The 50,976-nt window shown below is 61.5% G+C and carries 42 protein-coding genes (1 of these 42 cut by a window edge); 20 read left to right on the top strand and 22 right to left on the bottom strand.

Annotated features, from left to right (window positions below):
* The first annotated feature begins 576 nt into the window (after nucleotides 1–576).
* The 5 genes from KEM60_RS01275 (at nucleotide 577) to KEM60_RS01255 (ending at nucleotide 7,618) form a co-directional block, all read left to right on the top strand.
* Complete coding sequence (locus KEM60_RS01275) at nucleotides 577–1,635, top strand: hypothetical protein (protein ID WP_219105679.1); 1,059 nt, start codon at nucleotides 577–579, stop codon at nucleotides 1,633–1,635.
* A gap of 196 nt (nucleotides 1,636–1,831) precedes the next feature.
* Nucleotides 1,832–2,962, top strand: a complete 1,131-nt coding sequence (locus KEM60_RS01270; protein ID WP_219105678.1) for an esterase family protein — start codon at nucleotides 1,832–1,834, stop codon at nucleotides 2,960–2,962.
* A complete protein-coding gene (gene lysX / locus KEM60_RS01265; protein ID WP_219105677.1) occupies nucleotides 2,959–6,243 on the top strand; it encodes a bifunctional lysylphosphatidylglycerol synthetase/lysine--tRNA ligase LysX in 3,285 nt (1,094 codons plus the stop codon). Before KEM60_RS01270 ends, lysX begins: the two co-directional genes overlap by 4 nt.
* Nucleotides 6,240–6,995: a DUF998 domain-containing protein gene (locus KEM60_RS01260; protein ID WP_219105676.1), complete on the top strand. Its 756-nt coding sequence runs from the start codon at nucleotides 6,240–6,242 to the stop codon at nucleotides 6,993–6,995. Before lysX ends, KEM60_RS01260 begins: the two co-directional genes overlap by 4 nt.
* Nucleotides 6,992–7,618: an alpha/beta fold hydrolase gene (locus KEM60_RS01255; protein WP_219105675.1), complete on the top strand. Its 627-nt coding sequence runs from the start codon at nucleotides 6,992–6,994 to the stop codon at nucleotides 7,616–7,618. Before KEM60_RS01260 ends, KEM60_RS01255 begins: the two co-directional genes overlap by 4 nt.
* An 8-nt stretch (nucleotides 7,619–7,626) precedes the next feature.
* Here KEM60_RS01255 and KEM60_RS01250 read toward each other — a convergent pair whose 3' ends face one another.
* Together KEM60_RS01250 and KEM60_RS01245 are read right to left on the bottom strand one after the other, a co-directional pair.
* Nucleotides 7,627–9,282 carry an MFS transporter gene (locus KEM60_RS01250; RefSeq protein ID WP_255574109.1) on the bottom strand — a complete coding sequence of 552 codons (1,656 nt, stop codon included), beginning with the start codon at nucleotides 9,280–9,282 and terminating at the stop codon, nucleotides 7,627–7,629.
* A 127-nt stretch (nucleotides 9,283–9,409) separates the two neighbouring features.
* Nucleotides 9,410–10,375 (bottom strand): alpha/beta hydrolase, encoded by a 966-nt coding sequence (locus KEM60_RS01245; protein WP_219105674.1) that lies wholly within the window; start codon nucleotides 10,373–10,375, stop codon nucleotides 9,410–9,412.
* Between the two features lie 1,731 nt (nucleotides 10,376–12,106).
* On the opposite strand from KEM60_RS01245, the gene ccmA reads away from it, so the two are divergent.
* Nucleotides 12,107–12,808, top strand: coding sequence for a heme ABC exporter ATP-binding protein CcmA (gene ccmA / locus KEM60_RS01240; RefSeq protein ID WP_219105673.1), 702 nt, complete (start codon nucleotides 12,107–12,109; stop codon nucleotides 12,806–12,808).
* On the top strand, nucleotides 12,808–13,494 hold the full coding sequence (locus tag KEM60_RS01235) for a hypothetical protein (RefSeq protein ID WP_219105672.1): 687 nt from the start codon (nucleotides 12,808–12,810) through the stop codon (nucleotides 13,492–13,494). Before ccmA ends, KEM60_RS01235 begins: the two co-directional genes overlap by 1 nt.
* A 59-nt stretch (nucleotides 13,495–13,553) precedes the next feature.
* Here the strand turns inward: KEM60_RS01235 and KEM60_RS01230 are convergent, their stop codons facing one another.
* The 4 genes from KEM60_RS01230 to KEM60_RS01215 form a co-directional block, all read right to left on the bottom strand.
* Nucleotides 13,554–14,534: a threonine--tRNA ligase gene (locus KEM60_RS01230; RefSeq protein ID WP_255574108.1), complete on the bottom strand. Its 981-nt coding sequence runs from the start codon at nucleotides 14,532–14,534 to the stop codon at nucleotides 13,554–13,556.
* A gap of 388 nt (nucleotides 14,535–14,922) precedes the next feature.
* The gene (locus KEM60_RS01225) at nucleotides 14,923–15,066 is read right to left on the bottom strand and encodes a hypothetical protein (protein WP_219105670.1); all 144 of its coding nucleotides are present in this window, start codon (nucleotides 15,064–15,066) and stop codon (nucleotides 14,923–14,925) included.
* A 177-nt stretch (nucleotides 15,067–15,243) separates the two neighbouring features.
* Nucleotides 15,244–15,444, bottom strand: a complete 201-nt coding sequence (locus KEM60_RS01220) for a hypothetical protein (RefSeq protein WP_219105669.1) — start codon at nucleotides 15,442–15,444, stop codon at nucleotides 15,244–15,246.
* Between the two features lie 267 nt (nucleotides 15,445–15,711).
* A complete protein-coding gene (locus KEM60_RS01215) occupies nucleotides 15,712–16,128 on the bottom strand; it encodes a tetratricopeptide repeat protein (protein ID WP_219105668.1) in 417 nt (138 codons plus the stop codon).
* 220 nt (nucleotides 16,129–16,348) lie between these two features.
* Here KEM60_RS01215 and KEM60_RS16785 point away from each other — a divergent pair, with 220 nt between their 5' ends.
* The 3 genes from KEM60_RS16785 to KEM60_RS01200 all read left to right on the top strand — a co-directional run bounded on the left by KEM60_RS16785 (nucleotide 16,349) and on the right by KEM60_RS01200 (nucleotide 18,942).
* Complete coding sequence (locus KEM60_RS16785) at nucleotides 16,349–16,759, top strand: 2OG-Fe(II) oxygenase (protein ID WP_219105667.1); 411 nt, start codon at nucleotides 16,349–16,351, stop codon at nucleotides 16,757–16,759.
* 59 nt (nucleotides 16,760–16,818) lie between these two features.
* Nucleotides 16,819–18,069 (top strand): MFS transporter, encoded by a 1,251-nt coding sequence (locus tag KEM60_RS01205; RefSeq protein ID WP_219105666.1) that lies wholly within the window; start codon nucleotides 16,819–16,821, stop codon nucleotides 18,067–18,069.
* A gap of 372 nt (nucleotides 18,070–18,441) precedes the next feature.
* Nucleotides 18,442–18,942 carry an arginine repressor gene (locus KEM60_RS01200; RefSeq protein WP_219105665.1) on the top strand — a complete coding sequence of 167 codons (501 nt, stop codon included), beginning with the start codon at nucleotides 18,442–18,444 and terminating at the stop codon, nucleotides 18,940–18,942.
* A gap of 116 nt (nucleotides 18,943–19,058) precedes the next feature.
* On the opposite strand, the gene arcD is transcribed toward KEM60_RS01200, so the two are convergent.
* The 4 genes from arcD to KEM60_RS01180 form a co-directional block, all read right to left on the bottom strand.
* Nucleotides 19,059–20,537 carry an arginine-ornithine antiporter gene (gene arcD / locus KEM60_RS01195; protein ID WP_219105664.1) on the bottom strand — a complete coding sequence of 493 codons (1,479 nt, stop codon included), beginning with the start codon at nucleotides 20,535–20,537 and terminating at the stop codon, nucleotides 19,059–19,061.
* Between the two features lie 318 nt (nucleotides 20,538–20,855).
* Nucleotides 20,856–21,818: a carbamate kinase gene (gene arcC, locus KEM60_RS01190; RefSeq protein WP_219105663.1), complete on the bottom strand. Its 963-nt coding sequence runs from the start codon at nucleotides 21,816–21,818 to the stop codon at nucleotides 20,856–20,858.
* A gap of 7 nt (nucleotides 21,819–21,825) precedes the next feature.
* A complete protein-coding gene (argF, locus tag KEM60_RS01185; RefSeq protein WP_219105662.1) occupies nucleotides 21,826–22,827 on the bottom strand; it encodes an ornithine carbamoyltransferase in 1,002 nt (333 codons plus the stop codon).
* A gap of 4 nt (nucleotides 22,828–22,831) precedes the next feature.
* Nucleotides 22,832–24,061 (bottom strand): arginine deiminase, encoded by a 1,230-nt coding sequence (locus KEM60_RS01180; RefSeq protein WP_219105661.1) that lies wholly within the window; start codon nucleotides 24,059–24,061, stop codon nucleotides 22,832–22,834.
* Nucleotides 24,062–24,760: 699 nt separating this feature from the next.
* On the opposite strand from KEM60_RS01180, the gene KEM60_RS01175 reads away from it, so the two are divergent.
* Nucleotides 24,761–25,852 carry an esterase family protein gene (locus KEM60_RS01175; RefSeq protein ID WP_219105660.1) on the top strand — a complete coding sequence of 364 codons (1,092 nt, stop codon included), beginning with the start codon at nucleotides 24,761–24,763 and terminating at the stop codon, nucleotides 25,850–25,852.
* A 127-nt stretch (nucleotides 25,853–25,979) separates the two neighbouring features.
* On the opposite strand, the gene KEM60_RS16745 is transcribed toward KEM60_RS01175, so the two are convergent.
* The 8 genes from KEM60_RS16745 to KEM60_RS01135 all read right to left on the bottom strand — a co-directional run bounded on the left by KEM60_RS16745 (nucleotide 25,980) and on the right by KEM60_RS01135 (nucleotide 33,888).
* Nucleotides 25,980–27,524 (bottom strand): methyl-accepting chemotaxis protein, encoded by a 1,545-nt coding sequence (locus KEM60_RS16745; protein WP_304502039.1) that lies wholly within the window; start codon nucleotides 27,522–27,524, stop codon nucleotides 25,980–25,982.
* 185 nt (nucleotides 27,525–27,709) lie between these two features.
* Nucleotides 27,710–28,324 (bottom strand): response regulator transcription factor, encoded by a 615-nt coding sequence (locus KEM60_RS01165; RefSeq protein ID WP_219105659.1) that lies wholly within the window; start codon nucleotides 28,322–28,324, stop codon nucleotides 27,710–27,712.
* Nucleotides 28,321–29,412: a sensor histidine kinase gene (locus KEM60_RS01160; RefSeq protein WP_219105658.1), complete on the bottom strand. Its 1,092-nt coding sequence runs from the start codon at nucleotides 29,410–29,412 to the stop codon at nucleotides 28,321–28,323. The genes KEM60_RS01165 and KEM60_RS01160 overlap by 4 nt, the downstream gene beginning before the upstream one ends.
* A gap of 138 nt (nucleotides 29,413–29,550) precedes the next feature.
* Entirely contained in the window at nucleotides 29,551–30,357 is an 807-nt protein-coding gene (locus tag KEM60_RS01155; protein WP_219105657.1) for an ABC transporter permease, read from the bottom strand.
* Nucleotides 30,354–31,301 (bottom strand): ABC transporter ATP-binding protein, encoded by a 948-nt coding sequence (locus tag KEM60_RS01150; protein WP_219105656.1) that lies wholly within the window; start codon nucleotides 31,299–31,301, stop codon nucleotides 30,354–30,356. Before KEM60_RS01150 ends, KEM60_RS01155 begins: the two co-directional genes overlap by 4 nt.
* Before the next feature lie 84 nt (nucleotides 31,302–31,385).
* Nucleotides 31,386–32,177 (bottom strand): response regulator transcription factor, encoded by a 792-nt coding sequence (locus tag KEM60_RS01145; RefSeq protein ID WP_219105655.1) that lies wholly within the window; start codon nucleotides 32,175–32,177, stop codon nucleotides 31,386–31,388.
* 238 nt (nucleotides 32,178–32,415) lie between these two features.
* Nucleotides 32,416–32,727, bottom strand: a complete 312-nt coding sequence (locus KEM60_RS01140; protein WP_219105654.1) for a hypothetical protein — start codon at nucleotides 32,725–32,727, stop codon at nucleotides 32,416–32,418.
* Between the two features lie 813 nt (nucleotides 32,728–33,540).
* The gene (locus KEM60_RS01135; RefSeq protein WP_219105653.1) at nucleotides 33,541–33,888 is read right to left on the bottom strand and encodes a hypothetical protein; all 348 of its coding nucleotides are present in this window, start codon (nucleotides 33,886–33,888) and stop codon (nucleotides 33,541–33,543) included.
* A gap of 410 nt (nucleotides 33,889–34,298) precedes the next feature.
* Between KEM60_RS01135 and KEM60_RS01130 the strand changes: the two genes are divergently transcribed.
* The 6 genes from KEM60_RS01130 to KEM60_RS01105 all read left to right on the top strand — a co-directional run bounded on the left by KEM60_RS01130 (nucleotide 34,299) and on the right by KEM60_RS01105 (nucleotide 43,274).
* Nucleotides 34,299–35,429, top strand: a complete 1,131-nt coding sequence (locus KEM60_RS01130; protein WP_219105652.1) for a GDSL-type esterase/lipase family protein — start codon at nucleotides 34,299–34,301, stop codon at nucleotides 35,427–35,429.
* A gap of 181 nt (nucleotides 35,430–35,610) precedes the next feature.
* Nucleotides 35,611–39,168 (top strand): bifunctional proline dehydrogenase/L-glutamate gamma-semialdehyde dehydrogenase, encoded by a 3,558-nt coding sequence (locus KEM60_RS01125; RefSeq protein ID WP_219105651.1) that lies wholly within the window; start codon nucleotides 35,611–35,613, stop codon nucleotides 39,166–39,168.
* Nucleotides 39,169–39,948: 780 nt separating this feature from the next.
* The gene (locus KEM60_RS01120) at nucleotides 39,949–40,413 is read left to right on the top strand and encodes a hypothetical protein (RefSeq protein ID WP_219105650.1); all 465 of its coding nucleotides are present in this window, start codon (nucleotides 39,949–39,951) and stop codon (nucleotides 40,411–40,413) included.
* A gap of 29 nt (nucleotides 40,414–40,442) precedes the next feature.
* Nucleotides 40,443–41,447: a hypothetical protein gene (locus KEM60_RS01115; RefSeq protein ID WP_219105649.1), complete on the top strand. Its 1,005-nt coding sequence runs from the start codon at nucleotides 40,443–40,445 to the stop codon at nucleotides 41,445–41,447.
* Between the two features lie 31 nt (nucleotides 41,448–41,478).
* Complete coding sequence (locus tag KEM60_RS01110; RefSeq protein WP_255574146.1) at nucleotides 41,479–42,135, top strand: ABC transporter ATP-binding protein; 657 nt, start codon at nucleotides 41,479–41,481, stop codon at nucleotides 42,133–42,135.
* Nucleotides 42,132–43,274, top strand: coding sequence for an FtsX-like permease family protein (locus KEM60_RS01105; protein WP_219105647.1), 1,143 nt, complete (start codon nucleotides 42,132–42,134; stop codon nucleotides 43,272–43,274). Before KEM60_RS01110 ends, KEM60_RS01105 begins: the two co-directional genes overlap by 4 nt.
* A gap of 1,134 nt (nucleotides 43,275–44,408) precedes the next feature.
* On the opposite strand, the gene KEM60_RS01100 is transcribed toward KEM60_RS01105, so the two are convergent.
* From KEM60_RS01100 to KEM60_RS01090, 3 genes are all read right to left on the bottom strand, one after another.
* Nucleotides 44,409–44,555, bottom strand: coding sequence for a hypothetical protein (locus KEM60_RS01100; RefSeq protein WP_219105646.1), 147 nt, complete (start codon nucleotides 44,553–44,555; stop codon nucleotides 44,409–44,411).
* Nucleotides 44,556–44,640: 85 nt separating this feature from the next.
* On the bottom strand, nucleotides 44,641–45,249 hold the full coding sequence (locus KEM60_RS01095) for an SAM-dependent methyltransferase (RefSeq protein ID WP_219105645.1): 609 nt from the start codon (nucleotides 45,247–45,249) through the stop codon (nucleotides 44,641–44,643).
* Nucleotides 45,250–45,252: 3 nt separating this feature from the next.
* On the bottom strand, nucleotides 45,253–46,338 hold the full coding sequence (locus KEM60_RS01090) for an enoyl-CoA hydratase/isomerase family protein (protein ID WP_219105644.1): 1,086 nt from the start codon (nucleotides 46,336–46,338) through the stop codon (nucleotides 45,253–45,255).
* Between the two features lie 226 nt (nucleotides 46,339–46,564).
* On the opposite strand from KEM60_RS01090, the gene KEM60_RS01085 reads away from it, so the two are divergent.
* The 3 genes from KEM60_RS01085 to hcp all read left to right on the top strand — a co-directional run bounded on the left by KEM60_RS01085 (nucleotide 46,565) and on the right by hcp (nucleotide 50,059).
* Complete coding sequence (locus KEM60_RS01085) at nucleotides 46,565–47,119, top strand: ATP-binding protein (RefSeq protein ID WP_370626247.1); 555 nt, start codon at nucleotides 46,565–46,567, stop codon at nucleotides 47,117–47,119.
* Nucleotides 47,120–47,197: 78 nt separating this feature from the next.
* Nucleotides 47,198–48,121, top strand: coding sequence for a DUF5926 family protein (locus KEM60_RS01080; protein WP_219105643.1), 924 nt, complete (start codon nucleotides 47,198–47,200; stop codon nucleotides 48,119–48,121).
* Between the two features lie 324 nt (nucleotides 48,122–48,445).
* The gene (gene hcp, locus KEM60_RS01075) at nucleotides 48,446–50,059 is read left to right on the top strand and encodes a hydroxylamine reductase (RefSeq protein WP_219105642.1); all 1,614 of its coding nucleotides are present in this window, start codon (nucleotides 48,446–48,448) and stop codon (nucleotides 50,057–50,059) included.
* A 96-nt stretch (nucleotides 50,060–50,155) separates the two neighbouring features.
* Here the strand turns inward: hcp and KEM60_RS01070 are convergent, their stop codons facing one another.
* Nucleotides 50,156–50,976: the 3' portion of a diacylglycerol kinase family protein gene (locus tag KEM60_RS01070; RefSeq protein WP_255574105.1), read on the bottom strand. Its footprint extends 340 nt past the window's final position; 821 of the gene's 1,161 nt are visible here — the last part of the coding sequence; the start codon falls outside the window, past its right edge — the gene reads right to left on this strand; its stop codon occupies nucleotides 50,156–50,158.

The following is a 50,976-nucleotide window of genomic DNA, read 5'->3' as shown; positions in this document are numbered from 1 at the left end:
GCACGAGGGACAAGCGCGGTCGACCGGCAGGGGAGGGTCCGACACCTCAGGGAGGGGCGATGTCGGTCTCCGCGGGGCGTACGCGTCGGGCCAAGGCACAGCGGGGCGACACCCGCAGGGGGCGTGCGGGTACCGGGGGGATCGTCGAGGACGATGCCGACCGGGTCAATGTCGCGGCCCGTCCTGTGTCATGGTCCGAGGCATCATGCCCTGACCGATGCGCGTGGGTGTGGCTGGGTGGCCGTCCCGTACCGCTGTGACAGCCCACTGGGGTTGGAGATGGTCGGTCACGGCGGCTGCGCCGACAGCGGTGGGGTCAGGTGTCCTTTCCGCTGCCGTCGGTCGTGTCCGTGACGGTAATCCGCGCGCCTGGGCCTCTGCGCTGCGCCGCCAGGGAACAGGCTGGGAAAGTTATTGCTAAGTCTGTGTATTCATGCATTGAGGTGGGTCGGAGCTGAGACGGCCACCCGCGCGATCCACGTCCGAATCCGGCCACATTTCTTGCCTCCCCGGATGCTGTGCCGATGTGCCACGTGCACGGCATCTACGACGGACGCTCGACCAGGGGGAGGGGATATGGCGACATCCAGCCTGCGCACCTCCAGGCCTCGTCGGCGGCGTCCCCGTCGACTCGTGGTGCTGATGCTGACCTTCCTCGTGTTGGTGGCGGCGAACACTGCTCTCGAAGCCATCAACCGGGCCCGCTTCCCTAGCACCACCGTCACTGGCGCCAGTAGCGAGAGCGAGACCGGGACACCGGCGTACTGGATTTTTTTCCCTGGCTTCGGGATTGACTTCTGTCCCGCAGTGGCGGCCTCCTTCGAGCCGGTGACCAGCAGCACTGGGCATTCGTTCTGCGTCGCCCCATCGCGCGGCCACCTCGACCCGGCGGAGATTTCCGCCGCCGTCGTCAACCGACTCGATGCGACCCGGAGGCCGCAGGCACCGGTCACGGTGTATCTCTACGGCATCAGCATGGGCGGCATGATCGCCTACGACGTGGCCCGCCTCATTGACGGCAAGAAGGGCATCACTGTCCGGGCGCTGGTCTTTGACTCCAGCCCAGCCGGACCAGACAGTGTGGCCGGAGTGAAACAAGCAGCGGTGGAGGTCGGCGCCGCGATCCAGCGACTCCCTGACCTTCCCGGCGACATCCCCAACCCCCTGAAGGGCGGGCCGCTGGACCGATTTGCCCTCCACCTGGGCGAATACGTTGTTGACAACACCTATGCCGGGAAGTGGCCGTTGTCCTGGGAGGAAGCGCACGCTGCCTGGGTCAAATCGATGGCAGTCACCAGCGACGGGATGGGGGAGCAACTCGACTACATCGAGTCCTTCTATCCGCGTCCCGATCCGCGAGCGCTGCCCTACGCCTCGTTTGGGTATCTGCGGGCGATGGATGCTGACGCTGATACGACGGTCGACGTCCAACGGGCCACGGCGGCGTACGCGCAGATCGTGGCACCTCACGCTCTAGATGTGATCCCGGTTGCTGGGGGGTGGCATGCCAGTGCTGATGTCACGGTGGCGAGCTACCGGAAAGCTTTGGCGCGGTTCATTGCCCGTGCTGAAATCCCTACGTTGCAGCAGATCCGCACCAGCCAGGAGCGACTGTGGGGCGGCCTGCGACGCTGAGGAACCTCTGATGGTGGTGCCAGCGTTGGCAGAATGCCATGAGCGGTGGTGTCGGAGCGCCCCGGCCGACCCACTGCCGTCACGGGAGACCAGGCTGGTCTACCAGGGCGGCCCTGGCACGACCCATGTCGGTTAGCGATCGGTCACCACCGCCGCCATACCGGCAGTCGACACATACGTCGAGGAAAGGATTCTTGTGGAGCTCACCGGTATTCCCTTCACAGCGACCACAGTGGTCGTTGCGGTGACCGCTTTCGTCGCCGCCGCCCTGTGGTTGCCGAGGTTGACCGGGTCCTGGGTGAAGGTCCTCTCCCGCGTGCTGTCCCTGGCGATGGTCAACGTGATGGTGGTGGTCGCCGTTGCGGCGTACATGAACAGCCAGAACGGGTGGTATTCGTCCTGGGGTGACTTGCTCGGATCGGAAGGACGCTCCCAGACCGATCAGAAGGGCAACAGCGCAGCGAAAGCCGCTGAGGCTTCCGTCTCCGGGGAGCGCAAGGAGACCAAAGCGCCCACGACCTTCCCGGCACTTCCCAATCCGGGCGAGCGCATCCAGACGTACCTCGACTACACCGGCCCCGAGAGCAAAGTCACCGGGGAGATTCAGGTGATCCTCCCGCGCAGTTACGAGGACCCTAGCGCCCACGACAAGACCTACCCGGTCGTGGAGGCTTTCCATGGTTTCCCGGCGAACCCCACCGGATGGACCAAGTCGATGAACGCCCAGCAGTATTTCGACGCGGCTGTCGATGAGGGCCGCATCCGTGAGGCCATCATCGTGGTGCCGCAGGTCACTGTGCCTGCCCGGTATGACAGCGAATGCGTCAACGGCACGAAGGACAAACCGCAGATCGAAACCTGGATCAGCAAGGACATTCCCGACTTCATCCGGTCGCATTTCCGTGTCGATCAGGCCCGGGCGTCATGGGCGGCGATGGGGTATTCGATGGGTGGCTACTGCGCTCAACTGATGGGCACCTACCACAGTGAGACGTTCGGGGCGGTCGTCAGCCTCGGTGGGTATCCCAAACCGGACTTTGTCTCCGACATTCACCCCTGGCCTGCTGGCAGTCCCCTTGCTGAGCGCTACAACCTTGTCAATGCCCTCCGGAAACAGATGCCTCCGGTGGCGATGTATATCCAGGTCGGTAAGCAGAGCCCCTACTGGCCGCAGATCAAGCAGTACCTTGACGAAGTGAAAGCTCCGGCGTCGTTGCACTCGGTGATCCTGCTCGACAACGGCCACCGATTCGAACTGTGGAAGGCTGAGATGCCGAAGGTGTTGACCTGGTTGGGCGAGTCGATCCCGGGGTTCGCTGCGCGATGACGGTCACTATGCCCCGAGAGGTCCCTGAAGCCCCCCGACGTCTCTGGCAGCGGTTCTCAGGGGCGTTCCCGGCCATCTTCGCCACCATCGTGGCGTTCAACGCCATCGTCTCTGGGGCGTTGGTGCTGATGTCGGAGGATCCCTTTGCCTCTGGCTCCGACCTGGGGGTGTGGATCAGTGTCGTCGCTGACATCATTCCCAGCCCGGTCTGGTCGGTGATTTTGCTGCTCGTCTCCAGTGCGCTGGCCGCCCGGAAACGAGTGGCGTGGGCGGTCTGTGTCGGATGGGCGGGGTTAAACACCCTGATGGACATCCTGATGCTCGCTGTCGACGACCCGCAGAATGGCATCTACCTGTCTGGGGTCGTGGCGCACACCCTGCTGCTGATGGTGCTGTTGGCGACGTACGGACAGTTTTGGACTCGGGTGCGCGGCGGCGCTTATGCCTGGGCTGCCGCCACTCTCGGTGGGGGACTGTTTGGCGCGGTGATGCTGGGGTGGGCGTTGGTGGAGCTCTTCCCCGGCACTCTCCCCGCGGACAAGCGGCTCTCCTGGGTGTTTCAGCAGATTTTCCCGCTGCTTTTCGACTTCAATGACTATGTTTCCGCGCAACCGGCAGGCATTGTCAGTTTGATCCCCGGTTTCCTCGGGTCGGCGGCGTTGGTGTCGGCGTTCGTGGTGCTCTTCCGGGTACGCCGCGCCGAAGCTGCGCTCACCCCTGCCGATGAGCAGGCATTGCGAATTTTGGTGGACCGGCACGGACAGAACGACTCGTTGTCGTACTTCGCGTTGCGTCGGGACAAGTCCGTCGTGTTCAGCCCGGACGGGTTTGCGGCAGTCGCTTATCGCGTTGAAGCCGGAGTGTGTGTCGCAGCGGGCGATCCTGTCGGTGACCCGCAGTCATGGCCGGGGGCGATCCAGGCGTGGCTCGCCGCGATTCGTCCCTACGGTTGGATTCCCGCGGTGATCGGTGCCTCTAAGGACGGTGCCCGCGCCTATCACGCCTCTGGGATGTCTGTCCTCGAACTCGGCGACGAAGCGATCGTCAACACCGGCAAGTTCTCCCTGCGAGGAGCGGAAGCTGCTCCTTTACGCCGAGCTGTCGGTCATGCCGAAAAAGCTGGCTTGAGCGTGCGCATGCGCCGCTGGCATGACATCCCCGCCGACGAACTCGCCCACTTCGGTGACCTGGTCGACCAGTGGCGCGTCGGCGACGACGAACGCGGCTTCTCGATGGCTTTGGGTCGCTGGGGCGACCCCGCCGACGGCGGCTGCTTGCTCACCGAAGCGGTCCTACACGCCGGGACCCCGCAGGAACGCACCGTCGGGTTGCTGTCCTTCGTCCCGTGGGGCCGCGCCGGAGTGTCTCTCGACGTGATGCGGCGATCCCCAGATGCCCCCAATGGCACCGTCGAACTGATGATCACCGACCTGTGTCGTCGCGCTGACGAGGTGGGCATCCGCCGAGTCTCGTTGAACTTCGCGATGTTCCGGGCCGTGTTCGAAGAGGGCGCTGAAATCGGGGCCGGACCGATCCTGCGGTTGTGGCGCAAGGTACTGATCTTCCTGTCCCGCTGGTGGCAGATGGAATCGCTTTATCGGTCCAATGTGAAGTACTCCCCGGAATGGGTCTCCCGCTACCTGTGCTTCTCTGAAGCTGGACAGCTCCCCCGCATCGGTTTGGCCGTGGCCATCGCCGAGGGCTTCGTCCCCGGCGCCAAACCCCGGCGTGCCGGTCGAGGCGTCCTCGCCTGGGTCGCCAGCAATGCCCCTGACCTGGATATTTACGTCGCCGATCAGGTTGAACCGTCGTACCGCGAACAAGAGCGAGTACGGCGTACCAAAGTGGCTGGACTCATCGCTGACGGCGTCGACCCGTGGCCGATCGCCCAACCCCCCAGCCACGACGCCTCCGCCCTGGCTGACCTCCCTGAAGGCACTCAGACGAGTATTTCTGGCCGTGTCCTCGGCGTGCGTGACTTCGGTGGTGTCGTCTTCGTGGACATCCGCGACTGGACCGGCCGCGTCCAGGTCGTCCTGGAACGGGACCGTTGCGGCGCCGACCAACTCACCGCCTTCCGCAAAGGCGTCGACCTGGGCGACCTCCTCGGCATCACCGGCACCCGCGGCGCCTCCCGCGCCGGACATGACTCGCTCCTAGCGACGTCGTGGCGGATGGAAGCCAAATGCTTGCACCCGATGCCCGACAAGTGGCGCGGCCTGACCGACCCCGAAGCATTGGTCCGTCAGCGCTACCTGGACCTCGCCGTCAACGAAGCCACCCGCTACCGGCTGGCCGCACGCTCCGCAGTCCTGACGTCCCTGCGCTCCACCCTCGGCTCGCACGGCTACCTTGAAGTCGAAACGCCGATCCTGCAAACCATCCACGGTGGCGCCAACGCTCGGCCATTCCGCACCCACATCAACGCCTACGACCTCGACCTCTACCTGCGGATCGCCCCCGAGCTCTACCTCAAACGGTTGTGCGTCGGCGGCATGGACCGGGTTTTCGAACTAGGCCGGACCTTCCGCAACGAAGGCGTCGACTTCTCGCACAACCCCGAGTTCACCATCCTTGAGGCGTACGCCGCCCACGGCGACTACCTCACGATGATGGACCTCACCCGCGAACTCATCCAGAACGCGGCCATCGCCGCCAACGGCAACTGCGTCGTCCCCACCCCTGACGGTGACTGGGTCGACATCTCCGGAGACTGGCCAGTCAAAACCCTGCACGGCGCCATCTCCGAGGCGCTCGTCGCCGCCGGGGTGCTCCCCGCCGCCGGGCCAGGCATCACCTCCGACACCTCCGTCGACGAGTTACGACGACTCTGCGACCGCTCCGGCGTCCCCTACCAACAAGCCTGGGACGCAGGCACCGTCGCCCTCGAAATGTACGAACATCTCGTCGAAGAACACACCACCCGCCCCACCTTCTACACCGACTTCCCCCTCTCCGTGTCCCCCCTCACCCGCAGCCACCGCTCCACCCCCGGCGTCACCGAACGATGGGACCTAGTCGCCTGGGGAGTCGAACTTGGTACGGCGTACTCCGAACTGACCGACCCCCTCGAACAACGCCGCCGACTCACCGCCCAATCAGAAGCCGCCGCCGCCGGTGACCCCGAAGCGATGGAACTCGACGAGGACTTCCTCGTCGCTCTCGAACACGGCATGCCACCCACCGGAGGAATGGGCATGGGCGTCGACCGACTCGTCATGCTCATCACCGGGGCGAGCATCCGCGAAACCCTGCCCTTCCCCATGGCTCGCCCGCGATGAGCATCATCAGGAGCGGGACCAGCCGATGCGTCAGATCGTCATGGCTGGCCCTGCTCCTGATGGTCGGCGCAATCCTCTACATGTCCTGGATCCTCGCGCCGATCATCGCCCCCGACGGCATCGACCCCGTGCGCAGCTACGCCAGCGAACTCGCCGCCGACGACCAACAAGGATCGACGTTCTTCCGCGCCGCCGACCTGATGGCCGGGACGTCCGTGGCGCTCGCTGGGGGAGTCACCGCGCTGAATCGGCGCCGCTCCCGGTGGGTGACCACTGGCTGGTGGGCGCTGGCGCTCTTTGGGCTGTCCACCGTCATCGACTCCGGAGCTCCGCTGTCCTGCGCGCCGACCGTCGATGAGCAATGCGCTGCCCGGGAAGCCGCTGGTGACGTGCCCTGGCTGCACCTCGTGCACACCGGAAGTAGCGTCTCAGCGTCAGTGGCTTTGCTGGTCGCCGTGGTGATGCTCACCCCCATCGTGGTCCCTCGGCTTCGGCGCTGGTCGCAGATCGCCGGGACGATCCTGGTGGCCGCCGCCGCGGGATATCTTGTCGCGACTGGGTGGGCGATGATGGAGATCTCCCGGGCCAGCATCGAATGGCCCTGGCCATCCTTACTGGGCATCGCCCAACGCACCCAACTCACCTGTGCCTCAGCGTGGCTGGCGACACTGTCTGTGGCCCTGTGGCACGGGCGGGCCGGTTCGGTGGCGCCACTGGCCCGACGCCCCATCGCCCGCGAAGTGGACGCATGATGAGACCGCGAGGGCAATGGGTCGCGGACGGTGCAGTGCTGATCTTCCCCGGTGCCGGACTGACCGCTGGCGCCTACCGCGCTGCGCTGCGCGGAATCGATCAATCAGCTTCCCCACCGGTCCTGCTTGCGCACTCCATGGGAGCCTTTGCCGCGGTAGAACACCTCAGACGCCACCCGGACAATGTCGCTGGACTGGTCTTGTGCGACCCCAGCGTCGAACTGACCGCTACGGCCGTCTCCATCCCCGCGGATGAGCCACCCATCCTGGCGGTCGCAGCAACCACCGCCACCAGCTTCACCCCGTGGGCCTGGGCCAGCCGACTACGAGCCGACCTGGCGGACTATCCCCGCTGGGCAGCCCGCCGAGCCACCGCCGCCCACCATTGGCCACTTCCAGCCCGCCCCATCACCGTCTTGTCCGCAGCATGGTCCGGGGCGACGCCCTGGGACCGCAGGTGGCTGTCGCACCAACAACGCCTCGTCGAGGACCTGCGCGCCGAACACCCCTGGGGCACAGCAGGTGTCCACCACCAGCAGATCATCCCCTGCGGACACAACATGATGTGGTGGCGTCCCGCAGCGATCCGCGCCGCAGTGCACGAGATCAGAGAACGCTGCTAACAGCGTCCTCAACACGCCGTACGACGGCTCGCCCGAACCACCTGCACCGCTCCGACCAGACCCAAGGCCAGACAAGCACACGCAACCCAGATCGCAGCGGCACCAGCCTGAGCAAAACCCTCCGACAATGCGGACACCACCTGCGGGCCCACGTCCCCCAAACGCCCGTGGACGCCTTGCGCTCGTAGCGCACTGATCATCCCGCCCCCAGAATCGCCAGTGCCCTTGACCAGTGCAGCAGCCACCGAATCCGGGAGCTGGGGGATCGCAGACAGCCGCTGGGAAACTGCCTCATCGACTCGTGCGGCAAGCATGGCCCCAGCCAGTGCCGACCCTAACGCGGCGCCGACCTGACGCACCGTGCTCTGCGTGGCTGACGCCGCCCCTGACAGTCGCGCCGGGACATCCGCCAAGACAGTCGACGTCAACTGCGCCGAAGCCAACCCCAAGCCCACGCCATACCAGACCAAAGCCGCGCCCACCCACCACGGAGACGCCGACGCAGCGACCAGCACCGCGCATCCCGCCGTACCCGACACTTCGAGTGCCAAGCCCCACAGCACCACCTGAGGAGCGCCCAGCCGGGCCGCGACATGACGGGCACTCGCCCCGGCGAGGAACGCCCCGGCAGCCATCCCAGACAACACCACCCCGGCCTGCATGATGCTCAACCCCATGGCATTGACTAAGACCAACGGCAAGACAAACACCAGTGCGAACTCCCCGACTGCCACCGCCATCGCGGTGACATTGCCCCAGGCAAATGGCGCAATCCGAAATAGTCCTACGTCCAGCAGCGCTGACCGGCCGTTTCCTGCCCGATGCCGTTCCCAGACGATGAACAACATCACGAAGACCGACCCGGCAATGAGCGCTGAAGCCGCGATTGACAGCGGCGCATCGGCCGACCAGGTCCACGGGCCCACCGAGAAGGCTCGCGTCGGCCGCCACCATCCCGCGCTGCTGCCTTCAATGAGCCCGAAGACCACCAAGCCGAAGCCGATCGCACTGGTCAACAAGCCATCGACGTCAGCTCCGGGGCGTCGGTCAGGCTCTCGCGTCTCGACGACCGCCCACACACCTAGGCTTACCACCAGCACAGCGACCGGGACATTGACGAAGAAAATCCATCGCCAGGTCACCTGGGTGGTCAACCAGCCACCTAGGAGTGGGCCCACCGCAGCCATCCCCGCCATCACTGCGCCCCAGATCCCAAACGCGGTGGCCCGCTCCGGACCACGGAAGGTTGCGTTTACCGTCGACAATGTCGCTGGAAGCACCATGGCCCCACCGACCCCTTGCAGCGCTCGACCAGCGATCAGAGCGGTTGCCGTGCCAGCGAGACCAGCAGCCACGCTGGCGAGGGCGAAGAGCGTGACGCCGGTGAGGAAGAGCCTGCGTCGTCCGAGACGGTCGCCGAGGCGGCCGGAGGTGAGGAGGAGGGCGGCGAAGACCACGGCGTACATGCTGTTGATCCATTGCGCGTCGGTGAGGTCGAGATGCAGGTCGGCGATGATCGCGGGCAGCGCGACGCCGACGATGGTGCCGTCGAGGACGATCATGGACAGTCCGCCAGCGAGGGCGACCAGGGACCACCAGCGTCGGCGGTCGGTGGCAGCTGGCGCGGGGGGAGTGCGGGGGTAGGGGGGTGGTGTTGCGGTCATGGGATCACCTGGGTGAGCTCAGGGCATGATCATGCCGTCATCCTGTCGGTATCAATGTTAACGACAGGATGACGGCAAAGTCGAGAGGGTGCTCCACCCGATCACGACACCAGCAACGGCCCCACCGTCAGGAAGCCTGCGTCCCAGCCGGTGCCAGATGCTCCTCCAGCCATGACATCAGCTCACTCGTCACCCGGTCACGGCACGTTTCGTTGAGGATCTCGTGGCGTGCTGAGGGATACAGCCGCACCGTCACATCACGCAGACCAGCAACCCGCAGCGCCGCCGCCGACTGCCGCACCCCCACCCCGCGGCCCCCTACCGGGTCGTCCTCACCAGAGATCAACAACACTGGCAAACCCACCGGTAGCCCCGCCAAACGGCCCGGGTCATGGATCTGCGCGACACCAGCCAACAAATCCCGGAAGAACCCCGCCGAACACACAAACCCGCACCACGGATCATCCAGATAGGCCTGCACCTGCTCAGCATCCCGAGACAACCACTCAAAACCCGTCTCCGCGCCCCCAGCGGGCCGGAACGGACGGTTAAACGACCCGAAGGTCAACGCGTTCATCAACGGCGAGGGACGGCGTACCCCTCGCACCCGCACCTGAGCTGAAGCCACAGCTAACCCCAGCTGACGCATCACCCCAGGGTCGCCAGCCGTGCCAGAAAGCACCACCCCAGCCAGACCAGCGGCATGATCCAACACATAGGTGCGCACCACCAAACTGCCCATACTGTGCCCCAGCAGAAACACCGGCACCCCCGGATGCTCCTGCTCCGCAGCACGCCGTACGACGTCAAGATCATCACTGAGCAGCCGCCACCCGTCCCGATCACCCAAGTGCCCAAACGGCTGGCCATTGTCCGTCGCCGTCAACCCATGACCACGGTGATCATGAGCCCACACGGCCCACCCCGACGCGGTAGCGACCTCCGCGAGCGGCGCGTATCTGGCGCCATGCTCAGCCATGCCATGCGCGAGGATCAGCACCGCCCGCACCGCACCATCCTCATCGGGGAGCCACCGACGACCCCGCACCGTCACGCCGTCGGACGCGGCTACAGCAATCTCTGTGCTACGCATGCGTGCAGGTTAACCGCACCGCCCGGGGCAGGTCCGGCAATACGTCGAAACCGGCCAACCGCCTTCGGACTTCGGCGGCGCATGTGCTCGGCTCGATCGGTGCGACATGCTGCCTGCTCGCGTTGGCGGCGGCCGGGCCAAGGACGTGTCCGCGACAGCCTGACCCCGGAGGCAATCCACGGGACAGACGCGGTGGGATCCACGTGGCACTCAGAGATGGTCAAGAGAACGTGGCAACGACCTTGAAGTGTGCGTACGACGTGGCATAGGGAGGCGCCGATGTTGTGTCCTCACCTGCCGCAGGACTGGCTCAGCTAATCACCGTTCTCGACTGTGGTCACCCAAACTCAGAACATCCCAGAATGACATAACAGAGTTCGCTGGGTCGATGATGTATCGGCGGGGGGTAGGGGCTGCCTCTGTTGGGCGTGATTCACGCTGCTGAGTTCGAAGAGTTCTTGGTCGATGTCCTCAGTGACGAAGGTGGTGGATGGCGGTTTTGGGCAATGCAAGAAGCATCTTTACCACATGCGCAGCGGGCTTAAGGGCAAGTTAGTGCCACTGCGCTAACGATTTCGAGAGAAAAGAGGGGCTGATGAGCTTGAACCCACCATGCAGGAGGCATGCGAGGTGTGGGAGATGGTTTCCCTGTTCGTTGCTACTAGAAGCTCGCACGGTGACTGAGGCGGTCTGAGAGGCGCGGTCCTTGCGTACTCTGGTCTGCTGTCGATGTTTCGCTAGTTGGGAACCTGATCCCGCTTTTCGCTGGCTACATGTTGTTCAGGAAAGGCGACATCCGTTGATGACGGTCGCGTCAACCCCTGTGGTGAGCAAATGTCCCTCCCTCTCAACGGATTTCGTGTTGTTAGCCGCAGCGGAGGGAAAACTGCTGGTTTATAAAGTGCGGGCAAGCTCAGCGCTAAGATAACCGCTGAGCTTGCCCGCATCGTCGGGGTTATAAATGGGCAGCGAGATCGAAAGCAATTGGCACCGGCACTCGATCCTCCCTGGGACGTGGGGCAGGTTGATAAGGGTCTGAAAATGCTTGCCCGAGTTGGCGCGTTTAACGAGTCCCGCCAGTAGCGATTCTCGGGGTGGCTACGCTATGTCCCCCGCTCATGCTGCAGATCACGTTTTTTGAATCCCGCTGAATTGTTGACCAAGGTGAGTCCACATGCGGTTTTCAGCACTGAGAATTCGGCGGCGTCAATATCAATACGCGTGCGCTGTTCAATGAGTGCGTTATGAGGAAGATGTGGGGCGTCCGTGGCTCAGCGAAGATGATGCTGATGTTGAATAAGAGGGCCAGGTCTTTCAGCTGATGGCCGAGCCATGCCGAGAGCGTAAAGCCAGCATGGAGGCTGCCGAGATACTGGGTACAAGGTAGTCCATCACTCCTCACCAAGGCCCTTTTTACGCTCCAATGCCGAAACGCCCTCCACGCGACCCCGTATGGGGTATGTTTGGTGATACCTCTCAGTGTGTTCTCCTGCGGAGCTGTTTCGTTGCGTCTGGATCCGGAGGATTCCTTAGTGGCGGCAAAGTGGGGCATTGTGGACGCGCTCCGGGTGAAAAGTCTAAGAAAATATAGATGTTTCGTCGTGGTCTCGTGGAGCCGTCTCGTAGACGTCAGTCACGACTGGCATGTGCAGAACGTTGTTTCCTAGAGATTTAAATCGAGACGATGCTCGATGAAGTTCACGCCTATTATCGGTGGATTGGAGGAAAGCCATGGCATTGATCTCAGTTGCTGGACTCACGAAAGTATTTGGTTCTCGCGCGGTGCTATCTGATATTTCTTTCGAAATAAACAGGAATGAGCGCGTGGGCTTGATCGGGCCTAACGGAGCCGGGAAGACGACGCTGTTTCGACTGCTGTTGGGACTCTTGAAGCCGACCCAGGGTGAAATTATCTTTGACGAGCAGGCCGTCGGCAAGCGACATGAGCACATCGGATTCTGCTTCGATAACGACGGACTATATGGATCGTTGACGGCTCGGGAGAACATGGAGTTTTTCCAGAGGTGTTACCGCTCGCAGCAGAGTGTGGAGTTACTCTTAAGTACGGTAGGTTTAGACGCCACTGACGGGCGTGTCGTATCCAAGTACTCACTGGGCATGCGAAAGCGGCTGGGGCTCGCGCGGTCACTGCTATCGGAGCCTACTCTGCTGCTCCTTGATGAACCATTGCTGGGATTAGACCCCGATGGGCAGGCGGAGTTCATCGAGCAGTTGAGGAAACTGGGCACTGACACGTCTATCCTGCTGAGCTCGCACGATCTCGAGGCAGTATCCAGTCTGTGCACACGAGTCATCGGGCTGTCGGGAAGCGTTGTCTTCGATGGATCGGTTGATGTGCTCAGGGACGAGACCAGCGGAGCGTACGCCGGGTATCGGAAGATCTTTTATCAGAAAGTGCAGGAGAGCGAGTAATGCACTTGATTATTGCAGCGGGTAAAAAGGATCTGCTCTCGTATCGACGGCGGTCCGGAATAGTCATAGCGGGTATGTTTGTCCTGGTGGTACCCATTCTGGCCGTGGTGACGGGGATGCAAAAAATATCGTCCCAAGAAAGCGTTGCAGCTATTCTCTTTTATGCCATATATGGAAGCCTCTACGCTGCTATCACCACTGTTATGATGACTGTAAGATTTTGGGAAGAGAGGGCATCGCGAACCCTTGAGACCTATCTGAGCCTTCCGTGGGGTGTGCGCTCAGGATTTCTGGGCAAGCTTGCCTTTCCGGTGACGGCTGCTGCCGTGGTTTCCTTGGCTGCTAATCTCATGATCACTTTTACGCTCGCACTGATTTCGCGTGCATGGGGAACATGGCTACTGTTAGGGATCCTGGTCCAAATACTTCTAGTGGCCATATCGCTGTCTGTTGGCGTCCTGATCGGATATGCCATGTGGATGCTGTCAGAAAATGCAGCTAAACTGGTTCAGGTTTCGATATTAGGCGTCGCTGGCTTCGGCTTCGCTGGTCTCTTCACGGGCGGTGTTCCGAATATATCAACTGCTCTTGGCACCTTGGGAGGGCTAGCCGTAATCCTTGGCGGTGCCGCCGGTATCGCCTTTGTCAAGCTAGACGTAGAGCGAATCGTCCTGAATGAGTCATAGGAGCTAACACTCTCAGAGCGGATACGGCGGTCCTTGGCGAAGTCGACCCTGCTTGACTCTCACCATCCGATGGCTGACCTTTCCTGGTGTGCGGTGGCGAGGCGGTCGGCGAGCTCGGCTGCGGACAGTGAGTGTCTCGTGCCGTCGTTACCGTCAGTGGCTTGGACAATTCCCTGGGCTATTTCGTGGTCGCCGATGACGACGACCACACTTGCTCGGGCCCGTCGTACTTGCCGGATCCGGCTGCCGAGGCTGCCGTCCCGTTTGACGTCCACGCGCAATCCACGTTGTCGCAGTTCACGCGCGGCCAAGTCTGCGGCCTCGTCATGGCGTTCATCGACGGGCAGGATCGCGACCTGGACCGGAGACAGCCACAGCGGTAGGCGCCCTTGGTATCGCTCCAAGAGGGAAGCCACCACGCGTTCCATCGCGCCCACGGTTCCCCGATGGATCATCACAACTCGCTTGTGCGCACCGTCTTGGTCCACGTAAATGAGATCGAATCGTTCGGGTTGGTTGAAGTCGAGCTGCACAGTTGCGATGGTCTCTTCATGGCCCCGACCGTCGCGGACCTGGAGGTCCAGCTTGGGGCCGTAAAAGGCTGCTTCGCCAGGGGCCTCGATCAGATCAACAGCCTCCTCGTCGAGGACACCCAGAGCGGCGGAACGCAGCGCTGCCTGATGGGTGTCCCAATCCTGAGCGGACCCTAACCATGCATCTGAGTCGTCGCGCAGCGACAAGCGCACGTAATCGACCGGCAAACCGAGGATGCGTTGTGCTTGCAGTGCGGAGCGCAACGCCGCAGTGACCTCGGCACGGACCTGATCAGGTCGGCAGAAGACGTGGGTGTCGTCGAGGCTGATCTGCCGTACCCGTTGAAGGCCGGAGACCACCCCAGAGCGTTCGGCGCGAAACATGGGCGCGAGTTCGTTGAGGCGGATCGGCAATTCACGGTACGAATGCCGGCCTTGGGCGTAAACCAAGGCATGGTGGGGGCAGTTCGCTGGCCGGAGGACGACTTCGTCGTCGCCGATCTTCATCGGAGGAAACATATCCTCGTTGAACTTGGCCCAGTGGCCGGAGCGTTCGAACAGGGCTCGCTTGCCCAGCACTGGGGTGTGAACATCGATGCAGCCGTCTGCGCGGCCTCGGAAATGACGAAGGCCCCGGATCACTCCGGGGCCTGGTAGTCGCTGCGCTGGTCAGAACAACGTATCGGCGCCGGAAGTATCCGGCGTCGTTGTCTGCTGCTGATAACTGCGCATGCACCAACGGTAGAGGCCCTATCCCAACGTGTGCAACGTAGATTCATCGATTGCCGACCGGAACTGAGACCTGGTCCGGGCCCGGCCAGGCCAGACACGGCCCCAAGGCCAGGGGTTGTCGCCCCCCATCAACGGCGGTCCTGGTGGTGGGGATGGACCCGCATCAGAGGGTGGGCAGTTCGGGATGTTGCCGCCGTGAAAATTCCTCAATCAGCAGGATCGGCTCGGTGCGCTGCTTGCTGGTCATCCCTGCGGCATAGGACACGGCGACGGCAGTCTTTGCGAGGATTGAATGTGGTAACACCATGCTCTCTGACAACCCGTCGTCTGTATTCATGACACGCCGACAATGCAACCTTTGGTATTTACTTATTCATCTACTATCGACCTCATCACCGAATGGAACCCATTCCTTTTTGCTGATAATACTGAAGTGGCGCGAGAGGGAGCCTGCTAATCTAACATCATGAGGAGGTTGGAGAGGTCACTGGGCTTCAAGGTGCACTTCAAGGCGATTATTCAACCCTTCGATAAAGCCAGCACTACCCCACACGTCTTCAGCAAAATCTCCAAGCAGTACTTCTTCAAAAATCGCAAGAGATTCAACGAAAACTTCGATCGATGGCGCAAAGTGAATGGAATTCCATTTTCCAGCCCCATGGCGCGTATAAATAAATTGGGACATGCAGGTTTGATATGTCGGTATATGTGGGGTCGTAAAATATGCTTGCGACAACTATCGATTCATCTGGCAACGAATCGATTTTCTGATAATCCGGGCCACTCCAGCTGTTTCCTTCTTGGAAAAACCAGTTTCGATTCAACGTCTGACGACGTGGTGCTGCCGCCCTGCCCGCTGTGTGCCAAGCGGTCCGACAATCAAGGCCTGATCGACGGCAAGGAGTGCATCTTGCAGGAGGGTGACTTGATTGCGTTCTGGTTTCTAGCGTGTCTATGGCTCGTCTGATGTTGGCTGCTCGGTGAGTGCGGCGGAGTAGTTGCGCATTGAGCGCTGATAACGCGGTAGCGTGTCGATCTGAGTGTTCGGGGCTACCTGCAAGGCTTCGTCTTTGCGCCCGGCGCTGTGCAGGGCGAGGGCAAGAACGAGTTGCGGTGCACAGCCTGTCGTCACATGTGTGGGAGTGGTTTGAAGGACACTGATCGCTTCGTCGAGTCGGCCGAGGTTCCGCAGGGTTGAACCGTACTGGACGGCAAGTTGGGCATGTCGATCCTCGGTTAGCCCTAGTGCGAGAGCGCGTTCGTATTCGGCGCCGGCCTCGGCTTCAAATCCTATGGAGTCATACATCCCGGCGAGCTCGAACGCAGCTCTGCCATCCGTGGCCGGGCATGACCCCACCAACTGGCGCATGCCGCCTAGTCTGTCAGGTCACGGGAGGAGTGCCGAGGCTCGCCGGCACCGTGTGCATCAAAGTCGACGATGCCTGAGGTCGATCCGATTTCGGCCTCATGGCAACTCCTGTTCGGCGAGCGCTCTTGAGCAAAGCGATATCGTGACAGGTGGCCGTCCGAGCCGGATCTCGGTGGAATTCAGGCTCGGACTTACGGCTGGGGCGAAGAAATGAGCCGACATGACTTGCTCGGCCCTGGCCGATCTTTGGAGCCGCTTCCTAGATATTGTCTTTGGTGAACGGTATGTAGAGATGTTGGAAGAGGTGACAAGCGTAAGCCTTTCCAGCATCAGACGCACCGCGACCATCTGGGAGTCTAGATCTGGCGACTTTCTCGCACCCCACGTAGACAAACCGGACAAGGCCTTGACCCAAATCTTCTATCTGACTGAGAGGTGGACAGAATCGGGCGGAGGCCGGCTTTTGATTCAGAGCACGCCTTATTCTGGCCAGGCGGTGTGTAAACTCGCCCCCACGGCAGGCGCGTCTGCTGTGCTTGTGAGGCCCAACTCGTCCTGGCATGCCGTCGAGGAATCGTTCACTGACATCCCCCGTCGCTCTCTAAACGTCACCTTCTGGAGTACCGGATGAAGCTCCGCGGTTCTCAGGCAAAGAGGCCAGACCGTCACTTTGGAGCACCCACATCGTCGGTGTCTGGTCGCCATCGTGGGGCGTTCTGGTTCCTGTGGGGAGCGGAGACCGTCTCAATGTTCGGCACCCAGGTCAATCTCATCGCTGTTCCGCTCACCGCCGTGGAGTTGCTGGGTGCCTCAGAGTTGGAGATGGGCGTGCTCACGGCGGCTGGCTGGCTGCCCGTAGTGTTTCTCGGGCTTTTGGTCGGGGTGTGGGTGGATCGCGGACGTCCGCTGCCGATCATGATCACTGCGAACCTCGTCCGTATGCTGCTGATCGCCCTGATCCCCATGGCCCATCTGCTGGGGATGCTTAACATTTGGTGGCTGCTTGGTGTCGCCCTCTCGGCAGGTGTCTTCGCTGTCTTTTTCGATGTCGCCTACCAAACGTACGTCGCCGACGTTGTCTCACCCGACAAGTTGGCCACAGCGAACAGTCGGCTCGAGCTCAGCCGGTCGGTGGCGCAGCTGACCGGGCCTGCTTTGGGAGGCGCACTGGTATCTGTCCTCTCGGCGCCTGACGCCCTAAGCCTGGATGCCGTGAGTTACGGGGTCGCGACGTTATTGCTGCTGCCACTCCTGCAGCGTCGTAGAGCAACGTTAGATCAATGTGGGACGGGATCAGGTCCAGACGACCCGCCCCCTGCGTTGTTGTCTCTGGTCCGCGAAGGTCTTAGATTCATCCGACGCCATGCTCTCATCAGGGCAGTTGTAGTCGCTGCGTCGGCGTCAAATTTCTTTATCTCGGGAGTGATGGCGCTCCAAGTATTACTAGCCGTTAAGACGCTGGGCATGTCTGCTACCCAGCTTGGTCTTGTTCTTGCTGTCGAGGGAGCTGGTGCCCTCCTGGCTGCCGCTGTCACGCCCCGACTGAACGCGTGGTGTGGAGAGGGCGCGCTCGTGCTGGCGTCACTCGTGCTGATGGCGGCAGGAGGAGTGTTAATGGGCACGGCCGCTGCGTTCGGGCACGGCGGTATCTGGCTCTTCCTGGCGGCGCAGTTGATGTTTGGCGTCAGCGGGCCGCTCATAAACATTTCCCTCGTGACACTCAGGCAACGCCTCACCCCAAAGGAACTTCTCGGGCGAGTCAATGCCAGCGCCCGAGTCGCCATCATGGCCAGCCTGCCGCTCGGCTCGCTGGTATTAGGTTTCGTGGCTACAGCCATCGGCATCAGCTCCACGTTCATCGTCATCGCGGTGGGCCTAGCGCTTGTAGCGCTGGGCGCTCTGAGACCGATGCGGCGTATCCCCAGATGCGTCGCACCATAAAGGTCCCAATCGTGCTATAGCGATGGGGTAAAAAGCCGATTGCACGGGTCCTGTCGGGTCGAGGGTGACTGGAGGGTGCCACGACTGACTGGTTCTTCCCGGGAAGGCCCGCCGTACCAGGGAGAGATGCCACAATAGGCAAGCTCAGCCTTCGTCGCTTCCGGACGTTCGTCGGTACCAGACGGGTGGGGAAGCGTGGATCCCTCAGGGCCCGGCTGCGGTGGTAAAGACAGGTGCCGGGAGGCGCTGACCGCAGCGGGGGGCATCCTGTACGGCGGTCCTGGGCCGGCGCTACCTCAGGGGGGTGGCGGACACCGGCTCATGCAAGGTTGACGGAGGTTCGGACGGCGCGTGGGTGCCTAGGAGTGAAACATGATCGCCAACACGAAGAGTGCCAGACATCAGCTGATCGCGGATATCCTGTCGCGCTCAAGTGTCCATTCGCAGAGCGAACTGCTCGCCCACCTGGCTGAACACGGCGTGACCGTGACCCAGGCGACGCTGTCGCGTGACTTGATGACCTTACGGGCGGTGAAAGTCCGTAAAGGCCGCGAACTGGTCTATGCCCTCCCTGGCCTCGGCGGTGACACCACCCCCCGCCCGGCACCGGATCAAGAAACGCTGGATCAGCGGCTGCGTCACGTCTGTGAAGAGTTCATCGTCTCCGCCATCGCCGTGAAAAATTTCGTCGTGGTCCGCACTCCACCCGGCGCTGCTGACTACATGGCTTCGGTCCTCGACCAAACCACTGATCTGGGCACGTTGGGCACCATCGCTGGTGACGACACCGCCTTGCTGATTTTTCCCGATGACGCGAGCGCCGAAGAGATCTGCGACCTCCTCCTCGAACCGGGCGGTCGAGCCCGCCCCTGATCTGGGACGCCGTACTCCACGGCGTGGGCCCGCTCCCCACGGCAGAGGCGGGGTCGATGACGATGGCGGTCATCGACCCCGCCTTCAGCGGAGCAGGATCAGGAGGAACTGACCTGTCAGACCGCCAACGACCACACGCCGTACACGGCTGCGATGAGGATGACCGCGACCAGGATCGTCTCGGCAGGAGAGAGCATCTTCTTGCCAGCCTTGAGTCGTGCCGGGATGTAGGCGATCAGACCGACTGCATAGAACATCGCCGACAACAGCAGGTAGTGCAGTCCGGCGGCGTACAACAACCAGATCGCGTAAACGGTCGCCAAGGCCCCGATCGCCAGGTCCTTAGTCCGCGCTGACGGATCCTGTTCGTAGGTTTCCCCCGTGATGCCAAGTTTCAACTGGTATGCGGTGGACAGCAGGTACGGGATCAGGATCAGCGACGATGCAAGCAGCACAAACGAGTCATAAGCGCCGGGATTGGAGGCTGTGGCCAGCAAGAAGGCTTGTTCACAGGCTGCGGTGATCACCAACGCCACCGCTGGAGCACCTTTGCTGTTGAGGCGCCCCATGAAGCTCGGCATCACCTTGTCGTGCGCAGGCAACGCCAAGATTTCCGCGCACAGCAGCGTCCAGCTCAACAACGCACCGATCAGTGAGACCGCCAAACCCAATGCAATCACTGTGGCACCCCACGGGCCGACCACTTCGACAAACACTTGGCCCAATGCAGGGTTTTCCACGCCAGACAGCTTGGCTTGCTCCATCAATCCGTACGAGATGACATTGACCAGGATCAGCAGCGCCAACACACCTAAGAAGCCGATGACAGTGGCTTTGCCCACGTCCGAGCGTTTCTGTGCCCGGGAAGAGAAAACGCTGGCGCCTTCAATGCCGATGAACACCCAGACGGTGACGAGCATCATGCCCTTGACCTGGTCCAAGGTGGATCCCAGCGAGGTGGGGCCCTGAACCGTGGTGACGATCGTGGTGGTGCCCCACACGTCAGCGGTGAAGATCCCCGATTTGAACGCCACCAAACCCAAGACGATGAACATCGCCAGCGGGACGATCTTCGCGATCGTCACCACGGTATTGACGAACGCTGCCTCCTGGACGCCACGGACACACAACAACGTGGTGCCCCACAACAGGACAGACACCGTCACAATGCCCACCGTGTTGTCTGGTCCTTGGAAAACAGGAATCAACTGCGACAACGCCGAGATCAACAGGAACAGATATCCCACGTTGCCCAGCCAGGCGCTGATCCAGTAACCCCACGCCGAGTTGAATCCGACGTACGACCCGAAACCGGCGCGGGCATACCCGTAGACACCGCCGTCCACGTCAGGTTTGCGGTTGGCCAACGTCTGGAAAACGAACGCCATGGTCAACATGCCGACACCGGTGATCAACCAACCGATGATCAGCGGGATCGGCGCGGCGCTCTGCGCCATCTGGCGCGGCAGGGCGAAAATCCCACCGCCAATCATCGAACCGACGACCAGGGCGATCAACGCACCCAGTTTCAGTCGGCCATCGACGCCGGAAGAAGAGCTGTCCGATGCAGCTGTGGGAGACGAGCTGGTGGTCATGGCAGTTGCCGTTCTCGATGCGGGGTCGAGGGGCCGTCGTCGGCGCGGTCTGACAGGCTCATGACGTGTGGCCGAACACCGGCCCCGGGGGCAGATACAGGTGAGAATCCAGGATGGGCGGAAGGAAAGTCAACATCAGGGCGATGCGACCCCCAGGTCGGCACTGTACGCCGTTTTCACTCACGCCCTGAGATGACCCGCTCGACCTGGTGGGGGCCGTCAGCGACAGCCCCCACCAGGCGGAGGGGAGGACAGAGCGGAAGTGAACCGGGGTGTGACGGTCGTACGCCACCTCCGCCCTGCCGAGTGGGAGATCCCTCAGAATGCCGTCGGGCGACGGTCCGGGCCGAGGTCATCGACCGAACCGTAGGCGCCGCCAGGCGTGATGATGGTACCTGCCGTGCCGGCCAGCATCCCGGCAGCGTCCTCCAAGCTGCCGATCGCTGCCATGTCGCCAGTCAACTCGACGAAATGGCATGCCGCTTCGATCTTCGGTCCCATCGAACCGGCCGGTGCACCCAGGTCACGCAACGACTTCGGCGTCGCACGATGGATCGGCTCGGCCTGGTCGGTCCCGAAGCCCCGGATCACGTTGGGCACATCGGTCACGATCAGCAGGGCATCGGCCTCAAGGTGCTCAGCCAACACGGCGGCGCTGAGGTCCTTGTCGATGACTGCTTCGACGCCGCTGAGTTTGCCCTCTTCGTTGCGGACGACGGGGATGCCGCCGCCGCCACTGCACACCACGAGAACCCCGGAGCGCAGCAGGGACCGGATGATCCGAGTCTCCACCACACGCTGCGGTTTCGGTGAGGGCACCACCCGACGCCAATACTTCCCGTCGGGTTTGACGACCCAGCCCATCTCCTCGGCCTTGGCCTGCGCCGTAGCCTCGTCGTACACCTCACCGACGAACTTGGTGGGGTCATCGAACGCCGGGTCGTCGGCCAACACGAGGGTCTGGTTGACCATCGCTGCGACCTGCCGTCCAGGCAGATGGTTCTGCAGGGACTGCAAAATCCAGTAGCCGATCATGCCCTGGGTCTGTGCGCCCAAGGTGTCCAGCGGGTACGGGCGAGTCAAGTTCGGGTCCTGCGCGGACTCCAACGCCAGCACACCTACCTGGGGGCCGTTGCCGTGCGTGATGACCAGCTCGTGCTCCTGGGCCAGAGGCACCAGAGAAGCGATGGCCCGCTCGGCGTTGGCGATCTGGGTCGCCGCATCCGGCTTCTGGCCACGCTGCAGGAGGGCGTTACCGCCCAGCGCTACGACAATACGCATGGGTTCCTCAGTCTCCCAGGGTGGCGACCATGACCGCCTTGATCGTGTGCATACGGTTTTCAGCCTGGTCGAAAACGATCGACGCGTCCGACTCGAACACCTCGTCGGTGACTTCCAGGGCGTCCATGCCGGTCGCCTGGTAGATCTCTTCGCCGACCTTGGTGTTGCGGTCGTGGAACGCCGGCAGACAGTGCATGAACTTCACGTTCGGGTTGCCCGTGGCTGCCATCGCCGCAGCGTTGATCTGGTAGTCCTTCAGCAACGTGATGCGCTCGTCCCAGACCTCCTTGGGCTCACCCATTGACACCCAGACGTCGGTGTAGAGGTAGTCGCAGCCCGCGACTCCCGCCTTCACGTCGTCGGTGATGGTGATGCGTGCCCCGGTCTTCGCGGCGATCTCCTTGGCCTGAGCGATGATCTCCTCGGAGTTCTGCAACGCCTTCGGAGCGACCATCCGCACGTCCATGCCAGCCATCGCGCCGGAGATGAGCAGGGAGTTGCCCACGTTGTTGCGGGCGTCACCGAGGTAAGCGAACGCGATCTGTGACAACGGCTTGTCGCAGTGCTCGATCATCGTCAGCTGGTCAGCGAGCATCTGGGTGGGGTGCCATTCGTCGGTCAGGCCGTTCCACACCGGGACGCCAGCGAACTCGCCCAGGGTCTCCACCAGAGACTGCGAGGATCCGCGGTACTCGATGCCGTCGTACATGCGACCCAGCACGCGAGCGGTGTCCTTCATGGACTCCTTGTGCCCGATCTGGGAGCCGCTCGGCTCCAGGTAGGTGACCCCGGCGCCTTGGTCGTACGCCGCGACCTCGAAGGCGCACCGGGTACGGGTCGAGGTCTTCTCGAAGATCAGGGCGACGTTCTTGCCCTTCAGTCGCGGCTGCTCGGTGCCCGCGTATTTCGCGGCTTTCAGGTCGGCAGACAGCTTCAGCAGGTGACGCCACTCCGCTGGAGTGAAGTCGATCTCCTTGAGGAAATTACGGTGACGCAGGTTGAAGGCCATGACTTCAGATGTCCTCTCGCTCGATGGGGCAGCTCATGCACCGTGGGCCACCACGCCCACGGCCCAGTTCGGAACCGGCGATCGTGTGCACTTCGACGCCGTTCTCTTCCAGGAAACGGTTCGACGTGACATTCCGTTCATAGGCGACGACCACACCGGGACGCACGGTCAGCACGTTGCATCCGTCATCCCACTGCTCGCGCTCGGCAGCACCCATGCTCTGTGGGGCCGTCAAGGTGCGCACGGAGTCGATGCCTAGGGCGTCAGCGATCGCGTCGTGCATCTTCTCCGGGGCGTGCGCGGTGACTTTCAAGTCCGTTCCGTCGCCCGGTTCGAGGGTGTACGACGGCAGCATGCCGAGCCCGGCGAACTTCGTGAAGCTGTGGTCGTCGACCATCGACATCACGGTGTCCAGGTGCATCGTGGCGCGGGACGACGGCAGCTGGATCCCCAGGACCTTCGTCGCAGCGCCCTTGGCAAACAGCTGGCCAGCCAGGCGCTCCACGCCCTGCGGGGAGGTGCGCTCACTCATCCCGATCATGACGGCACCGCGGCCCAGGACGTGGACGTCGCCACCTTCCATGGTGGCGTGGCCCACGCCGAGTCCGCCGCCCCACCGCTCGAATGGCGCGCATACCGACAGGGTCGGGTGGTAGCGGTAGATGGTGTCGTAGTTCATGGACTCGCGGATGCGAGCGCTCCACCGCATCGAGTTCACGGCGACGCCGCCATACACCCAGCAGGAGGTGTCGCGGGTGAACAGGTGGTTGGGCAGCGGGGCCAGCAGGAAGCGGTCGGAGTCCATGGTGGCGAAGGCCAGGGAGCTCTTCACATCGACGCCATGCTCCAGGGCCTCGGCTTTGGTGAGGCCACCGATGAGGAAGCCAGCGAGTTCGTCGGCGGTGACCGAGGACAGCAGGCGGGTCAGCGGGTCGATCGCGCCGGGCCCGAAGACCTCAATATCCAGCAGCTGTTTCAACAGGTGCTCGCGGGCCTCAGGAATGTCGAGGGTTTCCGCGAGGAGTTGTTCGAGGTAGAGGACCTCCACGCCCAGGCCGCGCAGGGTGTTGGCGAACTCGTCGTGCTCTTCCTGGGCTTTTTCAACCCAGGGAATTTCATCGAAAAGGAGCTCGTCCTTGTTGCTCGGGGTGAGTCGGGCGAGTTCTTGGCCGGGGCGGTGAAGAATGACTCTCTTCAGCTGCCCGACCTCGGATCCTACATAGGCCTTGGGCATGACCCATCCTTTCCGTGGAATCGGTCGTGTCGACCGTCCGTGGTGGCGTTCGAGGGGGTTGTCCACGACTCTAGGACGCGATGTCCAGGGCGAACCAGACGTCTGTGTGGGAAAGTTCGGCGCCAATGAATAGCCACACAGGGTTGTTGGTCCTATGCCGCGGTCGCGTGGCGGCATATATTCACGCCACTGTCGACCCTAGTCATGTGATGTGCGTCACAGTCAGTGCTGGAGGCTCATTGCGTCGCGCTGACAAGTCGAGCCGAGAGTCTTTGACGACACCTCAGTGCGGTCGTTCGACTGGTGTGACGTGTCACCTCGAACCCTACTCCTGCCCACCGGAACCGTGATCCTGGGCCGCACCACAGGTGTGCCGCGTCAGGGAATGTCTGCATCGGGTAGCTGGTGCCGGCGGAATGAGGGGCCCACCTGTGGCCCATATTGTGAATATCACTGGGTGTCAAAGAAATTCAATCAGAGGTGGGGGATCGCTCGGTGAGTGCATCCACAGGTCACAGGCTCAGCCCACATGCAGGTCCACCCGCTAGCGTCGATGACAGTATCTGCAACGGGGCGGCAGGGTGACGGGAACACCCAGTCCGGCACCGGGGCGTCTGCCGTCAGAGGGCGACGGCAGAGATTCGCAAACAGGAAGGTCCCGATCTGGTGGAGCTCACCGGTTTACCGTTCACGGCCACGATGATCTCGCTCGCCTTCATCTGCCTCTTCGTGGCGATCTGGGTGATGCCACAACTCGCCGGGACCTGGCTGAAAGCCATTTCCCGCGCCGGATTGCAGATTTTGGTCAACGTCATGGTCATCCTGGCCGTCGCCACCTACATGAACAGCAGCAACGGGTGGTATTCCTCCTGGTCTGACCTGATGGGCGCTGCCCCGAAGGAACAGGTCAAACAGGACGGCGACGCCGCCAAGGCCGCCGGTGTCCAGGTGCCTGGGGCTGCTCCGGCCGCGCCAGTTCCTACGTCGTACCCCCCGCTGCCCCAACCGGGCGAGCGCTTGCAGAAGTACACCTACACCGGAACCGAGAGCAAACTCACCGGACAGATCTGGGTCTATCTGCCACACGACTACGAAATGCCTGAGGCTAAGGACAAGCGCTACCCGGTCATCGAAGCTTTCCACGGTTTCCCGGGATCACCCTCAGGGTGGACCTCCAAGATGAACGCTCCCGTGCTCCTCGATGAAGCGAGCTCCAGCGGACGCATGCGCGACACCATTTTTGTCGCGCCGCAGATCACCATCCCCTCCGACGTCGACAGCGAATGCGTCAACGGCGACCCCGGCAAAGCCCAGATGGAGACCTGGGTGAGCAAGGACGTGCCCACCTTCATCCGTAAGCACTTCCGAGCCGAACCCCACCGAGACTCGTGGGCTGCGGTGGGATATTCCATCGGTGGCTACTGCGCGACTCTGATGGGAATGCATCACAGCGAAACCTTCGGAGCGATCGCCAACCTCGGTGGCTACGTCAAACCGGACTTTGCGACCGGCGCCCCCTGGGCTGCGGGAAGTCCTCGCGCCGCACGCTATGACCTGGTGGCTCAAATGAAAAACAAACCACCGGCAGTGGCCATGTATCTCCAGGTGGGCAAACAAAGTCCGTTCTGGCCCGATGTCGAAGCATTTATGGGCGCCACGCACGCCCCCACCTCCATGAAGTCGGTGGTGCTCCTCGACGGTGGTCACCGGTGGGATTTGTGGCAGAGCGAGACCCCGAAGGTCTTCGCTTGGCTCGGGCAGTCGATCCCCGGGTTTAAACCTCGCCATTGACCTGCCGACGGTACGACGGCGGGGGCGGCTGGAACCCCCAGTTCACCCGGAGTCAGGCCGCTGATCAGCGGTGAAACACCCAGCCGGACCTGCACTGAGCTGGTCTACCCGATCCGGGTGGGCCAGCTCAGCTGTTGTCTAGGACCCGACGGGTCACCAGGTTTTGCTCATGCAGCACCCCGGTGATCACCTGTTGCACTTCGTTGATGCGTTCTACCGTCGACTGGATCTGCGCCAAGGCACCCACCACGCTGTGAGCATCATTTTGGATCGCTCGCACCTGTGAACCCACCTCCTCCGTTGCTGACGACGTTTCCCGAGCTAATTCCTTGACCTCACCAGCGACCACCGCGAAACCCTTACCGGCCTCTCCAGCGCGGGCCGCTTCGATCGTCGCGTTCAACGCCAACAGATTGGTCTGCTCTGCGATCCCCGTGATGACTTTGACGACGGCACCGATCTCCCGGCTCGACGCGGACAGCTGCTCCACGATCGTGCTGGCATTACTGGTGATCTGTTGTGCTTGAGTCACTACGTCTGTGGCGAGTTGCACGTTGTGTTCCACATCGGTGATTGAGGACAGCAAATCTTGACCTGCGCCGCGGATCCGTGCTGTGGACCGTTGCCGGTCCAGCGAATCCGACACCAAAAAAGCGGTATTACGCAGCGCTTCTTTCCGATCGGGACTTAATACCATCGACGACGTACTGAAGAAATCCATCGTGCCTACGATTTCTCCGTCGATCCGTAACGGCACACACACCCCAGCTTTGACCCCGGCTCGACCAGCGGCGGGAGCCCGCACGCAATCAGTAACCAGCGACATATCAGGTTCAAAAACCAGGTCGCCGCTGCTCCACGTCCGCCCCGCTAATCCCACCCCCTTAGCGAACGTCGCGGAACGAGTCACCGTGCGGAACTCCTTGCCCGCATCACCCGACTCCACCTCAAACGCCAGCACACCCTCCGAGTTGATCCGCCACACCGACCCATAAGCCCACCCAAATTCGGTGCGGATGGTCTCCAACGCGGCCCGGACGGCGTCCTGTTCGTCCGCTGCGCTGTTGACATTGCGCAGCACTGCGCTGGTCGCCCGCAAATCCTGCCGGGACTCTTTGATCCGCTCAGCCGAACGCAACCTGCTCAACACCAGACCCAACGTGCACGCCACCATCCGCATCACCGGCACCACCCGAGGATCCAACGGATGATCAGAGACGAACTCGGCCACCCCCACCACCGCGTCATCCTCGGTCAAGGGAAACGCCAATGCCGAACGCATCCCCGCCTGCAACGCGAACTGGGCCGTTTCACCGCCAATATCAGCGATGTCCGCGACGAAAGCCACCCCTGCCGTCGACCATGCCTGCCCAGCCGCGCCCTCCCCGCGACGATACGTAAAACCCTGACCGCGTGACATGAACAGTTCCGGAATGACTCCTACCGACCGTTCAAACTCCAGCCGGTCATCAGAGGCGCTGACGCGCCAGACCACCCCAAACGTCCAACCGCCATCACGCACCAAATCCGCAAAACCCCGCTCAATGGCCTCGTCGAAAGTAGAAGCCGCGCAGCACCGTTGCACCGCGAGTGACACCGTGTCTAAATCCACTGGCCCGGCAGCTTCCTTACGGGGCATTTCCTGAGAGGTGCGTCGGGTGAACACGGCCATGAACGGCTCCTTCGACGTCGAAGATCCAGGACGGGGGCAACAGCTCTTGGCTGCCGTCAGCGGGCAACCATGACCCCATCGGCCAGGCGGAGCCAAACCCAAGACGACCCGATCACTTACGACCTCAACGGTGTTGGCGAAGCTGTCTGCGGCTGGGGACAGCGCCCGCCACATCCCGTCTGGAACTAACCCACAATCCACCCATGACCCGACGCCACCCGTACCGCCTCCGCGCGGGTGCCACCACCGGTTTTACCCATCGCTGCCGACAAATGATTGCGCACCGTCCCCTCAGACAAATGCACTCGCCGAGCGATCACCGCGACAGTCGACCCGTCCGCAGCAGCTTGCAACACCTCCGTCTCGCGGGGTGTCAGCGGAGACTCGCCAAAAGCCAGACTGTCCGCGGCGAGAGCTGGATCGACGACACGCAAACCCCCCGCGACCCGCCGTACGGCGTCAGCGAGCTCCTCAGCGGGAGTGTCTTTCACGACGAAGCCATGCGCGCCGCTGGTCATCGCGCGTTTGAGGAAACCCGGCCGTCCAAACGTCGTGACGACAAGAACCTTGATGTCGGGCCAAGCCTGACGTAACGCCGCCGTGGCAGCCAAGCCATCCATCCCTGGCATGTCAACGTCCATTAAAACGACATCGGGACGGTGGACGCGGCAAGCTTCCACCACCTGATCGCCGCGGCTCACCTGGGCGACCACGTCAAGATCATGTTCCATGTTGAGCAATGCAGCGATCGCACCTCGGACGAGAGCCTGGTCGTCAGCGAGGAGGAGCCGTAGCGTCATGGCTGTTCCTGCCCAGCCTCTGCGATGGCGTCCAGGCCGCAGGTGACAGAGTCGGCGGACATGATGAGGCGGAACCCGGGCCTGCTGTGGCTGTCGGGATGTGCGGGCCCGATATCAAGGCGAGCCTGAGCGAGGCGAGCCCGCTCCCGCAGTCCGTCAAGTCCATGCCCAGCAGAGGCCGTTGCGGTGCTGTCCGGCCCCACGCCGTTATCGATGACCGTCAGCTGGTCTCGGGTCACGGAGATGTCGCACTGTGTCGCCCGAGAATGGCGGACCACATTGGTGACTGCTTCCCGCACTGTCCACGCGAACAGATCGCGCAGATCGGGATGCACATCATCGACCACTCCGGGGAGGCGCGCGCGGATTCCAGCGTCAGTCAGGGCCTTTCGTGCTTGGACCAGCTCGGCTGACAATGAGACCTCCCGGTAGTTGTTGACGGTGGCACGCACATCACTGAGTGCGGCGCGCGCCAATATCTCCACATCAGCTAGCTCTCGACGAGCAGCATCAGTGTCCCGATCGAGAAGCTTTCCCGCCAGTTCCGCTTTGACCGCAATGACTGTCAGAGAATGTCCAAGAATGTCATGCAGGTCACGAGCCATCCGGTTGCGCTCGTTATGGATCTGTAAAGCGACAATGTCTCGTTGATACCGCTGGGTGAGCGCGTGACGGCCCGCAGAAAATTTCGCCGTGATGACACTTGCTGCTGCGATAACTGTCCCTATGAGCACTCCGTCGATATCAGCCCCGCGAGTCACCCCACCCACGTCATACCACAGCCCCGCGACGAGGATCCCCACGATCGGCAATGACACCCAGGCCGGTGCTGCCGCCACCACCGCCACCGCGAGATAGGGCAACAACGCCAACCCCGCCGGGCCGATGACCAGATAAGCGCTGACAGCAGCTATCCCAGCGACCGCTGTCCCGATCCAGACCGCTCGACTCGGCCTGGTCTCCGTGGCGACGGCAAGGAACCCCGCAAAGGTCGCTACGGCGTAACCTGTCGCGCCGACGAGATACAGCCCGACCGTGAGCCACCCAACACTGCCACCGCGTCGCCCCGCATCCACGACACTCGGCACCAAGAGGCTCAGCCAAAAAACTGTCCACCAGACGCCGACCAGGGACTCACTTCGACCCCTCACATGCCGCCGTAGATCCATGATGCTCCTGACGGTGTCTTCGTGACTGCTGGCCTTCGTGACGACTGACATTGCAGGTCAGACGCGTGCGGTGTCCTTGCTCATACGCCATGCTGCTCCCACAGCGAACACCGCCAACCATCCTGCCGCGTTAATGACCGAGGTCCAGGCCAACGTGCCCTCGCCATATGGGGCTAACGCTATTTCGTGAATGCCATACATGGGGGTGTATGGCGCGATGGTCTGCACTATATCTGCCATCTGATTTAATGGCATAAATAAGCCACCAAAGAACGCCAGAAGCGCCATTGATGGGCCAATGACCTTCATGGCGTTCTCCGAGCGGAACATGTAACCCATGAACAGACCAAAAGCAGAAAAGATCGCAGAGCCCACCCATGTCACCACGCCAGTGCTGAACCATAAATCCACCGGCATCCGTACGCCGGAAATCGCAGCAGCAACATACACGGACGTGATGGATAGAGCCCCAGCTAGCATGCCGGTGAAACATTTCACCGCGATATACGTCGCGGGTTGCAATGGAGTGAGACGGAGCTGCCGGCTCCACCCCGTGGCCCGTTCGGTGGACACGGCGGTCCCTGCAGACATCGTGGAAATCAGCGCTCCATACAAGGCCATCCCAGTCATGATGTTTGCCCCCACAGTGCCTCGCCCATAAGGAAGATCAGCATAAGCCGGGTTGCGGCCCCACATCAGAAAAAATGCGACCGGCATCAGCACTGCAAAACCTAGAGCGCTCCGATCACGCAGCACTCGACGGATCTCAACCCGCAGCAACGCCCGATTCATGCCCCCAGCCACCACCCGGCGGGCAGCGACCTCAGTAGCGACATCACGACGTACAACATCAACGGCACTCATCGGACGTCACCGGTCAACGCCAAAAATGCATCATCCAAACCGGGAGACATAATTTCCAGATCATGCGCCAACCGATCTCGGAGCAACACGTGAGCCACCCCGTCAGAATCGTCCGTCGTCACCATTAACGTCGACCCGCGAACCTCGACATCGGCCACCTTCAGGCCCGCCAACGCCGTACGCACTGCCGCCTCGTCTGCGTCTTCTAGTGTGGCGCGCACCTTGCGCCCCGCCACTGTCGACCGAATCTGGGCGACCGTCCCATCAGCAACGATCCGGCCATGAGACATCAACACAATCCGGTCGGCATAGGTATCAGCCTCCTCCAAATAGTGCGTGGCAAAAAGCACCGTCCGACCTGCCTGAGCGTCAGCGTGGATCGCGCCCCAAAACCGCCGACGCCCCTCCACGTCCATCCCTGTCGTCGGCTCGTCAAGAACCAACAACAACGGATCGTTGACCAACGCCATTGCAAACCGAATCCGCTGCTGCTCACCCCCAGAGCACGTCCGCACCTTCCGCCCCGCTAAATGCGCGATGCCAGCAAAGGACAGGATCTGCTCAGGAGGCAAAGATTGCGCAAACAGACCACCGGTGAGCTCTACGATCTCCCGGACCGTCAGATCCGGGAGCAAACCGCCGCTCTGCAACACCGCAGAGACCAACCCGCGCTCCACCGCAGCTCGAGGGCGCAACCCAAACACCTCGACCTCACCCTCATCAGGGCGGCCCAAACCGAGAACCATGTCAATCAGGCTGGTCTTTCCCGCGCCATTCGGCCCGAGAAACGCAACGACCTCACCAGGGCAGACAGTCAAATCCACCCCCGCCACCGCGTGGACCTCGCCGTACCGACGAGACAAGCCCCGTGCCGATATTGCGGCGAGCGGGGGAGGTGCCGGTGCGGCCACGGCAGAGGTAGATGCGTGTGAGATCCCAGTCATGACCTCTACGATCCGACTGGTCAGTGACCAGCGCCTGGCCGGATCGTCACAAAAGAACCCTGACATTCGTCATGGCCGAGACCATCACGAGTGGCGTTGAGTGGCATGCCCGCTCCGTGTAACCCGCACCGGCCGCGCTGACCTGTCCTGCGGGACCTGACGCCGAGGCACCTGCGATGGAATCGGTTCATCCGGGCGGCGCAGTCGCGGACGGACCAAGCCAAGCTCGATCGACCGAACCAACAACTGCACCCGACTATCCACCCCTAATTTCGTGGTGAGCTGAATGATGCGGGACTTCACCGCAGCTTCAGTGATGCACAACTCAGTGGCCATCTCAGCGTTTGACAAGCCCTGCGCTAACAAATTCAGGACATCGCTTTCCCGGGCAGTCAACGACGCTGCCGGATCATCCGGGCACGCCACCGCCGACGACCGAGCCAACGACGGACGTGCCCGCACCGCCTCCACCAGCGCCGCCGTCACCGCCGACGACAACACATGACGTCCGGCAAGCACATCCCTGATAGCAGGGACCAGCGCGCGCGGATCTCCACTTTTCGACAGATAGCCCGCCGCTCCAGCACACAACGCGGGTACGACGGCCTCCGGTGAGGTGAACGTGGTCACCGCGATCACCTTCACCGTCGGATCTGTCGACGTGATCCGACGAGTCGCATCGATGCCATTCATCACCGGCAACTGCAGATCCATCAAAATCACATCAGGGCTCAACGATTCAGCCTGTTCGATCGCTTCAACACCAGTGCGCGCCACCCCGACAACGGTCATATCCGCAGCAGCGCGAATCAGACGTTCCAGCGCGTCCAGGATGAGCTGCTGATCCTCCACGATCAGCACTCGAGTCATCGGCATGTTCACTCCTGTCCTGGTTCGATGAATGGCTGATGACGGCGCCGAGGCCGTCCCGTGTCGCGGTGTTGGCTCACCTGCCGACAAAACATCAATCCGCCGTACGTCGTCTCCCTCCGGGGAGGAAAGACACCCCAGTGGTTGACAACATGACTGCGGCGGACTCACCCCCACGATGAGCCCGCCGCAGTTTTCGCCAGCGCCTCCGGCCCCACACCGGCGCGTCGTCGTCTGTGATGTATCAGAGCGCTTCGTCGAGACGCTCCAAGCCGGCCATCTCGCGCAATGTCGCGTCGATGGCAAGCGTCAAACCGTATTCAATCGAGCTGACACCGCACGTCGGGCAGATCGCCGCAGCAACACCTGGGTAGCTGTCGCCCTCAGCGACATCCAACGCCGTCGAATTCGCTGCTGAACACGTCGGGCAGTGGTCGAGAAGAGAAGAAGCAGTCACTCCGGGCGTTTCCACAACTGCCGCTGCGCGGGTCGCGACGCGGCGACGACCGTGCGTGGAGTTGGTGCGGCTGATCGTCGCGCCCTGAGTGGTGTCCATGATCTTTCTCCCCTGGTAAGTGGTCCTCGGGTGAAGCCTTACGTTGGCCTTCACGCTGTGCCTTTCGGCCCTCTGACGTGCGCTCTAAGGGCGACGATGAGCAATTTAACAACTCTTGAACATGTTTACTCTTCCCATTCCAGATCCTCTCCTTCCCCACACACCAGGCGGAGCTGAAATGGATCAAGTCGTCCATATGAGTGCCGCCGGACCGTGTGGGCGTTCGCTGAACCGTCTGGACCGTGTGGGTGTTTGCCGGACTGTGTGGGTGTTTGCCGGTCTGCGTTGGTGTTCGCTGGCCCCTGGAGTCGTCGAACGTGCCCTGTGAGACCTACGCAGAAACCCGCCCGTGGGCGGGTTTGGTGGGTGGTGTCTTGGGGTTTCGTGTCGAAATGTCGCCCGTGGGCGGGTTTGCTTGGCTGGGATGTCGCCCGTGGGCGGGTTTGGTGGGTGGTGTCTTGGGGTTTCGTGTCGAAATGTCGCCCGTGGGCGGGTTTGCTTGGCTGGGATGTCGCCCGTGGGCGGGTTTGGTGGGTGGTGTCCTGGGGTTTTGTGTCGAAATGTCGCCCGTGGGCGGGTTTGCTTGGCGGGGATGTCGCCCGTGGGCGGGTTTGGCGGGTGGTGTCCTGGGGTTTCGTGTCGAAATGTCGCCCGTGGGCGGGTTTGGTGGGGGTATGGGGGTGGTGTCGCCTGTGGAGACATGGACAGGCCCTGTGGAGACATGGACAGGCCCTGTGGACACGGACAGGCCCCCGATCGTCAACGCGATCGGGGGCCTGCCAGGACGAGGGAGTGCGGCGGTCCAGCCGGGGTTCACGCAGAGGTGGCATGCGGTACGGCGATGGTGTCGGCGGAGGCGAACACGGCTTGGCTGAGGGCATCCCAGCCGTGGGCGTCGTGCACGAGGGCGTCGATGGCGAGGGTGAGGCCGTAGTCGATGCTGGTGATGCCGCAGTCATGGCAGGTGGCTGGGGCGACGCCTGAGGTTGTCGTGGCAGTGTCATCGGGGGAGTCGGCGGTCAGCCCGCACGTGGGACAGGGTGTGGTGTGTTGCGGTTCGTGGGCAGCTCCGCCGATGGCCCAGCGGGTGTCGGTGCGACGGTCGGGGCGGATGCGGTGGACGTTGTCGGTTGGGGCGGTGTGACGGCGTGCAGCACTCATGGCGGGACTCCTCGTCGGTGGGTTCCGGCTGATGCGGCCGGGAAGGTGAAATCTGTGGAAGGGCGATGGCCTCGTCGGCGGTGGTGTCGCCGTCAGGTCGGTGGCGTCAGCCGGGGTGTCCGGGGCGGTGGCCTGTGTTGCTGTGAGGTTTCGCTCGTGTCACCGTGCTCATCGGTGGGTGACTGGATGGGGTGAGAAGGTGGGTCTTTTATTGACGAAGTCTTGACGTTCCTTACGCATTGGTGGCCTTTTCGTTGGTATTCCTCGAAGGAAGTTTCCGCAGGTCAGACAGGGTGTAAGGGTCTTGCCCAACGAGTTGACGCTGCCGTGGCCCTCCCGAATGCCCTTGAAATAACACAGGGTTGGGGCGCCGATATCAATGTGTTGTGGCACACGCTGGTGTGCCTGGTATGTCGAAGGTGGCTGTCGCCGATATCGTCGAGTCACGCGTGGGATCGATGCCGGTGGGAGTGGACATGCGGACGGTGGGTGTACGTCGTGCGTGGCTGTTCTGCGCGGTGATCATGACGGTGGCGACTGCGGCTACTGCGGTGGGGATGCCGACGGTACGTCGCTGGGTGGAGCCGGTGGGGGCCCCGGTGGATGGGGTAGCGATCGCGTTGGCTGGTGGGGGCGTGTCGGCGGGACCGTCAGCGGGGGTGTCTGTGGGTGGGGGGCGTGCCGTGTCTTCGGCTGGGGGAGCGCAGACTGCGCGCCCGTCTCGGTCGGTGGCGGGGCGGGTGGGCCCGGGGCAGGTGCCGGTTGCGGCGGAGACATTAGTGACGGGTTCGGAGGGGCCGGGGTATGGCGCGTCGACGACGGCGGGCACGTCTGCATCGGGGATGTGGCCGTCGGTGCCTTTGGGGCCGGATGACAGGGAGGACCCAGATGCGGTGATCCGTCGTCCGCCTGACCATGATTTCGGCAGTGGGTTCCACGGTGATTACGGCGTGTATCGCCGGGAGACGTCGGCGCCGGAGCAGTTGCGTGCTGCAGCGGCTGCATCGAATGGGTGTTTGATCGTGGGGGATTCGATGGCGACTTTTGTGGTGAAGGACATGGTGGAGCAGTTGCGTGTCGATCCAGGCGTGGAGTGTGCCTATGACACGTGGCCAGGGCGTCCCACCGAGGGTACGGCGAACGCTCTGTTGGACATCGGCCGTCGGTATGGCTTGCCGCGGCGGGTGGTGGTGTTTTCCGGAAGTAATGACATCTTCAATCCGCCGTTGTTCGCGCCACAGATGGATCGGTTGTTGCGGGGGGTGGGGACGGGGCGTGAGGTGTTTTGGGTGACCACGTTCATCTCTCGGCATCCGGGGACTTCCCGTGGCGACGCCGATACCCGGTTGACGTCGTGGATTAACCGGGATATTCGGTCGGCTGCTGCCCGACATCCGGGGGTCACTGTCGTGTCCTGGGATGGTCTTTTTGCGGGGGGACCAGAGACGGTGCGGTCGTTGTTGAAAGATGGGTTGCATCCGAACCGTGCGGGCACCGAAGCGATGATCGGTGTCGTCCGGGCGGCAATGTCTTCCCCGTGATGAGGCGGCCGCGGCTCGTTCACGACGGACGGTCTTGATGGGGCATCGGTCTCTACGACGCGACGTCTCAGCGTTCCGGAGGTAAACCAGAGGTCAGCTTTTCGGATCGCTGTGGTATTTCACATAGTTTTGTCGCTTCAATCACCGCACGTCGAGGCCTTCAGGTCACGATACTGGCGTCATGACGCCCGCCACTGCCACATTGGCTTCCTATGGTCCCCACACACTGACGCCATACGTCGAGGAGGCTGTTGCTCTCGCGCGACGTTGGTATGACGCTACTGAAGAAGGACAGACCTCGTCCGAACGAGCTACGTCGACGCAACTGGCTTCGCTGGTGCGTGACGAGACCGGGCTGGATCTGGCAGTGACCTTCGTCGATCGGGTCGCTCGTCCAGAGGATTCTCATGTCGCCGCGCGTGACCTTTCCCGGATCTCTCCTCGTGATGCCGCCGGATTCCTCGGGAAGATCGACTTGAGTTTGCTCGCGATGGGCACGGTTGTCGCCCCGATGGCTCCGCCGGTGGTGGTGCCGTTGGCGCGGTGGCGTCTTCGCCAGATCATCGGGCATCTGGTCGTCGACTCCCGTGACCCTCAGTTGGGTCGGCATTTGGCGGCGCAACGTGCCCAAGGCTTCCGGCAAAACGTCAACCTCCTCGGTGAGGCTGTCCTGGGGGAGCGGGAGGCCGCCAGCCGCACCCGCCGTACGACGGCGCTGCTGGAACGCGACGACGTCGACTACGTCTCCATCAAGGTCAGCTCGTTGGTGTCGCAGATTTCCACCTGGGACACCGAAGGCACCGTGCAGCGCTGCATTGACCGGCTTCGCCCGCTCTATCAGGTCGCCAATCAGAAGTCCCCGAAGTCGTTTGTGAACCTGGATATGGAGGAATACCGCGACCTCGACCTGACCATCGACCTGTTCACTCGCCTCCTGGACGAGGATGAATTCCTTGATCTGGAAGCTGGAATCGTATTGCAGGCGTACCTGCCTGACGCTTTGCCCGCGATGGAACGTCTCATCACCTGGGCGCGGGCCCGACGGGCTCGGGGTGGCGCACCCATCAAGATCCGCCTGGTCAAAGGCGCCAACCTGGCGATGGAGCAGGTGGAAGCCATCGTGCACGGGTGGCGGCAAGCGCCGTACACCACCAAAGCCGACGTCGACGCGAACTATCTGATGTGCGTCGAACGGGCGTTGCGCCCCGACGTCGTGGACGCGGTCCGTCTCGGCGTGGCCAGCCATAACCTTTTTGATGTGGCGATCGCCCACCTGCTCAGCAAAGACCGTGGCGTGGATCAAGCCCTCGATGTGGAAATGTTGCAGGGGATGGCGCCAGCACAGTCACGCGCGGTGAAAGCGGACGTCGGGACCGTGTTGCTCTACACCCCGGTGGTCGCTCCGGAGGACTTCGACGTCGCCGTGTCTTATCTGATCCGGCGGTTGGAGGAGAACGCGACGGAGGAAAACTTCCTTCACGCTCTGTTCTCCCTCCCGGAGACCAACGGCCACCAGCGCCACAACGGCCACAACGGCCACCAGCGCCACAACGGCCACAACGGCCACAACGGCACCCCGATGGACGATCAGGAACACCGTTTCCGTGACTCAGTGACCCGCGCCCTCGACGTCCCGGTCGGCGCGCGACGCACCACCGAACGACCAGCCATCACAGCGACGTTCGACAACACACCCGATTCGGATCCGTCGCTGCCCGCCACCCGGTCCTGGGCCCGCGCTGTCCTCGATGCCACCCCACCGCCGCTGCACAGCCCGGTCCTCAACGGTACTGGCGACGTCGACGCGATCGTGAGGCAAGCCGTTGAGGCCCACCACGCCTGGGCGGCCCGTCCGGTCACCGAACGCGCCGACATCCTGCGCGAAGCCGCCCGCGAATTGGAGCGGCGCCGCGGCGAACTCATCACCGTCATGGCCGCTGAGGGGGGGAAAACGGTCGCTGAAGCCGACCCCGAAGTTTCTGAAGCCATCGATTTCGCCCGCTACTACGCCGACCGGGCTCTCGACCTCACCCACGGACCGGCTGCAGATGGCGCCACGTTCACTCCCGGCAAAGTGGTCTTGGTCACTCCGCCGTGGAACTTCCCCGTCGCGATCCCGCTCGGCGGGGTCCTTGCAGCCCTCGCTGCCGGTTCTGCTGTCATCATCAAACCGGCCCACCCCACCGTCGGATGCGTCGAAGTGGGTGTCGAAGCGCTTTACGAAGCGGGTATCCCCCGCGAGGCTTTGCACGTCGTACGGGCTGCGGACCGACCCACCGGCCGGGCTCTCGTGGAGCATCGCGACATCGAAACGGTCATCCTCACCGGGTCCAGTGAGACCGGAAAACTGTTTACCTCCTGGCGCACGGGAATGCCGTTGGGGCCGCGAGTGTACGGCGAAACCTCCGGTAAAAACGCGCTGATCATCACCCCGTCCGCGGATCTTGACCTGGCGGTCGCCGACCTCGTCCGGTCTGCTTTTGGACATGCTGGGCAGAAATGTTCCGCAGCGTCCCTGGGCATCCTCGTCGGATCTGTCGCCACCTCGGAACGGTTCCGCCGTCAACTCATCGACGCCGTATCCTCCCTGCGCGTCGGCTGGCCTGGCGACCTGAGCACCACGATGGGGCCGATCATCGAACCGCCCGACGGCAAGCTGTTGCGCGCCCTGACCACCCTTGAGCCCGGCGAGAGTTGGCTCGTTGAACCCCGCCAACTCGATGACAGCGGCCGATTGTGGAGCCCCGGCCTGAAAGAAGGTGTCCGTCCTGGCTCGTTCTTCCACCTCACTGAAGTTTTTGGTCCCGTCCTGGGTCTGATGACCGCTGACTCCCTCGACCAGGCCATCACCTGGCAGAACGCCACGTCGTTTGGTTTGACCGGTGGCCTGCACAGCCTCGACGAACGAGAAATCGACCACTGGCTCGACCGCGTTGACGTCGGCAACGCCTACGTCAACCGGCACATCACCGGTGCCATTGTGCGGCGCCAATCCTTCGGCGGATGGAAACAATCCGTGATGGGTCCGGGCGCCAAAGCGGGTGGACCCAACTATGTGGCTCAACTCGGCACCTGGCACGCCGATGGTCTGCCCCGCCAGATCGCTGAACCCAGCGACCACGTCAGGGCCACCCTGAAGTCGTTGCTGCCATTGCTCCCGGAGCGCGCGGAGCGGACCTGGCTGCGCGCCGCCGCCGGGTCTGACGCGTACGCCATGGACACCGAATTTTCGCGGGAGGTCGACGACTCCGAGTTGGTCGTGGAATCCAACGTGTTCCGCTACCGCCCTCATCCGCACGTGTGGATCCGCACCACTCCTGGGTGTCGGCTCGCTGAGGTGTTCCGGATGGTCCTCGGTGGTCTTGCCGCTGGTGCTCCGATCCGGGTCAGTTTGGACGCGCAGACGTCGGCGTACCTCAAAGGACTCGACGGGCACGACGACGAGGTCACCGCCGCGTTGCGTGCGTTCAGTCGGTACGTCGACCGCGCCGAGACGGATGACCAATTCCTTGCCCGCATTGAACGCGGACAGGTCAGTGGACGTGTCCGACTGGTCGGTGACGCGCCGGAACTGGTGCGGGAAATGGCGGCGGAAGACGTTACCGCTTTCACTGGTGAGGTGCTGGCCACCGGACGGCGTGAACTGCTCGTGATGTTGCGCGAACAAGCAGTGAGCCGGACCATGCACCGGTTCGGGCACGTTCCCGGCACCAAACCGGGCAGCAACCCGGTTAACTGAGGAGCTCCGCTCAAGGCCCGGACGGTGTGTGCTGTGCAAGCGTGATGGAGCAGCACACACCGTGGCTTGACAGGCGCTCTATTAATTCAAATTAGCTGAATAAGCTGAATGAAATGTCCAATTTGTCAGATATGCGTTACTTAAAACATCAACTTTGAAACTGGTGATGCCAGAGATGACTTATGATTAGATTGTTGATGGCTGGAGAGAAGCTCTTGCTGAACGGTCCTGCCGTGACTGGTCTTGCTCTGACTAGTCACCCAACAAAAAGAGAGCTATGTTGTTACAAAAATCAGTGACGTCTGCTGCTGCCATCGGTCTGGCGGTTTGTTCGCTAGCTGCAGTGGTGCCAGCACACGCCTCCCAGACCTCAGGGAGCCTCACTGTGAGTTGCGACGCGACAGTGGTCGATACTGTGACGTCCGTTTACCACACCCAAGGCTACTTGGGGATCAGGCAGCGGACTGATAATCCAGGAACGTACACTTTCTGGGCTAAATCTGCATCTGGAAATAATTTGCCCCCAGTCAATGCAGACTCAGGTGCTTCGAATTTTTCGGGGTGGAGTGACGTGAAAGCGTCAACTTACACATTCTTTACACATCGAGCATCTTCGCAAAACTGCAATGGGTGGCTCCCTGGGGATGGCAATACTCAGATGGCCTATCGCGTTAGCTTCTGATTTCCATAGTTAAAAGGCGGGCATGATTAATGAGTACATCATCAGTTCGGCGCCGGAGTCACTATGTCATCGGCGTGGTTCTAAGCTTGGGGGCACTGATGCCCGTCGTTGCAGGATGCTCTGGGGAACCTGCGAAAATAGAGCCAACTGACTCTATTTTCGCAGGCCTTCCCAATGAAACAGTTAAAGAGGTTATAGATAATCCTAAGGCGCAAAAAAACGTGGCTGACGTTAAAGATGTCGAATCGCGAAACTCGCTTTGGCAAGGCATGGTGCGAAACTTCATAGAGTGCCGCGCTGCAGCAAAGGCTTATCAGAGTTGGAAGAACACGGGGCAGCCTCCTCAGCTTCCTCCACCGCCAGTCCCAAAAACACCACTTCAGCCTTCTGATTCAGATATGAGCAACTTCCGAAAAGACATGATAAAGAATATCCAAAGTGGCGATCCTCAAATTTTAAAAAAAATGATCACAGGTACCGGAAGTTGTGGTGAGTGGATCCCTATGAAGCCCGGCGATAGTAGTGGTCAGACCATCGCACAAAGTATCGAGAGCCACTCTTGAAAAAAAATGTAATTTCACAGTGTCTGACGGTGATTACCGTAGTTGGTTTGTCCTCGTGCGCTGCCCAATCAGACCAGTCAGCGCTGAAGGATAATCAGACTATTGGACAACAAGGTGGATCGCACGATTCAGCACCTGAGGTTCGGCGTGGTGATTTTTCAGCCAAGTTTGTTCTTGGTGCTACGAGCGAATCAAGCTCCCGCATTTTAGTCACATGGCCTGAAGGACTTGCAATAAATCCAGCTGTAGCAAATTTGAGTCGAGTCTCAAAAGGTATAAAGCTCGGTGAGCTAGTTCAAATTCATCGCAAAGAAATCAAACCTGAAGAGGAAGAACGCCTAAAACTTTGGCAGGGAAGCCTTTCCAGTCCAGTTGATGGAGTTGTGAATTTTGATAAAAATAGCCTGACAATAAAATCTGAGGGCCTTAACTTGCAGGTTAGCTTGACCCCTATTCAGTATCTCCGCATTAGAGCAATTCCTTTCTCGGGGGTAGGGACCATAGATACGGTTTACGGGAAAAAGTCATTCCCGTGCTCAGCTTTATGGCAAGAAGGGTCTGCGTCAAGTTCTAGCGTGGGACAATCAGCTCTTTTTCAAGGAGTAAAGACTGAACTTATCAATTCACGGGGAGGTGGCTCATCAGGAGAGCCTTCCAGTCCAGGCAGTAATGGAGAAAATAAGAATGGTGGTGGGATTAAAAATAATGATCCGGGGATATCTCCTGGGACGCCGCCAGGAACTGGAGATGGCGAGCCCTCAGCACGGAAGTTACTCTGTAGGCTCCCTTCTAATATTGAATCTGCAGCAGGCCTGCCCGGATCGTTGACGGTAACCTCAACAGTGGTAAAAGATGTCTTGATGGCCCCAACCTCAGCTCTGGGGCGTGATGAAAAAAATGGTTATTATGTTGTAAAAATTGATGAGCCAAATCGACGCATTCCTGTTGAACTTGGGCCAACTGATGGAGTGAGACAAGTCATTAAAGGCCCGCTCCGCGCAGGAATAAAATTGATTTCACAAAATAATGACTAGCCCTCTAGCAGCTCAACTGACGTCAGTGAGCATGGTCTATTCTACAAATGTAGGCGAGGTTCGCGCACTAAATGAAATTAGTATCAGTTTCAATAAAAGCGAATCGTTAGCAATCGTAGGTCGATCGGGATGCGGTAAGTCAACTCTCATATCGATACTTGCGTTGGTGCGCTCGCCTACCAGTGGATCAGTTATCATTGACGGCGCTTCCATGGAATCTGCGCCTGAGGCTGTGAAGGCCCAAATGCGAAGTGAAAAGATTGGAATCATCTTTCAGGCATTTCATCTTGATGGGGCCTCGACTGCTGTTGAAAATGTGATGTTGCCCTGGCTCTTCTCTCGTAGAAAAACATCTAAGAAAATAGCACGTCTTCGTGCTGTGGAGTTGCTAGATCGGTGCGGGCTTGGCGATCTCGTAGATAGGCGACCTCGAGAGATGTCCGGTGGGCAACGACAGCGAGTGGCAATTGCACGTTCTCTGATGAATGACCCCGCGCTGCTGATCGCTGACGAACCTACGGGGTCGCTGGATGAGGATACTGCAGAAATGATTGCTCGAACGCTTACCGCAGTTCCTAAGGATAGCAATACCAGCGTGGTTATCGTGACACACGATCGTGATGTAGCGGCTATGGCTGATCGAAGTATCCGACTAGCAAAGGGTTGTATCGAGGGTGAGATATCGTGACTATTGTCCGTATTCTTGCTTATAGCATGCGCTCAGTTCGTAGAAATCTGGGCAGATCTTCGTTGCAGGTAGTAATGATCATGTTTGCTGTGTTGATTTTCTTGATCGTCACTGGATTTTCTCGCGCTTCAACTCAAACGCTTGATTCGGCCGTAGTCAACTCATTTGGGGAAGAAGGCGCCTACCGACTGACGCTCAACGGTCCTATTCCAGTGCCTCGTAAGGAACTAACAGAGACCGTCATGGCATCTTTAGCTCCTTATCATCAGACATCACTTAGAATTATTTCTAAGTCGGGTCCGCTTCCAATAAGCTGCCCGGGGGGGCAAGATCTGGGCCAGCGCACTCTTGTCTCCGTTCAAGATTCTGATGGTAAACCCTGGCTTCCAGCGGGAACCTCTGGCCCAGGGCAGAGTGAGTGGTGCCTTGGTGGGCTTGTTCAGTCTACGGCTGATGTAGCTATTCCAGCTGAAAAAGACACTGCAGTTTGGGGACGAGAAACCTTGTTTGTTCCCTCTTCAATCCTTGAATCAAGCCGCACTCTTAATAATCAGGATCATCCCACTGAATATCTGATTACCATTCCGGAAAAAAACGATATTAGTGTACCTTTGAGCGCGGCTTTTGCTCACGGTTTGGCTCCATCGTTACTGCCTTCTGGATTTGATCCACGTGCCGTGATCTCTGTGACTCATATTGACTCAGGGCAACAGATCCGGGATGCTGCGGGCGGGGTTGCTCGAGTTTACTCAGTCATAGGCTGGGCTGTTCTTGCGCTTGGTGGTCTAGGTATTCTTATCGCACAGTTAATCATTCTGCGTGATAAATCTTGGCTCTTCGGGCTTAGCCGTGCATTGGGTGCAAACCCGCGCCATGTCGCAGCAATGGTGATTTGTGAAGTCGTAGTCGTGGTTGTTTCTGGGGTAGGTGCGGGGCTAGTAGTGGCAGCTGCGTTCGGACCCACAGTGGCAACATATGCCCGTAATTCTTTAGGTTTTACGTTCAATCTCTTGGACTGGTCGCTCGTTCCTCAACTTACTGCAGGAACTTTGATGGTCATGGTTCTAGGTGCTGTTTACCCAAGTGTTAAAGCAGCCCTTACAGATCCCATGGATGTTATAGAGAGTGGCGGTCGGTGACATACGTCGTTGGCGAATGTCACCGGCCGATCTGCTCCGGCAAGGCCAGTGGCGACCCCCTATCACCTGACTCATGCCATGTGAGCTGATTTCGATATCCCCATCCAGGTGATTTCTGACCGCCAGCAGATCCAGGTCGTTCCGGCCGGTAAAGATGATCAGGCCAGGGTCGGTGAATGTAACATCACGCATGTCGAGGTCTTGAGGGTGGCTGCGGTGATGGATGAACTGCCCTTGGCATGGGCGCCGCATGTGGTCGGGGTGAAGTGCTAGGTCGTCAATACATACATCCAAGATGAGGGCGTTATTGACAGGATTTCTATCCCTTAAGGAGAATCTGAAATCTGCAGGCAAAGGGCTTATTCGGCGGACCTTTTACTCCAGGTCTCAGCGTTTCGTAGATGACACTTTCACTCATCTAATCCGATGGTGGAGTTCGGCACCTTACGCTTCATCCATGCATTCCATAGAAACAAGGTTATAATACCGATTAATCCTGATGAAATCAAAACCCAAAAGATATCAAAAAAGTCAACGCCAAACAGTAGCCATTCCGGAATCGTCCAAGAGATGACGCATGATGCAACTGTGAGGCTCAGGAGGAGTGGCGAGGCGAAAACTGAAATAAAAGGGATCCTCATAAGCTGAAAGCCTACGAATCCTAATGCGCTAGCTGTAAGAAGTGCAAGCAGTAGCACTACGGTGGCGCGCTGATCGATGTCGGCTAATAATCCTTTAAATGTTAGCCTAGTCGTACTCCATGTTGCAATCCATATGTTGAAACATCCAGTAAGATACCAGCTTCTACACATGTTATTTAGAGGTTGTTGTCGGTTCATGGTTTGTGACGAGCCTCGCCTTGAATTCACGGGGGATGTCAGAAATGGTACCGCATCGGCCGCCGTTCAGAGATTTTTGAGTCTTCTAACTCAACGATCTCAAGGTGGTCGATGTTTTTATGTGTACGACATGCCCACGGAGTTGCAGTTGATGTTTTTGTCGCGCACTGATTGGCGCTTTAAATACCTCGTGGATAACACCCTTGGGCTGTTATCCACGAGCGATTAGACGTAGGTGGCGTAGTTCCGGTTCGCTGTGTTGTCCGTGAGTGGTGTTAGTAACGAACGTGGTCAATCAGTAGCTTTGGGTGTTGGTGAATTCTAGTTGGGTGCCAGAGTGGGGAGGCTTGCGGCGGATGATGACCTGTATTCCGGGCGGGTATCCGATGAGCAGGTACTTGCTGGCGATGAGGTCGGTGAGCTCCACTACGGCGGTGCCCATCGGGCACCGCTCCATCAGCGTGGCAGGCGACTTCCAGGCGCTCTGGGGCAGAGTGTGCAACTGACGGGTTGGCCGAGCAGCGGGGTCACCGGCCGATCTGCTCCGGCAAGGCCCGTGACCACACCCCCACCAGGAACTCCTCGTCAGTGTGGGTGACCACCCTGGTCCATCCGCGCCGCGTCAGCGCTTCTCCGAGGTCTCGATGGGCCTGTGCTCCGGGGAGGGTGTAGTCCTCCCCGAGAGGTCGCCAATGCACTCCCACCACATCTGCGTCGGGCGCTGCGACGGTGTCGATGAGCTGGTATGTCTCTTCCCGAGTTGGTTCGTCCAAGTAATACAGCACTTCGGACAGCACGATCAGGTCGGGGACGCCCAGCCCCTCAGGGTGGGCCGGGAGCGCCGACACTGCGCAGTGCACGTGCGGGCGTCCCGCCGTACGGGCCGTCGTCAACGCCACTGCTCGTTGGCACGCATCGGTGGCCACGACCTGACCGCACCGATCTGCGAGTCGATCCACTAGGTGGCCTGTCCCACACGCGGCTTCCCAACCCAGCCGGTAGCGTTCTCGCCGCAGGCAGGACAGCACCACGGCGATCTTGCGCCGCTCATACCAGCTGGATCCCACCTCCCACGGATCCGGATTAGCGGTGTACATCGCTTCAAAATCGGGCAGCCGGCCCGTCATCCCGCCCATCAGTCACACCCCGGAAGGCACCGCGGAACCGTCCAACACCGCCCGAACCTGCGCCTCGTCCACCTCAGCCAGATCGGCATGACGCCATTGTGGACGCCGATCCTTGTCCACCAACTGAGCCCGAACTCCCTCATGGAAATCAGGCTCGTCCAGGATCGACCGCACGATCAACTGATCTTGGTCCAAGACGGCATCGACATCCGCGAGACGCTGCGCTTCCCGCAAGGACGCCAACGCCAATGTCACCGCGAACGGCGACCGGCCCTCGATCATCTGCGCCGCCTCTTGAGCCGCCGGGAGCGGATGCGCCCGCAGTCGATCCAGGATCAGCGCCGCGTCATCACCGACGTAACATTCGTCGATCCATGAGCGGGCCTCACTGAGCGCGCTCTGCGGGGCGAAGGCCGACGCGTCGAGACCTAACTCGGTCAGGGTCGGGGGAGGGCCGTCGACACAGCGTTCCACCACCTGCGCGAACTCAGCGGAGGGTACGACGGCATCGGCCAGTCCAGCGTGCACGGCGTCCGCACCGGAAATCGTCACCCCAGTCATCACCAGATGCGCACCGACCTGTCCGGGCGCTGAAGCCAGCACGTGGCGGATGCCCACATCTGGGAAGAAACCGATGCCCGTCTCTGGCATCGCGACCTTCGCCGCCGGATCAACTAACCGGACCGTGCCATGCGCGGACATCCCGAGGCCGCCACCCATGGTGACTCCCTCCATGAACGCGACGTACGGCTTGGGGAATCGGGCAATCAGCCGGTTGACCTCATATTCCACGGTGAAGAACTCCGCTGCCCGATCCCGTTCGGCGCCACCAGCTAACGCACCGCGGCGAGCAGCGACCACGTCCCCGCCCGCGCACAAGGCGCGACCGCCCGTGCCGGTGATGGCGACGGCACCGACCGTGTCGTCATCCCGCCACGCGGTCAGCTGCGCCCGCAGCGAACGCACCATGTCCAACGTCAAGGCGTTCAACGCCCGGGGACGGTCCAGGACGATCAGCGCGAGCCGTCCCCGCCGGGCATATCGCACGTCAGCGCAGTCCACCAGGCCAGCGTCGAGCTGCCACGATGTCAGATCCATGCCCTCAGCCTAGGCGGATCTGCCGCAGCGCCAGACGCCATCCCCCACCAGGAGGGCCACTGCCCCGAGTGCGAAAACGATTCCATCCCAAGAGATTCGATGAGCCGACTGTCGCCGTCACGGGTGCAGACACCGTGATGGTTCGCTAGCGTCGAGGTCAAACCAGACGGTGTACCGCAGCCAGGGCGATACGCCGGAACCTAGTCGAGCAGGAAGAAGAGCCACGGTGAGTGAACGCGACCCCGTTGACGGCGGTATCGACATCGACATGACCGTCAACATCACGCCGGACCCAACCGGTGCGGATAGCGCCCTCGGCGACCTCGATCCCGACTCGCCGACAGCGACCAGCCAGGCCGCCCGCCCCTCCGGTGAAGGACAACGCAGCGTGCGGATCCCGCACGCAGTGGAATCCGTCCCCACGATCCGCGACATCCTCCTCGACGACTTGGTCGCCCGCGCTGTCCCCGACATCCTCATCGAAGAGGTGCAAACCGTCGCTTCGGAACTCGTCGCTAACGCCATCAAACACGCCAAACCCCTCGGTGATGGCTGCGTGCGGATCCGCTGGAAAGTCAAAGGTGGCACCGTCGAAGTCGAAGTCAGCGACGGCGGATCAGGGGCGACCATCCGACCTGTGCCTCCGTCTCCGTGGGCCAACAGTGGCCGTGGCCTGCGAATCGTGCGCAGCCTCGCCCACGAATGGGGTGTCCAAGATGACAAGAACGGCCGCACGGTGTGGGCAGCCTTGGGTGGTCCATCCCGGCGCCGACGGCTGTGACCGTCCCAGGCGCCGTACGTCGGTGGGTATGGCCGTTCCTACCGGAACGGGAAATCCCAGGCCGTTAAGGTAAATCCCATGGGTAAGGCATCGCGTAAGAAGCGTCAGGCCGCAGCAGCGGAAGGTTTACACCCGGTCAAGGTCGCCCCGGCGCCCTTCGTGGCCCGACCTTTCCACGGTCTGCCCGGAGAAACCGACTGGGTGGCGATGCGGGAAATTGTCCCCGCAGCAGGGGCGAAGGTCACCCTGCGTCCAGAGGCTCCAGCGATCGCCGAACTGGGCCTCTCCGCAGCGGACCTGCCCGCGCAGGTGACAGTGTGCACGGTGCTACCCATGGCCTGGCCAGCGTTGCGTCGCGTCGACGGCGAGCTCATGGTCGCTTTGCAAACGGTCCAGACAACCGGGGACGCTTCACGGGATGTCGCGCAGGCGATGTTGGCGGCGATTGCGACTGCCCCGGGTTCACCGGTCACCGTGGTCCACGCCCCGACCGCGCAGACCCCCAGGTTGCAAGACCTGCTCGACCTGGACGCCGACTTTGACGTCACCGTCCACGACGACTTCGGCTTCTGGGTCGCCCCCGAGGTCGAATTGGACGCCGAAGGCCAAGCCTCCCTGGAACAGGCCAACGCCGCGATCGTCCCCACCGTCAAACTCGCTGGCGTCGACTCGGCGTACTGGTGCCGCATCGGGGAACGCACCCACATCCGGTGGATCCTGCCCTACGACGAGGACGCTGCCACCGACGCACTGGCCCGACTCCACGCCGCTGGTGACGACCTCCTCGGGGAGGGCACTCGACTGCTCGGCGCATTCCGTGCCGATGGGCTGCTCTGCCCCGTATGGGACCTTGACCCCCAAGCTGAGGCTGCCGACTACGAGCAGCCGATGGCGGCACTGGCAGCACGGTTCACTGCGGCGCTCGCGGTGACCGAGCCGTTGACGGTGGAGCAGCGGCGTGCGAAGAACGGCTTGTTGAGTCGTCAGTTGACCTTGCGGTGATCATCCGGAGGTGATCGTTGCCCCTGACATGAGGTCGGGTTGCAGACAGTAGGGCCGGTCGCGCTGAGCGCGTGACCGGCCCTCAGTCGTGTGGGGGAGGGCGAATGTCGGTGGTTCGTCGTACGTCGGTGCTGGTCCTGGTCTTGTAGACGAGTTTGCTGCGCGGGAGGACACCCCTGCTCTACGATTCCTGTCTATTCCGTGAAATTATCTAGGGGTGCTGCCGGTGCATCGGACGGGGCCAGGACCAGAGGCCCACGGTCGGCGACGACCACGCCTGGGCACTCGACGACGACGCAACGACGCAACAAGGCAAGGATTGTCATGTCGACTTCTCTGACCAGCATGTTCTGCTACCAATGTGAGCAGACCGCCCACGGTACCGGATGCGTGACCAAAGGCATCTGCGGCAAATCCCCGGCCACCTCGGCCGCCCAGGACCAACTCACCTACGAATGCCTCCGGTTGGCCGCCGCGATTCAGGACCGTCCCGGCGGTGCTGTCAGCGCCACCGAGCAGGAGATTGTCCTGCTGATGGAAGGTCTCTTCACCACCATCACCAACGTCAGCTTCGGCGTTGACGCCTCCGCCGACTTCGCTGCCCGCATCGACCAGACCCGCCGTACCTTCGACACCACCGCTGAACGCACCCTTGAGGCCATCACCGGACCCGACACGATCTTCGGTCAGGACGGCGCCGCTGGATCCTGCCGCAGCCTGCTCATCCTGGGTCTGCGGGGCATGGCCGCGTACGCCCACCACGCCTACGTCCTGGGCTACCGCGACGGCAAAGTCGACCAGTGGCTCGTCCACGGCCTCGCCGAAGCCAGCAAGAACCACGACGTTCCCACCTGGCTGCAACTGCTCCACGACTTCGGCATGGCCAACTTCGCCTGTATGGAACTGCTCGACCGGGCCAACACCAGCAGCTACGGCAACCCCATCCCCACCAACGTCACCATGGACGTCGCACCAGGCCCATTCATCGTCGTCACCGGCCACGACCTGCACGACATGAAAATGCTGCTCGAACAGTGCGAACCCGAAGGGGTGGCCGTCTACACCCACGGTGAGATGCTCCCCGGGCACGCCTACCCCGAGCTGAAGAAATACTCCTGCCTGAAAGGCAACTTCGGCACCGCCTGGCAAAACCAGCAGAAAGAATTCAAAGGCGTCCCCGCCGCATTCCTCTTCACCACCAACTGCTTGATGCCACCCCGGTTCAGCTACCAGTCCAACATCTTCACCACCTCCGTCGTGGAATACCCCGACGTCGCCCACATCCCTGCGGACGCCAACGGCTGGAAAGATTTCTCGCCCGTCATCGCCCGCGCTAAAGAACTTGGTGGCTACGACGACACCCGGCATTTCACCGGCATCAACGGCGGCTCGACCCTGACCACCGGCTTCGGCCATGACGCTGTCCTCGGTGCCGCTGACCAGGTCGTCGGCGCTATCAAGGGTGGCGCCCTCAACCACATTTACCTCGTCGGGGGCTGCGACGGAAGGGAGCCCGGCCGTGACTACTTCACCCACCTGGTGGAGCAGACCCCCGCTGACAGCCTCATCCTGACCCTGGCCTGCGGCAAATACCGCTTCAACGACCTCGACCTGGGCCAGATCGGGCCGTTCCCGCGGATCATGGATATGGGCCAGTGCAATGACGCCTACTCCGCAGTGAAAGTCGCCGTCGCTCTCGCTGAGGTCTTCGAATGCGGCATCAACGATCTGCCGCTCACCCTGGTGCTTTCCTGGTACGAGCAGAAAGCAGTGTGCGTGCTGCTGTCCCTGCTCGCCTTAGGTGTCAAAGACATCTACCTCGGCCCGACACTGCCAGCGTTCGTCTCCCCAGAAGTGTTTGAGGTCCTCGTCCAAGAATTCGGTCTGCGCGCCACTAGCACCCCGGAGAAAGACCTGGCCGCCATGGCCGCCGTCTGATCTGAATCCGTCACTCCCACACCGTCCCCTTCGGGACACCGCTGGCCGGTCCAGGCGGGCATACCGCCGCCCGGACCGGCCTGTCGGAACCGGAGTTCACCCAGTCGCTGATGCTGACTGAGATGAGGAACTGATCTGTGGGTTGGTGGTGGTCGGGACCGTAGAGACATCCTCGACAACCCTCGTCGTATCGCCATTCAATGACGACGCGAGCGGCACCCGCACCGTCAACGCCCCTCGACGTACCGTCGACGTCAACACTGATCCTTGACCGACCGGGTCCCCATCAAGCTGCACCTCTTGCGGATGATCCAACACCACCCGCACTGTCGTGCACCGGCGATGTTCCACCCGGGAATGACCTTTACGCTGTTTCGTCAGCACCCGCGCGGCCACTCCAGCCCACCCGACGATCCCCTGCGGGGATAACAACAGGGCGTCCAACGCGCCGTCGTCGACACTCGCCCCCGGCAGCAATTCGACCCCGCCCTGCAATCGGCCGCAATTCCCGATGATCGCCGTCCTGATCTGTCGATGCTGCGGTGCGTCGTCATCGAACGACAACGTCGCCCCAAACCGTGGCCCATACAGATTCCGCGCCCCCGACACCAGGTACGCCGCCCACCCGACCCGTGCCTTCAAATCCTCCGGGGCCTGCACCATCACATCTGCGTCAAAACCCACCCCCGCCATCACCAGGAACAGATGCTCCTGTCCCTCAGATCCTGACGGCTCGTCCGCAGCAGCAGCACTCCCTGACTCCGGCGACCTGTCACCTTCCGGCGACCCGTCACCAGTCGGCAACCCGTCACCAGTCGGTGCGGGATCGCCGCTCTGCGAGTCAATGTGCAAGACCCCCACGTCGACTTTCCGGTCATGCCCGGTCAAGGCGATCCGCAGCGACCACTCAAGATCCT

This window comes from Austwickia sp. TVS 96-490-7B (genome assembly GCF_019331795.1).
In the GTDB taxonomy this organism is placed as follows: Bacteria; Actinomycetota; Actinomycetes; order Actinomycetales; family Dermatophilaceae; genus Austwickia.
This window is presented reverse-complemented; position numbering and strand designations above follow the sequence as displayed.

Coding starts and splice junctions, on each gene's coding strand:
- KEM60_RS01255 (WP_219105675.1), top strand. CDS start 6,992: ATGATGAGACCGCGAGGGCAATGGGTCGCGGACGGTGCAGTGCTGATC.
- KEM60_RS01165 (WP_219105659.1), bottom strand. CDS start 28,324: ATGACGCTACGGCTCCTCCTCGCTGACGACCAGGCTCTCGTCCGAGGT.
- KEM60_RS01120 (WP_219105650.1), top strand. CDS start 39,949: ATGCCCGTCGTTGCAGGATGCTCTGGGGAACCTGCGAAAATAGAGCCA.
- KEM60_RS01095 (WP_219105645.1), bottom strand. CDS start 45,249: ATGGGCGGGATGACGGGCCGGCTGCCCGATTTTGAAGCGATGTACACC.
- KEM60_RS01140 (WP_219105654.1), bottom strand. CDS start 32,727: ATGGACACCACTCAGGGCGCGACGATCAGCCGCACCAACTCCACGCAC.
- KEM60_RS01110 (WP_255574146.1), top strand. CDS start 41,479: ATGGTCTATTCTACAAATGTAGGCGAGGTTCGCGCACTAAATGAAATT.
- KEM60_RS01220 (WP_219105669.1), bottom strand. CDS start 15,444: ATGTCCCAATTTATTTATACGCGCCATGGGGCTGGAAAATGGAATTCC.
- KEM60_RS01150 (WP_219105656.1), bottom strand. CDS start 31,301: ATGACTGGGATCTCACACGCATCTACCTCTGCCGTGGCCGCACCGGCA.
- KEM60_RS16785 (WP_219105667.1), top strand. CDS start 16,349: ATGACTTGCTCGGCCCTGGCCGATCTTTGGAGCCGCTTCCTAGATATT.
- KEM60_RS01130 (WP_219105652.1), top strand. CDS start 34,299: ATGTCGAAGGTGGCTGTCGCCGATATCGTCGAGTCACGCGTGGGATCG.
- ccmA (WP_219105673.1), top strand. CDS start 12,107: ATGGCATTGATCTCAGTTGCTGGACTCACGAAAGTATTTGGTTCTCGC.
- KEM60_RS16745 (WP_304502039.1), bottom strand. CDS start 27,524: ATGGCCGTGTTCACCCGACGCACCTCTCAGGAAATGCCCCGTAAGGAA.
- KEM60_RS01145 (WP_219105655.1), bottom strand. CDS start 32,177: ATGCCGATGACTCGAGTGCTGATCGTGGAGGATCAGCAGCTCATCCTG.
- KEM60_RS01230 (WP_255574108.1), bottom strand. CDS start 14,534: ATGAAGATCGGCGACGACGAAGTCGTCCTCCGGCCAGCGAACTGCCCC.
- KEM60_RS01100 (WP_219105646.1), bottom strand. CDS start 44,555: ATGGGCACCGCCGTAGTGGAGCTCACCGACCTCATCGCCAGCAAGTAC.
- KEM60_RS01225 (WP_219105670.1), bottom strand. CDS start 15,066: ATGGTGTTACCACATTCAATCCTCGCAAAGACTGCCGTCGCCGTGTCC.
- KEM60_RS01125 (WP_219105651.1), top strand. CDS start 35,611: ATGACGCCCGCCACTGCCACATTGGCTTCCTATGGTCCCCACACACTG.
- KEM60_RS01090 (WP_219105644.1), bottom strand. CDS start 46,338: ATGGATCTGACATCGTGGCAGCTCGACGCTGGCCTGGTGGACTGCGCT.
- KEM60_RS01080 (WP_219105643.1), top strand. CDS start 47,198: ATGGGTAAGGCATCGCGTAAGAAGCGTCAGGCCGCAGCAGCGGAAGGT.
- argF (WP_219105662.1), bottom strand. CDS start 22,827: ATGGCCTTCAACCTGCGTCACCGTAATTTCCTCAAGGAGATCGACTTC.
- KEM60_RS01155 (WP_219105657.1), bottom strand. CDS start 30,357: ATGAGTGCCGTTGATGTTGTACGTCGTGATGTCGCTACTGAGGTCGCT.
- KEM60_RS01200 (WP_219105665.1), top strand. CDS start 18,442: ATGATCGCCAACACGAAGAGTGCCAGACATCAGCTGATCGCGGATATC.
- KEM60_RS01215 (WP_219105668.1), bottom strand. CDS start 16,128: ATGCGCCAGTTGGTGGGGTCATGCCCGGCCACGGATGGCAGAGCTGCG.
- KEM60_RS01235 (WP_219105672.1), top strand. CDS start 12,808: ATGCACTTGATTATTGCAGCGGGTAAAAAGGATCTGCTCTCGTATCGA.
- arcC (WP_219105663.1), bottom strand. CDS start 21,818: ATGCGTATTGTCGTAGCGCTGGGCGGTAACGCCCTCCTGCAGCGTGGC.
- KEM60_RS01245 (WP_219105674.1), bottom strand. CDS start 10,375: ATGCGTAGCACAGAGATTGCTGTAGCCGCGTCCGACGGCGTGACGGTG.
- KEM60_RS01135 (WP_219105653.1), bottom strand. CDS start 33,888: ATGAGTGCTGCACGCCGTCACACCGCCCCAACCGACAACGTCCACCGC.
- KEM60_RS01175 (WP_219105660.1), top strand. CDS start 24,761: ATGATCTCGCTCGCCTTCATCTGCCTCTTCGTGGCGATCTGGGTGATG.
- hcp (WP_219105642.1), top strand. CDS start 48,446: ATGTCGACTTCTCTGACCAGCATGTTCTGCTACCAATGTGAGCAGACC.
- KEM60_RS01180 (WP_219105661.1), bottom strand. CDS start 24,061: ATGCCCAAGGCCTATGTAGGATCCGAGGTCGGGCAGCTGAAGAGAGTC.
- arcD (WP_219105664.1), bottom strand. CDS start 20,537: ATGACCACCAGCTCGTCTCCCACAGCTGCATCGGACAGCTCTTCTTCC.
- KEM60_RS01260 (WP_219105676.1), top strand. CDS start 6,240: ATGAGCATCATCAGGAGCGGGACCAGCCGATGCGTCAGATCGTCATGG.
- KEM60_RS01250 (WP_255574109.1), bottom strand. CDS start 9,282: ATGACCGCAACACCACCCCCCTACCCCCGCACTCCCCCCGCGCCAGCT.
- KEM60_RS01275 (WP_219105679.1), top strand. CDS start 577: ATGGCGACATCCAGCCTGCGCACCTCCAGGCCTCGTCGGCGGCGTCCC.
- lysX (WP_219105677.1), top strand. CDS start 2,959: ATGACGGTCACTATGCCCCGAGAGGTCCCTGAAGCCCCCCGACGTCTC.